This window comes from Flavobacterium sp. ABG (assembly GCF_001027725.1).
Lineage (GTDB): Bacteria > Bacteroidota > Bacteroidia > Flavobacteriales > Flavobacteriaceae > Flavobacterium > Flavobacterium cupriresistens.
The window spans coordinates 1-57,671 of record NZ_LEKS01000012.1 but is presented as its reverse complement, the minus strand read 5'-3'; the positions used below and the strand labels follow the sequence as shown (position 1 = coordinate 57,671).

The window sequence follows — 57,671 nt, the reverse complement described above, 5'->3', positions numbered from 1 at the left end:
ATTTTTTAACTTTGCGACTCTGCGTCTTTGCGAGAAATAACATTCCTCTAATCACTATTCTCTAAAATCTGAAAAATAACTTTTCATTCTCTAGCCATACCAGCCTAAACAACGAAGGAAAAATCACACCAGAAATTCCGCTTAGAAAATCGCCAATCTTTGGTGATTTGCGCGTGTGATTTCTCCTTCGTCGAAATGACAGGGTTGTAAGGAATTGGTCTTTTATTCAATCCATTCAGAGCAAAAAAAATCCAAATCCCCATAAAATAACATTGGGATTTGGATTTTTTTATTTGGAATTTAAACGTAAGGTTTTAACTCTCTTTTATCAGGTAAATACCGTCTTCTTTGATTTCAATAAGTTGCTCCTTGTACAAAGCTCCAATAGCTTTTTTGAAGGTTTTTTTACTCATTTTCAATACAGTTTTAATATCTTCCGGATGCGAGTTGTCATTCAGACGCAAGAAACCACGATTGGCTCTCAATTCGTCCAAAATCTTATCTGCGTTAGGTTCGATGCTTTGATATCCCTGCACTTGCAAGGCTACATCAATTTTATTGTCAGGACGGATATTTTTAATAAAACCGCGCATTCTGTCACCTGTTCTGATCGCATCATCATATACTTCGTCTTTATACAACAATCCTTTGTGTTTTTCATTGATAATCACATTGATCCCGATTTCGGTGATGTGCGAAACGATCAAATCTACTTCTTCTCCGTTTTCAACCGTTAAAGAATCATTGTTTAAAAACTGATTCGTTTTGCTTGAAGCTACCAAACGATTTGTTTTTTCATCCATATAAAGATAAACCAGGTATCGTTTTCCTTTTTCCATCGGACGAGCTTGTTCTTTAAACGGAACCAAGATGTCTTTTTCCATTCCCCAGTCCATAAAAGCACCTACCTGATTGATGTAGTTTACCCTTAGAAGAGAAAATTCATTCAATAAAATATAAGGCTCGAGTGTAGTGGCAACAGGGCGTTGTTCATGATCCAAATAAACAAAGACAATAAGTTCTTCGCCTATTTCAAATTCATTGGGAACGTATTTATTTGGTAATAATATATCGTGAATTCCTTCCGGGTCTTTTTCGGGATTCCCTAAAAATAAACCAACTTTGGTATCACGTAGTATGGTAAGTGTATTGTATTTTCCTATTTCAATCATATTCTTGAGGTTCTGGGCTCATAAGCAGCCAAGTTTCTAAGCCGCAAATGTACGAAGTTTGAAAATGGTAAGCAGAAAAAATATTTTATAAAAAAGAACTTCCGTATCGAAAAATCAAAAACCTATATTTGATAAAATTTTATTGTACTATTTTAACGTAAAGAATAATAGCCCCAAACTTAGATTTCTATGGTATTTCTTTGCATAGTTCAACTGTATTATTAAGTTCTTTTATCCAAAAACGGTGTAAGATATCTCTATTTTTTTTCAAATAATCTCCCAAACAATGGCAGAAAAACATAAAATAAAAGCAGTGATTTTTGACATGGACGGTGTCTTAATCGACTCCGAACCTCTTTGGCAAAAGGCTGAATTTGAAGTATTTTCTTCACTGGGGGTTACGGTAACAAAAGAAATGGCTGAAATTACAAGAACAATGACCACTGCCGAGGTTGCTAAATTCTGGCACACAAAATTTCCATGGACAAATATCAGTCTTGAAACGACGGAACAATTGGTGATAGCAGAAGTAACCGAGCTCATCAAAAACGAAGGCTTGGGTATTTCAGGTATAAAAACCTATATTGAATCACTTCGAGCGGAAGGTTTTAAGATCGGGCTGGCTACCAATTCTCCATACAGTATTATACCAATTGTACTGGAAAAACTAAACCTAACACCATTGTTTGATTCTATTTCTTCTTCGGATGATGAAGAAAATGGAAAACCGGATCCTGCAGTATACCTAACTGCTTCGAGAAAACTTGATGTCGCTCCAAACGACTGTATCGCAATCGAAGATTCTCACTCCGGAATGAGAGCGGCAAAAAGTGCCGGTATGCGGGTTGCGGCTTTCACAAACAACACGACCAACGGCGTCGACACAAGTCTTGCTGATTATATTATAGAAAACTTTAATCTTGAACTTCAGAAAAAAGAAAGACTTTATTGTTTTTTGTGAGCATTTCTGCTGGAATAATTTTTTAACACATAGAGACATAGTTTTTGAAACTAAAAAAAAGAGTGTTTCACTCTAAATAAGACATAATAGAACTAGTTGAAAAAAAAAGATTTTCTTGGACTATCTTAACTTAATAAACTTAAACCTAATGTTTTTGTGTTAAAAATAATTGCTGTCAAAGGGTTAACACTAAAACATCAATAAATGTGATTTACTAAATAAAAACACAGGTCTTCCGTAATTTTATAACTATGTCACTATGTGTTAAAACTAGTTACATCAACGCGTTAAATGTTAATCTTACCTCCTATGGCACCTTATTTCCTTATAATACCCTGATAAAGTTTAAAATTATTATATTTACTTTTTAGCCAACCGAATAATGTTGCCCGAATAATGAAATCCCGCAACTTTTGGCCGATCAATTATAAGCAGTTAAGATGGAAAATAATACCGTACCAATAGCACCGATATCTTTGGATACCAATACAATATCGAACAAAAAGATTAAAAAAGCAGATTTGTTGCCTAATCCGGAATCTCAGTTGGATTCTATGGAAATGAAGGAAACACCTATCAGCGATTCCAGCATACTTTTTAGAGATCTGTCTGATACTGCCAGCAAAAAAGAAAGTATTATCCGATTAATTGATAAGCTGGATGTCGAAACTAATCTTAGATACCAAAGAACAGAAGAAGATACTTACTGTAATGTATACTCTTATGATTATTGCTATTTTAGTAAAGTATACCTTCCAACGGTTTGGTGGACAGCCGAATCTCTGGAAAAATTAGAACAGGGACAGGATGTTGAAGCGGTTTTTGAAGAAACTGTTGATCGTATTTATTCCAGCGCTCTACACGATTGGTTCCCTGAATGGGGTGGCGATTTTGGGTGGGAGCCAATAGCTTCAGTCGATGAAATTCAGAATAAAGTAAACGCCAACGGTGGAATTGGAATCATTTGCGCTAAAAGAAGAGAAAAAGGACTTTCCGGACATATTGTTCCCGTTGTTCCTGAAACCGCTCTGCACAAAGCGTATCGTGAGAATGGCGTAGTCGTTTATCCACTACAATCACAGGCAGGAAAGCTAAATTACAACTACTTTTCGGAGGTTAGAAAAGATTGGTGGAACGATGAATTATACTCCTCTTATGTGCTTTATTACCACCCCTAGCCGAAAATAATCAACTTCGTTATACAAACCTCTGAAAATTTATTGATTATCAATGGGTTAACTACTTGGAAATAACAAAATAAAGAACTACTTTCGCAACTTGGAAAAAATAAGAATAGCCAAAGTTGCAATAATGCTATTCATCTGTCTAAATTATTGATATAAAAGTGATTAATAACGGTAGTGATTTTATAACCTCATTATAAAATTTTACTTTTTTATCAGTCTTTCAGTCGATACAGGTGTGAAATTTCTAAGACTAAAAAATATAATTCTATAATTTTAAAAGTAAGACATAACTTTTTTAATGGATATTACAACTGTGTTTAATCCGTTAAAAGACTTCTTGTGCCTGATTTTAAATTGATTTGAGTCTTATTTTTCGAATAAAAGACAATGCTTTAAAAATATAATTAACCATAAAAAAAGACAATTAGTATAAATGAAAGACAATCAGACAAAAAAATATTATTGGGGAATAGGATTAGAAAACGAAACCTACATGCAATTTGAAGAATCCCTAATAGTTACTGGTGAATTTATACAAGAAAAGATTGGCTTTGAAAAATACAGTATTGACTATAGAAAATGTTATAAACCGGAAAGCCTTACTCCTGTTCTAAAGAAAGCTTTTGGTATAACTGAAAATTATAAAGTAAGCCGAATGATCAACAGTCATTCGCTGGAAAAACTGGATATAAACTATCAGCACAAAACATTATCGGCTGTAAAAGCACTTGCTGATGCAGAAGAAACGGATGCCGTTACCGCTCAACCTCTTGAGAATCCAGATTATCTTGGAAAATCAATTATGGAGCTTTTCCTTGAAGCACAGCCTTACAACATTCAAAGTATGATCAGCCAAAGAAACAAAACGATGGGTTCTGTTCACTTTGATGGCGATTCTATCGAATTTGTGACTAAATATTTTGAAAATCGAACTGTGGTTGATTCCTGCAAAGAACTAAAAGCAACTAAAAAGTTGTTTATCGATAAAATCAATGAATCTTCTGTTTTAAAAGGAAAACTAAATTTTCCGGATTACAACAATGGTCTTAACATGTTTATGACCAATCAGGAAAACCTGGTTTTGTTTAATAATGGAACGTATCATTTTCATATTACTTTGCCAACCCTGACAGAAGACAGCAGGATTACAGATTATACTGATTTTGAAAAAACACATGGTAATGCCATCTATTTACTGCAATGGTTTGAGCCGTTTTTTATAGCAACACTTGGTAGTCCCGACATTATGGGGGTAATAAGTGACAAATACGGTTTGGATAAAAAGTTCACTTTAGGCTCTATGAGAAATGCGATGTCTCGTTACATAGGCGTTGGAACTTATAATAAATCGATGCCTAAAGGTAAAATTCTAACCTTTAATGTGGATGATTTCAGAAAACTGCTAAAGTTTGAAAAGGAAGAAAACATCTGGTGGCGTGATCAGATCGAAGCAGAAATGGAATACGAAATGCTTTCTGAAGTTGGTCTTGATTTTAATCAGGAAAAAATGTATCAAAGTGGTTTTGAGTTCAGAAGTTTTGACGAGTTTCCGGCAAAATACCTGGATGATGTTCTTTTTTCTATTATTTTAATTTGTGAGCATTCTTTAAACCTGCCTGATGTACAATGGGGACACGACAGTAAAGCCTGGAATAATTTAGTTTTTAAAACCCTGAAAATGGGTTATTTGACTGAAATCAATGAGGAGGAAAAGAAAGAAATTTTAGATTTATTACAACTACTAAATCCATCAGATATCAATTACAATACATTAAAAGCTGAATTTGAAGCTATTCTTTTATTAGATGAATTTTTCTTTAAGATTCTTGCTGTTTTACATGACAAATACAAAGACAACAATGTTTGTCTGGATGCGATGTACGGACAAAAAACAAGTTCTCCACCAAAATGGGACAACTTTAATAAATACCAAACAGAAAGACACTTGCAACAAATAGGTTCTTTTTGCGATAATTAGAAGTTTATTTTTTGACTAAAACCAACGGCCAAATTCATAATCGAATTTGGCCGTTGGTTTTTTTTGATCTTTTGCCACGAATTTCACGAATTATCACGAAATGTTTTTTTTTGCCACAGATTAAAAAGATTTACACAGATTATTTAATCCTTTTAATCTTTTAAATCTGTGGCAATTTTTCCTCTATAAAAGTCCTTTATAATACGCTTCTACATCCTTCCAATGGTAATACGGTCCTAGATCTGTCTTTATTGTCGGAACAAGGATTTCTTTTTCATGAAGTAAGAATTTGACCAGTATATCCTCTGATTTTCGTTTGCGAAAGAATACCATTTGTATGTTTCCGGCCATGGGAGCAATTCTGAAATTATTCCATGCTTCGTAAAAAGTAGCGGGATCAGAGACACTGTTATAACTTCCGTCTAAATGAAGAAGCATTGCCAGTGTGATTAAATTACCATCGTGTGCAAAACGAAGTGTAGCGCCTTTGCCTTTAGATGTAATCATCGTATTGGCACTTTCTATGATGTTTTTCAAGGTTGGCTTTTGATTTTCAAACATGATTCCGTTGTTGACTGCAGCATTGGCATCACTCACATATTGACGGTAATTTGTTGTTTGCCACAAATCAAAAAGCTCTTTTTTTTCAAACAGATCATAGAAAGTCAGCTTTGTTTCTACATTTTGCATTCCTCCTGCTATAGCGAATAGTTTTTTCATAAGAGCACTTGGGTCTACTTTTTTTGCTACATAATCGGCATTCGAAAATAGCGACTTAACCAAACGATCGGGATGGATGTGTTTGTCTTCAAATTCCTGGTATTCTTTTTTCCAGGTATCTTTGGCGGCTTTAAAGGCAGTTGCTTCGGGAGTGTTGTAATTGAGATAACGTTGCCATTTTATACCGGCATTTCGGTCAATTTTCAGGTCGGGATTAATTTCTTTAAGTCTTTCGCAGAACGCATCCATACTAAGTACAACGCGCACTACTGTTGTAGCGCTGGCCTCTATTTGAGCATCCTTAACAAACACTTTTGGGTATTGTTTGTACATGCGCTCTGCAATGCCTCTCTGTTCTTTCTGTCCCAAAGGTGCAAGATCTCCTCCGCGAAATTCAACCTCTTTCCAAAGTTTCTGTAATCGCTTTAGGACATCGTTACCCAGGCTTGTAAGCGCATTGTTTTTATTAGCTTCTTCAAGCAAATCTAATACCTCTTTATATTCTGCATCACTTGTCAGATAGCGCGATCCATGACGTCCGAAATGGCTTATGTAAAAGGCTTGGTATCCTTTTGGTGCGGCCGTAGTAGTCGCAATATTTTTGGCAGGATAAGCATAATTAACTCCAGCTGTTTTCTCGGGAGTATCAGACAGTTCTTGTTGGATTGATTGTCCTAAAACAACAGACAAATTGGTAATTGCAATTAATAGCGTTAAGTAGATTTTCTTCATTTTGGTTTCGGTTACTGCAAGGCAAATATATTCTAAATATCAGAAAATCGCTGCTGACCTTTAGAATATAAATTACCCTTCCCTATTCCACTTTTAGAATGTTGTTTTGTACCCTATCCCTATCGTATATTTTCTTGTCAAACCATCAGGTCTTACATCTCTGACTACAAATGGCGTAGCTAAAGAGAGCTCCAAACTTCCTCCTTTAAAAGAATAGGCAGAAATAAGATTCCCGTTGATCGTAAGCCCTTCGGATCCTTCTATTGCCTGTCTTGCCCCGTAAATATCTTCATAAGTATCTTCACCTAAATGATAAATAAACAGCACATTGGGTTTAAAACTAAACTTAGAATTTCTGGTTTCAATAGTATAAGTAGTACGAAAAAGCACATCGGGTCTACGTTCAAAAAGATTTGTAGTCGGAAAATCGGTTGTTCCGGAATATTCTGCTATGTATGAATTTGCATTAATATTAATCACAGGCAATTGCAGCGCTGAGATAAAATCCAGTTTTTTATACGTTAGATTGACGCTTCCTATAAAATCAAACGTCCCCAAACTACTCTGATAATCCAACGGAAGCGGGTGATCGTTTATTTTAAGATTGGAGCTGTTAAACGGGATCTTTAGCCCTGCTGTATAACTCCATTTGTATACTTTATTGAATCGTGTTTTGTAATGTGCTGTTAAAAATGCATCACCTATAGAACCTCTGTCTCCAAAACTCCCACTAGCAAAAGAGGAAGTGATCTTAGCGCTTCCTGACCATCTTTCATTAAAATTACGTGTATAAGAAATATAAGGTGAAATATACGTTACATCTGATTCTCCTGCACCAAACACAGTGCTAACTTCGATCGCATTTTTTGCAATACTATCGGTTGCATACGTATTGTTTATACTACAAACTCCTGCATCACTACAGCCTTGCGCTTTTATACCTACGTAAAAAAACATACAAACAATTAAATAGATTTTTTTTGATTTCATAATAATAGTAGGTTTAGTTAAAGTTTTGCAAAGGCAAAAAGGTGATTGAACTGCTGACAGTGTATCAATACATAGGGATAAACGGAAAGATCAACATTGTCCGGAATTCTAAAGGCTTGATTAGTACCATTTCCAAGAGATCCCAAATTGACAAAATTAACAGGGGAACTACTTTTAGAAAGATAAACTTTTAAGTCAGGACCGTTTGTGACCGTGAAATTCTCGAGGGCTAAATTGCGATGCGTACCATCGCTATAAATTTTAGCGCTTCCGGAAACGGAATGACCTGATGTGGGAGCAAAATTTCCTGACGAAGTAACCACAGCTGTCTCCGGAATTTCTACAGAGCCAACCGGTTTACGGGTGAGCTCTCCTTCTGATTCACAGGAACTCAATACTGAAATTAGAAACAATAGATAGATTGCATTTTTCATAGCGTATACTTTATATTTCAAAATTAAACACTATAAAAAAAGGAGATTGTCACCTATCTTACATTTGGGACAAGATAATGAAGAGAATATCATTATTTCTGCTCTCAAACGGTTAATTACAAAAGCTTCTACTTGTCTATTTACTTGCCGTAAAGCGCTATAAAGCTACATTGCTTTCGTATAAAACAGGTATTTATACTTTAGATCGGAAACTTAAAAAAAACTATTTTTGAATCTGCCTAAAATCTTTATCTAACTACAGCATAAAACTATCTTACGATAAAAGGAAGAATTCATTTGTGTGCTGTGAAATAAGATTTCAAAATGGTTAAAATTCGAAGTAAATTTAAATCCGCAAAACCATAAACGCTAAAAAAATATGCCTTGGACTATTCTTGAAAAACTATGGAAGCGCACTTTAAACCCATCCGGTTCTTCTGCTACAAATACTAAGCAAACCTGGGATGATGAAATTAAAACCTTATACCAGCTAGGGATTAGTATCGAAAATGTACTACAGTTTTTATACTTTGAAAAACCTGATTTCGAAACTTTTAAAGTTTGGATTAACACCAATCGGAAAAACGAAAATTCCGAGTTTGAAGACTTGTCGGCCAAAGTACTTTCAGATGAAGATCTGCAATTTTGGGACAAAAATGGTTACGTCATTGTGAAAAATGCAATTTCAAAAAAGGATTGTGAAGCTACGCAGCAGGCTATTTGGGATTTTTTAAAAATGGACCCCGACACTAAAGAAACCTGGTACAAAAGGCATGAGAATCAAAAGGGACTAATGCTTAATTTTTCGGATCATGCGACCTTAAACAGAAATCGATTGTCTCCAAGAATTAAAAAGGCTTACGAACAACTTTATAATACTAACAAAATATACAAAACCATTGATAAAGTAAGTTTTAACCCTCCTGAAACCGAAGATTTTACTTTTATCGGAAGTCCTCTTCATTGGGATACTAATTTAAAACAACCTATTCCGTTTGGACTTCAGGGACTACTTTATCTCACCGATTGTGGTGCCGATGATGGTGCTTTTCATTGTGTGCCGGAGTTTCATAACCACATAAATAACTGGCTGAATGCCCTTGAAGCCGGTGAAAACCCAAGAGAAAAGGCACTTAAAACTTTACTTCCAAAACCTATACTTGGCGATGCCGGCGATTTTATAATCTGGAACAATACTTTGCCGCACTGTGCTACACCAAACAAAGGAAAAAGTCCCCGAATGGTACAATATCTCACTTATCTGCCTGATGATTTTGTCACACTTGAGGAATGGGTTTGATTTTTATACTTCAACCTTAAAAAACAACGATCTCAATAGGTAGTCTTTGGATTAAAATACAAGAATCACTTCCCTGTTATTTGTCTGTCATTTCTCCTTTTTAAGATATCTTTTGATACTGTAGAATCAAATGGAGTGCTGCTGCATTTTTTAATATCTTTGGCTCATACTTTTTTAGCACATCGCTAAAACCAATGAAATAAAAATTAATGATACTACTAGATAACAACTACCGTTTTAATGTTTCAGAAACTCTTTTTGTTTTTGCACTGGAGTCAGAAGCTGGAAATGATTTTGACGGAATGAATAAATTGGTAACCGGTATTGGGAAAGTAAATGCTTCGATAGCATTGACCAAAGCTATAATCCATCAAAAGCCAAAATTGATCATTAACCTGGGCTCCGCCGGAAGTAGTCGTTTTAATAAAGGCGAAGTAATATGCTGCAGAAATTTTATTCAGCGTGATATGGATGTTAGAGGCCTTGGTTTTTTGGAGTACGAAACGCCACTCTCGGGTATTCCTGTCGTACTTGAACACGGTCATTCTATGGGTGGTCTGCAGGAAGGAATTTGCGGAACAGGAGACAGCTTCGAGATGAATCACATCAATGACGCCTACAATGTAATCGATATGGAAGCTTATCCGCTGGCTTTAATTGCAAAAATGGAAAACATCCCTTTTCTCTGTCTAAAGTATATTTCAGATGATGCCGGAGACAACGCTGCTGAGGACTGGACTGTACAGGTGCATCTTGCTGCACATGCCTTCAAAAAAATACTATTCCCTACTGAATAATTCGAGTTTTAAAGAGATTTGGATTAAGTAAATTTGTTTTTGAGATTAGAAGAAAAGGTTTCTCTTTGAAGTAAATCTGACAGGTTTTTGAAACCTGTCAGATTTAGTTTTTGGGGTATTAAGTCTATAACCTTTGAAGCGGTAAAAAAACGAATCCAAAATTTAGGTTACCTAAAAAAACACCAGTTTGTCATTTCGAGCGAAGTCGAGAAATCACACAAGAAATTCCGTACAGAAAAGCGCCAATCTTTGTCGAATATTGGGTGTGATTTCTCCTTCGTCGAAATGACAAATTACAAGAAATTAGATTAGAAAAAGCCTCTCTTTGAAGTAAATCTGACAGGTTTTTGAAACCTGTCAGATTTGGTTTTTGGGGTATTAGGTCTACAATCTTTGAAGTAGAAAAAAACGAATTCAAAAATTTAGGTTACCTGAGAAACACAACCAGTTTGTCATTTCGAGCGAAGTCGAGAAATCACGCAAGAAATTCCATACAGAAAAGCGCCAATCTTTGTCGAATATTGGGTGTGATTTCTCCTTCGTCGAAATGACAAATTACAAGAAATTAGATTAGAGAAAGCCTCTCTTTGAAGTAAATCTGACAGGTTTTTGAAACCTGTCAGATTTGGTTTTTGGGGTATTAAGTCTACAACCTTTGAAGCGGTCAAAAAAACGAATCTCAAAATTTAGGTTACCTAAGAAACATAAGCAATTTGTCATTTCGAGCGAAGTCGAGAAATCACACAAGAAATTCCATGCAGAAAAGCGTCAATCTTTGTCGAATATTGGATGTGATTTCTCCTTCGTCGAAATGACAAATTACAAGAAATTAGATTGGAGAAAAAGCCTCTCTTTGAAGTAAATCTGACAGGTTTTTGAAACCTGTCAGATTTGTTTTTTGGGGTATTAGGTCTACAACCTTTGAAGCGGTAAAAAAACGAATCTTAAAATTTAGGTTACCTAAGAAACACAACCAGTTTGTCATTTCGAGCGAAGTCGAGAAATCACGCAAGAAATTCCATACAGAAAAGCACCAATCTTTGTCGAATATTGGATTTGATTTCTCCTTCTTCGAAATGACAAAATTGCAAGAAATCGGGCTTGACGGGGCAACAATGTAGCTGGTCAAACTATTATATAAGATGTTCCGGTTTATACTTCTGAAAATTCAAATTCTTACAATATTCTACTCCATTTCACAACTATTCGAATAAAGAAAAAGCAATAAAACTTCCTGTTTTCTGAAGAATTAAAGATTAGATGCTACATTAAATTTAATTTTTGAATACATCCTATAATTAATTCGACGCTTTCAAACTTAGAAAAATGATTTTAGGCCTTAGCTATTTATGTTAATTTTTTCTTAAAGATATTTTTCTGTCTATTATAAAATAACACAACTAATGAATTGATTTTAAACAATTAAAACAATCTTATCTCATTTGTTAACTTAAGTTCAATATTTAACAATTTAACGCTATTTTATTAAACATGTAAAAAAAAGACTATCAATACTATTTTAATTATTATTTTTACACAGTCTAAATAAAGATAGTAGGAAGATTATTTTCCTACAACAATAATTGAAATGAAAAGCAACAAAATTACAACGTTCCTAAAAAGCGCAGCCCTCCATGTTTTTGTACTACTGTTTACCAGTATAACACATGCACAAAACAAAACAGCAATAAGTGGTATAATTCAGCATAATGGTGATCCTATTTCAGACGCTTTCGTCGAATTGCAGCCTATCGGTAAGTCCACCACAACTGCTACTAACGGTTCTTTTTCGTTTACAGAATTGCCTAATGGGGTTTACACCATCAGAATCGCAACTGCAGGCTTTAAAGACCATGTTCAGGAGATTATACTAAACGGACAAGCAATCAAACCACTGCAGATAAAAATGGAAGCTGCGATTGATTTAAAAGAAGTAAATGTAATTGGTAACAAAACAAAAAGTAACCCGGAAAACCTGATCAATGCAAAATATAGTGCCATGCCTGTAACCGTAATCGACCGCAGAACCATAGAACTTATGGGGAGTCGAAGATTGGATGAAATCCTGAAAGAGCAGACCGGAATTGCGATCGTCAATAATATTGGTGGCGGTGCAAGATCTGTGGGTGTTCAAATGCAGGGCTTTGGCAGCGAGTATATTATGGTGCTAATTGATGGCCAGCCTATGGTAGGTCGCAACAACGGGAATTTTGATCTTTCGCGAATCAGTGTTTCTAATATTGAACGCATCGAAATCATAAAAGGAGCCTCCTCCAGTCTTTACGGAAGCGAAGCGCTTGGCGGAACAATCAATATTATTACAAGAAATGGTGTGCTTGATCCTCAGCTACAGGCCGGCATTAGTTATGGAAGTCTAAATATAGTAGATGCTACTTTAGAGGGGGAAACACCATTTCTCAAAAACAAGGCTACCGCAAATATGGCCGCCAATTATTACAGAACAGACGGTTTTAATACCAATTCAAAATACATCAAAGGTACTACTTCCCCACCCTATGAGAATTACAGTCTTCAGGGAAGATCCCGCTATGAGTTAAATGAAAACAGCTTTTTAAATTTAAGCGGTCGTTATGGACTTCGTCGTTCCTACATGCAGAAAGACTTCGGACTGGGGCATGTCTCCGGAGATTACCAAGACGAACAGGATATTAATCTTTCTGTCTCGTTAGACCATCGATTTAGCCCAAATTTTAGAAGTAATACCCGTTATTATCTCACCAATTACAGGGCAGACATGAGTGTTGCCTGGCAACAAAGTAATTCGACCGCCAGTCAGGACGTCTTTAAACAGACCTTACATCGTTTTGAGCAGCAATTTTCATACAGTCCAACTAATTCATACCAAATCGTGGCTGGAATTGGTGGTAGTACAGAAAATATGAACGACGATGCGCTTACCAACGTAAATTCGTTAAACACCTTCTTTTCTTATGTTCAGGGGGAATGGACTCCATTTGAAAAACTAAAAGCTGTTGGTGGGCTGCGATACGATCATACTAATAATTTTGGAGGAAGGATCAATCCTAGTTTTGGTTTACAATATTTTATCAGTCCGAAAATAACTTTTAAGGCAGGTATCGGTACTGGTTTTAAAGCTCCGGATTTCAAGACGAATTATCTGGTTTTTTATAACTCTACCGGCAACTATCTTGTAATTGGTAATGCCGTTCTGGCACCCACTTTACAACAGTTACAGCAAGATGGACAAATTAGCGAAATCAGACAATATATACTAAATCAGACCGCGGGAAATCTGCAGGCCGAGAAAAGTACTTCTTACAATACGGGATTAACGCTGCAGCTTTCGAAAGGATTTAAGGCCGAAGGAAATTTATTCTATCATAAAATAACCAATCAAATTAACAGCATACAGGTAGCTACCGGAAGTAATAATCGCATTATTTACACGTATCAAAACCTGCCGGAAGCTGTTAATAAGGGGTTTGAACTTTCCTTTAAAGCCAGTCCAATAAAAAATCTGGAAATAAGTGCAGGTTACCAATATTTAATAGCCAAAGACCTGAGTATTAAAGACAGCATTAGTTCCGGAAAATGGCCTTATAGTCAAAACATACACGATCCTGCCACGGGAAGATCTTATAAACCAAGGCCTTCAGATTATTGGGGAATTGAGAATCGTTCTCGTCATATGGCTAATGCTACTCTTTTTTACAATCATGCGCCATGGAAGCTTAATGCCAATGTCAGGGTAAATTTCAGAGGTAAATATCCTTTTGGTGATCGCAACGGAAACCAATTCATAGACAAATATGACATTTTTGTGAAAGACTACTTCCTCACCAATGCCAGTCTTGAAAAACAGCTGTTAAAAGATCATTTGAGAATCAGACTTACAGCCGATAATATTTTCAACTATACAGATCCGCTAATGCCGGGACAACCGGGACGCATAATCCTTGCCGGTGTAACGTATCGTTTCTTTAAAGAGTAATAAAAATAATTCCACAACTTTAAATAAAATTATAATGACAACAATCCGAACTATAAAAAAGTGCTCTTTTGCGCTTCTAATACTCTCTGTACTGAGCCTAACCTCGTGCAGTAGTAACGAAGAAAATACAACTTCCGGTCTTGAAGATGGTAAAAGCATCGTAATAAAAGATCTTGCAGGTGATACCGGAGCTGCAATGGGCGATGGTACAAAAGGAAAAGAAAATCGAAACTTTCACACGTTTCTGTTCCGTTTTAGCGACCAAAAACAAATCTGGTTGCACACCAAAGCGGACTCCTTAAAATTTATGAAAACAAACGACTGGGATCTTGCATTCACCGGACCCTACAATAGCGAGGTCTTTATCAACAATGCGAAGTATCAATACAATCCCGGTTTTGAAGGACCAGCAGCAAATACAGCAGTAGTACTGATCAACGAAGCGTATCAAAACGTAGATAAAGCACCTGCCGATGCTGATTTTAACAACAGTGATATCACTAAAATAGGATGGGCATCCTCAGAAAGTTCACTTGGCTGGTTTTACTACAGTCTAAGTACTCACATCATGCAGGCGATACCAAATCGTACCTATGCCATTAGACTGCCGGACGGCAAATATGCAAAATTGCAGCTTATAAACGCCTATAAAGGTAATCCGCCAGCAGTGACCGATCTTAACTGGCCTGCCCCCTATTTTACCTTCAAGTACTTCGTGCAAAATGATGGTAGCAAAAATTTAAACACAAAATAATATCCCATGAAAAAATTTGAAGTTCCAACAAAGAAATTCACCAAAAGCATACTGACACTTTTACTGATTACTTCCCTATTTACTGCCTGTTCCTCTGATGAAAACAAAACAGAAATACCGGAAAAAGAAACCGGAGGAAATCCGGGAACACCCCCTGCTAATAATGCCTTGTTTTATAAAGTTACCCGTGTAAAAAATTACCAGGGTAGTACTTCCGATGAGAATCCAACGAAACCTTCAGCAACTTTGTATTACAGTCTTGAGGACAACAAAGCGGTAGATGGATCTTATGTAAAAACACGCAAATGGGATTTAGCCTTTGGTGGTCTTTACGCCAGTTTTTTGTCTGGAAATAATGGCAGCGATACCAAAAACAATGGATTTCAAGCAGGCGGTTCCGGTGGAATTATGATCGTAGCCAAACACTTTGATCAAGTCGTTGATATACCGGCAGACAGTCAGTTTAAAACGGGGGTAGACCTTATTGGTACAGATGATGCCGGCTCCTTTGGTAATGGAATTGGCTGGTATCTATATGATTTTGGTGGCGATGTTTTGGGCAACAACGACCCAAAGAAAGCACACGTGGCTTATGCTCTCGGAGAATCGCTTAAAACAACCAAAGGAACAGTGATTCCTGCAAGAACTATTATCCTTAAAACTGCAAATGGCAATTATGCTAAAATTAAAATGATCTCGGTGTATAAGGATGTCTATAATCCGGCGGAATGGTTTAAAGACACCCCTCATATGTTCTACACTTTCGATTACGTATTAGTGCCAGCCGGAAGTACCAAATTTGAAATTAAATAAGCTATCCAATTACTATGAAAACCAAAGTTGACCATTTTAAAGGAGTTTTATTTTTGATGTCTTTTACCATGCTCGCATTATTAACCGCATGTGATAATGAGGAAGAGCGATGGACAGATGTTAAAGGAGAAACTAAAACCGAAATTATAACCGATCTTGACGCCAGGCGAATTGTATCTTTTCGCGTTACCAATCCCGGCGAAGCTCAAGCTATACATAGCGCTGTAAATAATCTTGAAAAAACCATTACGGTATATTTACCGGCCTATTACGAATATCAATACCTTGAAGTAGCGGTAACATTACCTGCAAAAACTACTATTTCACCGGCTACCACTGAACTTCTTCCTGTTTTTAGTAAAGAGCCTGTTACCTACACCACAAAAGCGGCAGATGGTACAACAGCGGTCTACACGGTTAAAATTGTAATACAACAACCTAAGCTAATCGTAGAGGAAGTGTCAGATGGATCCCCGGATTTTACTATAAATACGAATACTTCGGTAACGGTACTTGGAGAAAATTTCCTTCCGTCTTATCAGGTAACCAAATTATTTGTAGTTGATGCACAGGGAAACAAAAAGTGGCAAATGAAACAGTATAATGATGGAGTCGACATTGGCAGTTATTATGCATGGTATGTTTTCTTTGACGATCTCAACAATTTACCAACGCTTCAGCCCAATACCGATTATTGGTTTATGATGGAAAGTTATCAAACCACGAAAACAATGAAACTTCCGTTTAGGATAACCAATTAAAACTTTTTAAAATAAAAAATGCCTGTCCTTACTGCAAGTGGTACAAAAATGAGCCAATTAACCCTATTAAAATTAAATATATTATGAAAAAAATAATCTTTTCAATTATAGCATTGGCTGCTATTTCACTTACATCTTGTAGCTCTGACGACCAAACTACTGATTTACAATCGCAAGCAAGTGCTCAAAAAGAAGCGACTAATAAAACGTCTAAAATAGCAGCACTTTGTACCGTTACTAATGCAACTGTTACGGTTACCAGAACGGCAGCACCATCGTCTACTTACACCAACTGGACTCCTGTTGCCGCTACAATCGGTGGCGTAAATGTACAGTGGGAAGGTATCTACGGAGGTTCTATCCGTCCTGTAGGTAATACAGACAGATGGTACGTAGGTACTGTAGCTTTAAACCAAACTTGTGCAAACTGGAATAGCTGGAATTCAAGTATTGTGGTTAAAAACGTTTCTACAAATGTTGGTACATCACCAGCGGATCCATACAATGTATTAGGATATAACGGAACTATTTCAGGATTTAACTACGGTTTAGGATATTATTCTTATAACATACTTACACATGTTATGACACCTTCAAAAGCAATTGTGATCTGGAAAACGACTTCAGGTACAAATTCACAATCTGTTACAAGTCCTTCAACTGCAACAGAGGCATACCTTGTTAAAGTAACTGCTGTTACTCCGGGAGCTTCAAACAGTGTTGTAACTTATAACTGGACACAAGTAAAATAATTAATAACAATATAAAAAAACATGGGATCATAAAACTGCTAGAGAAAATTGTAATAAAAGCTGACCGGCTATCCATTGCATAATTACTTTAACGACTTATTCCCCCATGGCTTAAAAACGGCTTTATAAAGTTACCGCAAACATTGTAAGTGCAGGCATTTAAAAAAATACACAGACTTAATCAATAAGCTGCAAAATTAATAAAATTATTTAAAAAATTAAATAAACAATACCATCATGAATAAAAGAAATACTGTCAACCTCCTTTTGTGTAAGGCTGCGACACTTTTTTCAGCACTGTTATTTTTCTCTTGTGACACCGAATACGTAGATAAAATAAATGATATTCCGGGCGATGTGATAAAAGTTCCGGGATACAACCAAATTGAATCCTTCATCATAAAAGATGCAGAAAACAATACTTTGAGTGCTGCCCTGACAGAAAACGAGATCGTGATTACCTGGAGCAATTATATGACCCTTCCGGAAACTATCAAACCGACTATTATTCTTGGTCAGGAAGCTGTTATTGCTCCTGCATCAGGTACAGAAATTCCTTTTAAAGACGGGGCTCTGTTTACCGTTACTTCAAAAGCCGGAACAAAAAAACAGTATACACTAAAAATTGACTTAAGACAAAAACAACCCAGAGCCTGGACAGCACATCATCCCGAAACACTGTATAAAGGTCTTTTGCAAAGCCAGGTAAACAATGGTCAGACCGATCATATAGACAATTTATGGCTAAGCCAAAAAGAAACAAAAGTTTACTTCGTTGCCGCCACTGACCAAAAAGAATATACCGCAGAAACCGTCTATGTAGGCAAAGGAACCGGTACTTCGCCGTTTTTAAATTATGGTGTCTATTACTTTCTTCCAGAAAACATGCCTAATGGTAAGTACGATCTTCGTATAAAAAATGGAGCCTATACGTTGCAAAATTCAATTGTTGAAAACAGATTTAAAATTGAAATTGCAGATTCTCCGGATTTTAACGTCGAAAGATATGGTTTTCCTGCCTCTAAAAATAAGGGAGAAACTATTGAAGTCAGAGGTAGTCAATTGAACACCATTACGGCAGTAGAGCTTTTTAACTATGAAGATCCAAATGTGGTTTATCCACTGGAAATTGTAAACGTTACTTCCTATAAAGCTGTTTTTAAAGTACCTGCCAATACACCTCCTGGCGAATACTTTGCGATGAGGTACAAAAGAGGGAACTCTGATCCTACAGAGACCTATAGCCCTGTTACAATTAAGTAAACTCCAATACAAAAACACTTTATAACATCCTTTGGCAAGTAAGACTGTCAAAGGATTTTTTCTTTTTATTCCGGGAAAATGTTTCGAATTTTAATTGAAACCTTAACCCTAAAAAACCTATTGAATCCAGCGTCTCACATCAAAAAACAAAAATGTTTTTTATAATTTCTTCTCGTTAGATCATACCCAATTTCATCATTAGGAACATACTTTAGATAGTTCTGCGATCTCATCTTTGCTATTTATAAAAATTTTCAGGAGACACTTCCATAATTATAAATTAAATCCTTTCGATTATTCATCTTTTTACTCACCTTGCTGTTATTAGTCTTTTATTTACAAAAACATTCAAAACAATAAAAAAAGGTTAAGATCTCTTGCATAAATATATTCATTTTTAATAGTTTAACTCTCTTTAACCTTTATACGTTTTGCCAATATAATTTTACTATTAATTACTTTTAATCCGTTCAAATCGACCCTAAAACAAGTAATCATCATGCATCACATCTTACTATTAGAGAAGAAGGAATAAACCCATAAAAGCAATAACAATGAGCACAGCTGAGCCCGTAAACAATAACTTCACCGTGTTTGGTATTGATATTTCAAGATACCAAGGAAATGAAATCAGTTTTCTTACTAAACAAACCGATAAACTCTCTTTTGTAATTTGTAAAGCAACAGAAGGAATAACCTATACAGATTCAAATTTCAGCACCAATTGGCAGGCCATTCAAACAAAAGGCTATGTTCGCGGCGCTTATCATTTTTATCATTGCAATGACGATCCGGCAAAACAAGCCGCTCATTATCTGCAAACTGTTGGATCCATTCTAGACACCGACTTCCCTCCTATTGTCGATTTTGAAGGGGTAAGCATCGATCCCGGAATTAATAGCGAAAATATCCAACCCAACTTATTACAATTCTTAACCTTACTACAGCAAAAAACAGGGAGAAAACCTATTTTATACACCACCAACAATACCGCAAATAAATACCTGACTAACCCTGAATTTGCCAATTTCTACTTATGGATTGCAGATTACAGCAACTCTTTAGCCTTACCGACTATATGGAAATCAACAGGCTGGATACTTTGGCAAAAATCTGCAAGCTACATGTTGGATGATCAATTAAATGATTTTGATGTATTTAATGGGGATGCCAATGCCTTTTCAGAATTCATCCAGTCCAGTAAAATTAAGTAAACGTATGGTTATGGATCAAGTCCAAAAGTTGTGGAGACGGATAGAATTTTTTCGCCACGAATTACACGAATTTTTACGAATTATTTTTTTTGCGTCCCAAAATGGATGAAATCATTTTAGACCTTTAATCGGTGCCAAATAAATAATTCGTGAAAATTCGTGGCAAAACAACCTATTAATCAATAACTTAAAAATAGTGTACGGCAAGATTAAAATAATTAGATAATCTGTGAAAATCTTTTCAATCAGTGGCAAAAAAAATTCGTGCCAATTCGTGAAATTCGTGGCAAAACAACCTATTAACCAATAACTTAAAAACAGAGCAAGACAAGATCAAAATAATTAGATAATCTGTGCAAATCTTTTCAATCAGTGGCAAAAATAATTCGTGCCAATTCGCGAAATTCGTAGCATAAACAACCACAAAATCTACCCCCCTTCAATTGATCAAACTATTTTACAACTCTACCGTTTTCCATTTCCCGGTTCTAAAAACAAGTACACTACTGGTTGCAAGCACAATTTCGGAGATCAAAATGGCAATAAAAATTCCTTTTGGTCCCCATTCGTAATACATGCCCAGTAAATAAGACAAAGGAAGCTGGATCATGTAAAACATAAGGATGTAAAGCATCGTTACCGTATTTACACTACCCGCCGCATTTAAAGCACGCGAAATCACCATGGTATAACCGAAGAAAAAGTAAGCGATAGCCATGTATTGCAGGTAGGTACTTGCATAGGAAAGAATTTCTTCATCATGTGTAAAAAAACCGGCCAGCGCTTTAGCGTAAAACAGTAAGAAAATAGCAATCAGTCCAAGGAAACACATATTAAATGTCCCTGTTTTCCATACCGAGGCTTCTGCCCTTTCCGGTTGTTTTGCTCCAAGATTCTGTCCCGTTAATACACCGGCAGCATTTGCAATACCATATGCCGGTAAAACACTAAACATGATGATACGATTAGCAATGATATACCCTGCCAGTACATTTTCGCCCAGTTTTGCAACGATCACAATCATTAAAAATCGGCTTGAAGAAGGTACCAGGTTTTGAATCATCCCTGCTGTTGCCAATTTTAGTATGCGTTTCATCAAGGCAGGAACCATCTTTAACTGTCGTTTTCCTATGCTAATTGTGGTATTGTTTCTAAAAAGATACCACAGCTGATAGGCTACGCTAAAGACATTTGCAATCACCATAGCTACGGCAGCTCCTAATAAACCTAATTTAGGAAAGGGTCCTAATCCAAAAATCAGTACGGCACACAAAAATCCGTTCAGAATATTTGAAAAAGCCAGCGTTCGCATCGCCATAGAAGCGTCACCCGATCCTCTAAAAACCCCATTAATCAAGATACGCATAATCATAAAAATCAGTCCTGCGAACATCGTTTTAGAAAAAGTATTGCCATAGGTAACCAGATGTTCCGATCCACCGGCAAAACGCATAATCTCCTGATTAAAAATTACGGCCAGAACACTACAGATGACGGAAAGAAAAATTCCAAGATAAATGACCTGCATTGCTGCCTGTCCCGCTCTGCGCGGTTTCTGTTCCCCAACTCTTCTTGAAATCATTGCTGTGGCTGCAATACTCAAACCCATCGCCACTGATTGGATCAGAATCACTACAGAATTGGTAATTCCAACCACCGTTATGGCATTTTCGCCAAGACTACTTACAAAAAGAAGATCTACTAAAACGAATAGAGACTCCATACTGAGTTCTAACATGGTGGGTACTGATAACAGGAAAGTTGCTCTGTTGACATTTCCTGAAGTAAAATTCTTTTCAGTTCCTTGCAATGCAATCCTGAATAAAGTAACTATTGAACGTATTTTTACTAGCACAATTATGGGTTTAAAAGAAAATATTAAAATTTATTTATTGTTGAATGTGAATATCTGTGACACTTTCGGTACTGTTGTAATTGCATAAGATAAGTTTCGGCCGTTTTTTAAGACGCTTTGAAACCGGCCTTATCTAAACCTCGAAACTTTTTTGTCTATCGTGGTTCTTCTTTTTGTTACAGAAAGTGCCGAAGCATCAGGATAGCCAATAAAAAAGAGTCCTAGCGACTGCTCATTAGCTTCCAAACCAAAGCTTTTCACGTATTCAACTGCAGCACCACTTGAATCCCAATAAGAACCCAACTCAAATGAAGTGGCACTTAGGGCCATGTTTTGCACGGCACAGGAAACAGCAGCCACTTCCTCCCATTCCGGGATAGTAACTTTGGTACTTTTAGAAAGTACCACCCCAATTAAACAAGCTGCTTTAAGCGGGTATCCTTTCAGATAATTATACTTTGCCGTTCTTTTGTCGGCATCGGAGAGTTCTTCATAGAGATGCTTGTAATAAGTAACCATATACTCTCCATACTTTTCAAGTTGACTATCGGTGAGCACAATAAACCTCCAAGGCTCAGTCATTTTATGGGTAGGTGCCCATGTGGCGTTGGTCAGTATCTCATTCAATACAACTTCGGGTAGGCTACCCCCTATATAGGAATCTGCATAAATACTTTTTCTGGAACGAATTATTTGGGTTGCCACTTCAGATGAAGCGGCTATTTCACTTTTTTCCATGAATGTTGTGAGGATTAAAACAATAATTAGATAAATTAAGTACGAAAAATATGTAAATATATTTTGCTATTTAAATTTATTATAAATAGCTTTGCTGAGCAAAATTAGTTATTTATAATTAGAATAAATAAGAATAAAACAAATGTATGTAGTAATTTTCATAAAAACAACAGAAATGAAATTATCTCAGAAATAAAAAACTACCCGTTTCCTTAACCCAAAAAAAAGCTAAACACCTAAAAAAACAAGTGTCAAATAGTCAATAATTATTTTATAGTTATGAAAAATAAAACCGCCCGATCCTACTTATCAACAGTGTCGATCACCAACAAACTACAATCTGTAAACCCCAACCGATATACCACTTAAAAAAACCTTTTCTACTCTTAAAAGAGCATCACAGAAAAGCCAATTATATCAATTAAACTACACCACAATGCAAGAAAAATCCACAATACAAAGACATGAAAATGGTCAATTAAATCCTCAACTTGCCGCATCACATCTTCAACCGGAAATATGGGAAAAAGTAAACAGACTCCAACTAAGAAAAATGTTATGCGAGTTTTCACATGAATTATTACTTATCCCTGAATTAAAAGATACTCAAGGAATATGGGGGCTTTACAGCCTTAGTACCCAAGATGGAGTAACCGAATATCAGTTTAAAGCACAACTACTGGCTTTAGATCATTGGTATATTGACAACAACTCTATTTCTAAAACAACAAACGAACAAACCGAGCCTCTTGATGCTATAGCATTTTTACTTGAATTTACAGAAGAATTAGGCTTTTCTGAATCAAATCTGCCTACTTACCTGGAAGAAGTAATCAGTTGTCTATACGGCAGCGCTTATATGCAAACCAACAGCGAACTTACAGCCAAAGATTTGACAACAGCAAGTTATGCCGATGTTGAACATGCCATGACTGCCGGACATCCTTGTTTTATAGCCAACAGCGCTAGGATAGGTTTTGATGCAATAGATTATCAAAATTATAGCCCTGAAGCTGCAAAACCACTTTCTTTAGTTTGGGTTGCCGGTCATAAAAGCCACACCGAATTTACCAGTATTCCTCCCCTTAGTTACCGTCAGGTGATGGAACAGGAATTGGATACAGATCTAAAAGCATCTTTTGATTTGTTGCTTAAAGAAAAAGAACTCGATCCACAAGATTATATTTACTTCCCAATTCATCCATGGCAATGGCACAATAAGCTGATTTATTTATTTGCACCCGATATTGCTACATCAAAATTAGTTTGTTTAGGTGATAGTAATGATTTGTACATGCCACAACAATCGGTGCGTACCTTTTTTAATGTAAGCGATAACAAACGCTTTTATGTTAAATCGGCACTTTCTATTCTGAACATGGGCTTTATGAGAGGATTATCTCCTTATTATATGCGAACAAACCCACCGATTAGCGAATGGGTTGCGAATCTTGTTGAAAATGATGCTTACCTGCAGAAAAAAGGGTTCACCACATTAAAAGAGATTGCTACAGTGGGTTATACCAATACTTATATTGAAGAAGCAATAAAAATTGATTCTCCTTATAAAAAAATGCTGTCTACGCTTTGGAGAGAAAGCCCGATGGATAAAATAGCAAACGGAGAACGTCTGATGACTATGGCCGCTTTACTGCATATCGATACAGAAGGAAACTCATTGTTGGCAGAATTAATCAAATCTTCTCCTTTGGATGCAAAAGCATGGATTCAAAGTTATTTGCAAGCTTATCTAAGTCCACTTTTACATTGTTTTTACTACCATGATATGCGTTTTATGCCACACGGCGAAAATCTGATTTTGGTATTCCGCGACAATGTTCCGGTCAGAGCCATTATGAAAGATATTGGTGAAGAAGTAGCCGTTGTCAATCAGGAAAAAGAACTGCCTGAAACGGTAAAACGAATCATCATCAATGTTCCTGAGGACCTTAAAATCCTGACTATTTTCACACAAATATTTGACTCTTTCTTCCGATACCTGAACCACATATTGGTAGAACATGTTAATCTGCCGGAAGAAGATTTTTGGGGTCTTGTAGCGGACTGTATTACCGAATACCAATCCGAATATCCTGAACTGGAGGATAAATTCAGAAAGTATGATTTGTTCGATTCAGAGATTATTAAAACCTGCTCTAACAGACTGCAAATGCAAAACAGTTCAAAGATGCTTGATGCGACCAATCCTTTCAAGAATCAAAAATTTGCCGGTACCTTAAAAAATCCACTTTCTGTTTATCAGACCAAATTAATCTAGTCCCTCTTTAAAAACTATAATACGCTAAAACCATGAATATAGATACGCTGATCTCTCCAATACAAGCATCCGAACATTTAGAAAAATCCGTTTGGAACAAAGTAACCCGTCTGCACCTTAGAAAAATACTTGCCGAATTCTCTCATGAACGTCTTGTAATTCCTAATTTAATCGAAAACAAAGACGGCTGGGGAATCTATCAACTTAGCAGTTCAGATGAAAAAAATACTTATCAATTTAATGCTAAAATACTGGCTTTAAACCATTGGTATATTGATACTGATTCTATTGAAAAATTTACTGAGGGTGAAACTGCTGCATTAGACGCGCTTAGTTTTATCATCGAATTTAAGGCAGAACTGGGAATTCCTGAGGAATCTTTACCGGTTTACCTGGAAGAGGTCTGCAGTACATTGGCCGGAAGTGCTTACTTGCATTATTATGGCAAACCAAACTCAAAGGAGTTATTAAGTGCCGGCTATCAGCAAACGGAATCTACCATGACCGGTCATCCACGTTTTATTGCCAATAACGGAAGAATCGGTTTTACTTCCAGTGATCACAGAGAATACGCTCCCGAAGCAGCAGCGCCGTTCTCTCTGGTATGGCTTGCGGGGCATCGCTCTACTGCTGTTTTTACTGCCGTACTACCTTTGGATTATGATAAAGTAATGCTACAGGAACTTGGCGAAGAAACTTTAAAAAACTTTAACGATCAACTCCTTGAAAAAGGTTTAAATCCAAAAGATTATTTCTTTATGCCGGTGCATCCATGGCAATGGTTTAATAAATTATCTAATATCTTCTCAGCCGACATTGCTACGAATCGTTTGGTTTGTATGGGATACAATGAAGACAAATACCAACCACAACAATCTATACGAACTTTTTATAATATCACACATCCCGAAAAATTCTATGTTAAAACGGCAATCGCTGTACTGAACATGGGCTATGTACGTGGCTTATCGCCTAAATTTATGTTGTCTAATCCGCCAATCAACGAGTGGATTTATAACCTGGTAAAGGATGACCATTATTTACAGTCAAAAGGTTTTATCATCTTGAGAGAGATTGCCAGTTTAAGTTTTGCACATCAGTATTATGAAACAGCAGTCCCGGGTGACACACCTTATAAAAAAATGTTTGCCTGTTTGTGGAGAGAAAGCCCGGCAGACAAAATTAGCGGTAACCAACGTTTGGTTACCATGGCGTCACTGCTTCACATTGATAATGAAGGGAAAGCCTATCTTCCTGAATTGATCCAAGCATCGGGTTTAACCACTTCTAATTGGTTACGTCAATACTTTAGCTGTTATTTGAGTCCATTACTTCACTGTTTCTACAAATGGGACATGGTCTTTATGCCGCATGGAGAAAATCTAATCCTTATTCTGGAAGATCATAAAGTCGTAAATGCCATTATGAAAGATATTGGTGAGGAAGTTTCGTTACTAAACTGCAGTTTAGAAATTCCTGAAGAAGCTTTAAGACTTGCTGTTACTGTTCCTGACGAACGCAAAACACTGCCTTTATTTACACAAGTATTCGATTCTATCTTCCGATTTATTGCTGCAATACTTGTTGAACATGCCGATTTCCCGGAAGATAAGTTTTGGAAACTTGTAGCAGAATGTATCTTAGATTATCAAGCTGCACATCCTGAATTCAGTGAATCTTTCAAGAAATTCGACTTGTTTGTTGATGAATTCAGTCCTGATGCCTTAAATAAATTACAACTGAATAATAATAGACAGTTAAGAAATCGCGCCAATCCATTTGAAAACCTGCCTTATATCGGTATTGTAAAAAACCCTGTAACTCCATTTTACACTAATAAATAAAAAATCAATTTTCGTGAATTATTTTACAACATTAAACAAATACATACCCACCCTACTCTTTACTGCTGTGTTCTTTTTATTGTCCTTACATACACAAGCGCAACAAAGCCAATCCGGCACCATCAAAGGTCAGGTTATGACCGAAGATGGAAAAAAAGTGCTGTACGGCACCGTTAGCCTAAATGGAAAATACAGTGTTAAATTAGATAAGGACGGTTGGTATGTATTTGATAAGCTTACTTCGAAAACAAATACCATTACAGCAAGTATTATGGGATTAGCCTCTCAGACAAAAACGGTAACCCTAAATACAGGAGAAGAAATTATTCTGGACTTTACCCTTACCGCTGATGCTGAATCCTTAAATGAGGTTTTTATTGTCGGAAACAAATACAAAATCACTTCTAAAAAGAACAGTGAATATGTGTCGCGACTTCCAATCAAAAATCTGGAAAATTCACAGGTTTATAGTGTGGTAGACAAGGAACTTATTAAAGAGCAAATGGCTTTAACGGTCGAAGAATCTTTTAGAAATGTTCCGGGAGCTGCCCCTGCAAAAACCGGAGCGGGAATGCCTTCTTTTTTCTCGAGAGGTTTTCAAACCAGTGAAAATTTCCGTAACGGGATGGCGACTTATCTGCGTACAGGTGTAGATCTTGCCGCTGTAGAACGTGTGGAAACTTATAAAGGACCAAGTTCTACACTTTTCGGAGCGCAAATGACCTCATTTGGAGGAATTGTAAATTATATCACCAAAAAACCTTATGACCATTTCGGAGGTGAGATTGGCTATACAATGGGAAGTTGGGACTTGAGTCGTGTGACCTTAGACATCAATACTCCGGTTAAAGATGCGGAAGGTTTATTCGTGAGGTTAAACGTTGCCCGCCAGACCGAAAACACTTTTCAGGATCAGGGCAATAGTACTAGTTTACTTATTGCACCAAGTATTACCTATCAGGTATCCGATCGTTTGAAATTTACATTGAATGCTGATTTCCAAAGTGTACAGGGAATTGCTCCTGGTGGGTGGATGGTTTCTCCGACATTAGGCGTAAACAGTTTCAACCATCTTAATCTCGATTACCGTATCTCACTTAACGATAACTCTCTCGTAAGTAAACAAGGTTCTACCAATGTATTACTTGAAGCGGAATACAAAATTTCTGATCAATGGACTTCTCAATCCCGATATGCTTACGGTGGAGGTAATTATGACGATTTGTATATTTTTGACTTTATCTGGCAAAATAAATCATCAGTCGATCGTTTACTTAGAACATTCACTGATGAAAAGAGTATTAGAAAAAACTTCCAACAAAATTTTATAGGAGATTTTAAAATCGGTAATTTCAGAAACAGACTTGTTGTCGGTTTCGACTATTTATCCAGCTTTAGATCGACCCGATACGACGGACTAGGCTATGGCGGAAAGGTTTTTGAACCGGCAAATCTGGATGATCTAGGTGCAACACCTGTAATTAGAATAGAGGATGTTGAATCTGTTTTAGCCAAAAGAAACACAGGTCAGAACCAGACAAAAGAATCTACTTATAGTGTTTATGCTTCGGATGTATTCAACGTAACAGACCAGCTTTTAGTTATGGCCAGTTTACGTGTCGATCGTTACATTGGAGATGGTACAACAAATACAAAATCTCGTACAACGGTTGGAAACTACAATCAAACTGCATTCTCTCCTAAATTTGGTCTGGTATATCAAATACTGGAAGATAAACTATCTGTTTTTGGAAATTATATGAATGGTTTTAAAAACATCGGTACTAAGGAACAACCGGATAAAACAATTTCTGTTTTCAAACCTCAGGAAGCGGCACAACTGGAAGGTGGTGTTAAGTTGGATTTCTCCGATAAAATCAATGCTACTGTAAGTTATTATCAGATTGATGTCACTAATAGTTTGAGAAATGAAGTTACTCCACAAGGAACTTTTGTTATACAAGACGGAACACAAAAAAGCAAGGGAGTTGAAATAGAAGTTATAGGAAGACCTTTTTCAGGTTTCAACTATGTAGCCAGTTACGGTTATAATGACAATGAGTTCACTAAATCAGCAGCAAATGTAGCGGGTAAAAGAGCGGCAGGTACTCCAAAAAATGTCGTTAATCTTTGGGCAAGTTACACTATTGTGAAAGGTAAGGCTCAGGGCTTAGGAATGGGAATAGGAAATTCTTATGTTTCAGATGCCTTTATTGACAACACCAATACCTTTACCCTTTCTTCTTATAATCTTCTTGATGCAACCCTGTTCTACAATCGTCCGAAGTATCGAATTGGTATTAAAGCCAACAATATTCTGGACAGACAATATTGGGTAAGTGACGGTTATTATGCACGTCCGCAAAAGCCGAGCAATTTTATGATCAACTTTACCTATAAATTTTAATTAAAATGGACTCTATCGATCAGCGCACTTTCCAATCCCGTAGAATACTGTTGGGGGTAGTTATGACTTTTGCCATTCTGGATCATACCCGATTGTTTTTCCATTACTGGAACACCAATCCGGCTGATTTGGATCATACTACTTTCTCTTTGTTTTTTACGCGATTTATATCGCATTATTTTGCGCCGGCAGTATTTTTTATAGCCGGTATTGAATTATTCCAGTGGATGGGTAAAAAGACAAAAAAACAAAATATATGGCCTTTATTCCAGTTGGGCAGTGTGCTGATCCTTATTGAAATTTTCATAAACAATTTCTTGTATACGTTTGACCCTTACTACCGCACGATTGGCGTTTTTATCATCGGTTCATTAGGGTTTTGCTTATACTTTATGGCGGGTTTACAATACTTAAACAGAAATTGGATCTTAGGGATCAGTTTAATTATTCTAATCGGTCATCATGTATTAGATTCTATACAAATGAAAGGAGATTCGCCAAATGCTATCCTTTGGTATTTGTTACACCAGCAAAAATTTATACCACACAATCAGAGTTTATATATCGTAAATTATACCTTACTTCCTTGGCTTGGTGTTTTATTATTGGGGTATTTTTGGGGGTTCTTTTGCAGATCTGAAAGTTCTCCTGTACTTCGAAAAAAGGTATTGTTGTACAGTGGTTTTATCCTGATAGCGGCATTTTTTGTATTGCGAGGCCTAAATGGCTACGGAGAATCTATCCCCTGGAAAACAGGAAGTTCTTCACTCCTGAGCGTGTTATCGTTTTTCAATCTTACGAAGTATCCGGCTTCACTGGAATTTCTCGCAATTACACTTGGTCCAATTTTTCTGTTTCTGGCCTATGCCGAAAACTGGAAAAACAGAGTCGCTCAATTCTTTTTTACTTTAGGACAGTTTCCTTTGTTTACTTATCTCTTCAGTACGCTTATTATACATTTAGCAGCCATGGCTTGGTTGTTTTTTAATGGAAAATCATTGCAAAATATGGTCATAACAACTGCTTCTTATGGTGCTAAAAGTCCATTACTTAATTATGGCTACTCTTTAGGTATCGTTTATCTGCTGTGGCTTGTATTTGTTCTGATCTGCTATTTTGTGGTAAAAAAAATTAAAGCTTAAATAGTTATATCATCGAAGTCTCATGCCTTACTTTCTGTAGTTTTGTTATTTCGACGAAGGAGAAATCACACAAGAAATTCCGCAAAGAAAAACGCCAATCTTTGTCGAATGTTGGATGCGATTTCTCCTTCGTCGAAAGGACAAATTGGAGAGTGTAATTGTATAAACAAGGTATGTATGTTTTAGACAAACTAAATTTTCGCATTCCTTTTTTACTACGCCACAGGTTTTGCATTTGATCCGGTAAAACAGTTCCACTAAGATTCAATACAAAAATTACAAATAGTAAACTCTTAAGAATAAAATATAGTCATCCTACACCAACTAGCACGAATTATTTTTTTTTAATTCAAGTTAAATTTGCATATTCGTAAGAAATACAAAAAGAATGGATGATTATTTAATTGGAATTGGTAAACGAATAAAAGACATTCGCAAGAACAGTAAAAAAACAATTAGCACCGTTGCCAATGCTGCCGAAGTTAGTAATGGACTAATATCGCGCATTGAAAACGGAAGAACAATTCCTTCCCTTCCTGTTTTATTAAATATCATTAGTGCATTAGAAATTGAAGTTTCGGCCTTTTTTGAAGGAATGCCTAAACCCTCGGGGCAAAATTACATGGTATCCCGTGCCGAGGAAAATTCCATTATCGAAAAAGAAGATGATGCAAAAGGTTTTACTTACCAATATATCTTTGGCAAACAACTTTCGTCTATCGGATTTGAAGCTGTTTTATTAGAAGTAAAACCTAACTCACAAAGAGAAAAAGTCGAAACGGATGCTTACGAATACAAATACATGCTTTCGGGAGAATGTGTGTATATCATAGGCGATGATGAAGTGTTGATAAAAGAAGGAGATTCGATCTTTTTTGACGGTAGAATTCCACATGTTCCTGTAAATCGCAGCACAACAACCGCCAAAATGTTGGTATTATACTTCTTTTTTAATACCCAGAGAGATTAAAAACGGAATCAAGTCTTAGAGTCTTATTAATCTTTTTTATCACGCAGATCTAGCAGATTCTGCAGATTTTTACAATAGAACTGATAAAAAAATTCGTTACCAGAACAATAACAAACAGACAGCGCAAATCCGCTAAATCTGCTAAATCTGCGTGCTATTTTCGTTTAGCATTTCGCGAATAACCACAAATTATTTTTTGCCACGGATTAAAAAGATTAAAAGGATTTAATCTGTAGAGATCAATTTAATTCTATCTAATACTTTTTTAGGCTATTGGTAAAGAGTTATTTCTATTTTGCATTCTTGGTTTTTTGATTTTTTTTATCACGCAGATTTAGCAGATCTGGCAGATTTTTGCAATAAAAATGATAAAAAAATCCGTTACCCGAACGATAGCGAACAGACAGCGCAAATCCGCTAAATCTGCTAAATCTGCGTGCTATTTTCGTTTAGCATTTCGCGAATAGCCACAAATTATTTTTTGCCACAGATTAAAAAGATTAAAAGGATTTAATCTGTAGCCGTCAATTTAATTCTATCTAATACTTTTTTAGGTTACTGGTAAAAACTATTTTATGTTTCGCGTTCTTGATTGTTTTGATCTTTTTTATCACGCAGATTTAGCAGATCTGGCAGATTTTCGCAAAAGTACTTATAAAGAATTCGTTACCAGAACAATCGCGAACAGACGGCGCAAATTCGCTAAATCCGCGTGCGATTTCATTCTAGCTCCTAAATTATTTTATCAAAAGAATTAAAACGGCAAATAGATATAATCCGATTACCGCTATCATGATTAAAGCGATTTCAACCGCTTCAGCAAAAGTGATGCTCTGGTTCATTACAGTTTTCTCTTCGACAAACTCTATCGTTTCTACACTTACGCCAAAAGATTTAACACTCTCAAGATGTTTTTCTTTCTCTATTGGTACATCATTTTCTATAGCCGATAGTATCGTTTCTAAAGCCTGAACCTGGTTTTTCTTCTTTATGTCTCTAAGTATACGAACAAGGCTTATTTTTTGCCCTGCGTGAATTGTTTTTTCTACTGTGATCATAAGTTCTAAATAATAATTTAAAAAATTTACACAACGGAAAAAACAAAACAACAGGATACACTACAGATTGAAATCAGTCCGTACCGTTTAATTACTTCTTCCGTTATTTGTTTTGAACAAAAATATAAATTTTCTTACAATACAATCGAAAAACTAGGAAAAACTTTATAAAAAATTTCATACTCTCCAAAAAGTATTTATCAGAGTCATCACAACAACTTATAAGTAAAAACAAAAAAACTCCTCCTTTACCTGAAATAAAGGAAGAGTTCAAAAAAAATAAACACAATATATTATAAGAGTATAACTCTTAATTCTTTTAAACTTTCAACGATATAGGTAGGAACAGCTTCCTGAATTTGCTCACGGGTCTGCGCACCGGTCAAAACTCCCGCTGTCATACCACAATGGGCGCTTTTTCCTTCTTCAATATCAATAGCCGAATCACCTACTTTTAGAACTTTCAATGAATCATTTACCCCCATAAGCTCCATTGCTTTTAGAATCATATCACCGTCAGGTCGTCCGTTTTTAACATCGTCAGCAGTTACTAATGCATCAATGGTCACTCCTACTTTCCAGCCGAGTTTATCCAGTAATTTATTGGCTGTACTGCTATCATAGCCTGTATTTAAAACCACTTTTATATGATTGGCCTGTAAATCTTTGAACAGCTCCTCTGTGCCTTCAAAAGTTTTTACGTCCAATTCGTTGTATGCTTTTTCTAAAGCAATCTTAAAATTAGTGAATGCTTTTTCAGCCACACTCTTCACATTTGTTATACTTGTACAGGTTGTTAAAATATCGGTTATCGCCTGGTATTTTTCTTTACCTGCACCGTGTTTTAAAACGTCTTCCAAAGACACCGTAAATCCCTCTTCATTAATTACTTTTTGCACTGTTTTGTAGACTACATTTCCTTCGTCAACAGTTGTTCCGGCCATATCAAAGACCACCAATTCTATTCTTTGTTTCATTATTATACATTAAAAATTTTAGTAATATTCTCTTTTGAAAATCCGGCGCTCCCCGTCATTCCTTTTCCTCCAATTCCGGTAATGATATGAATATTGTCACCGACAGTGTGCTCAAAAACATCTTTGGTTTTGCATTGCGAATAGGTTCCGAACCATCTGTTTTGAATTTCGTAAGTCGGCAAATCGATAATCTTTTTTGCTTCCTGTATCATAAAATTATCAATATCCATGTCCAAATTAAACCCCAGATCATCACTGTTTGCTGCGGTAGCGTATTGGTGTGAATCTCCCAAAATCACAGAGCCATCCATTGCCTGTTTGAAGAGAATATGAACACCCCATTTTTTTTCTAAAGAATCTGCATCTTCTTTGGCTTTAATGGCCTTAAACGAAGGACATTCATAAAAAGCTTCGTATCTTCTAATCGATAATCCCGTTAAAATGGAGCCGTCCAACTTGTAATTGGCTTGTGGTTTGGTTTGCAACATTTGCAATTTTGAAACTTCAATATCACTTTTGAAAAACAAATCCGGATATAACGTTTTAAACTCACTGCCATTACAAATAATCACCTTTTTAGCCAAAAAAGTTTCGTTTGCGGCACTTTCTACTGTTACACCGGCATCGGTGTTTTCGCAGTTTACAATTGCTGTATTGGTAATTAATTCTAAACCCAAAAATTGCTGCATATATTCCTGAAGTCGGTAAATCATAGTTCTTGGTTCTACCGTTACTTCATCAGGAAAAAATAAACCTGCTTTTACATAATCGGAGCGCAAACCCTGATATTTGCTCAGACATTCCTCTTTAGTCAACAAATTGGACTGATAGTCATTCCCTTTATTTATTTCGGCAAGCTCTTCTATAAGTTGTACTTCTTCTTCGTTGGAAGCCAGATAAACTGAGCCGTTTTGTCTGATCGAAATATCAAATTGACTTTGAATTTCTTTGTAAATCAATAGACTTTCTCGTCCATAAGCTTGCCATTTTGAATCCATTCCTGACGGTACTACTTGTCCAAAATTCTGAATAGTAGCACTTTTAGGCATTTTATCTTTTTCGATAACCGCCACTTTTAATCCTTTTTTTAAAGCGTGATAAGCATGAAAAGTTCCTAAAACCCCTCCTCCCACAACTATTAAATCATATCTTGTTTTCATTTAAAAATAAATTATTTTCGAACTCGTTAGTCGTCTTTTGAATCACGCCTAACGGGTTGTATTTTACATTCTCTTTTTTCTTCTTGTTGTTTTTTTTAGTGAGGTACACCATTGAACCAATGCTAACTAACACTCCCATAGCGGCCACTATATAAGCTCCGTCTATAAAGAAATTCAACCAGGACAAAGTTGATTGTCCGAAATTTTTATACAACAATACCGAAACACTCCCCAAATAGCCAAAAGCATCGGCCAGATAAATTAAAAATCCTGCATTTCCTTTTATTTTGAAAGCAGCAATAAATCTATCGAAAAAAAGGCTGTTAAAAGGTACGTAACAAATGTACAATCCGAAGCCGGAGACCACCATCCAATAATAAGGGCCTATAGTTCCAAAGTGAAACAAAAGCGTCGAAAACCCAATAGACAACGAGCCAATTATCAATAATATATGGTAGAAAAACAAGGCTTTCATATTGTCTTTAAAATAAAAAGCAGCGCCCAAAACCAATAATACAATAACCGCCACAATTACTTCTGAACTGGCATAAACCGATGTATCACCTTTATATCCAATACTATCCCACAATTCTCTTGCGAAATTGTCCCTAAAATCTCTAAAAGCCGTTAGATACGTATAAAACAAAATCCAAAGCGTGATCGGGAACAAAAACTTCAGGACTACTTTTTTGCGATCCTTACTGCTCATCGGAATGCGTTTTGATCGCAACGTTATGTCTTCTGCAGTTGGTTTTGGAATTCTCTCTAACAACCAGGCAAAAAACAACAAGGGCGGTATAAAAATTAAACCGGTTATGGCCGGCATCCAAAAGGGTGAAAACCCCCAGGACTCCATTACAAAAAAACCGGTTGACTTAACTACTCCACTCGAAACGATAAAGCTTGTGCTTAACGCTACTCCCAATATTTCGGTAAATTTTCTTCCTTCTAAATAAGAAAAAACAATGCCCCAAATCATCCCTAATGGAATACCGTTGATAAACATGCACAAAATATTATACGGTTTGGGAACTAGCGCAAATAATACTAAAGCTGCTTCTGCAATTCCTATTAAACCTAAAAGATAAAACACTCTGTTTTTCGCCTTTAGTTCCGAAATAACCTTTATACCAATAAATTTTGAAAGCACATAACCTAAAACCTGAGCAATAATCAACAGGATTTTGTAATCAATATGAAATACTTCCAGTCCTTCGAAAGTGGCTACACTGAAGGGTTTTCTAAAAGCGTACATGCAAAAGTACGCTCCGAAAGCAGCCAGTGAAGCCGTAAGTACAAAAGAAATATCTGATTTTTTCTTACTCATTCCTACTATTTTTTAAGGATCGGTAAAGCGCTCCCTTTCATATCGACATCTTTTGCTTTGCTGTCTAAAAGTTGCAAAACAGTAGGTGCGATTTGGTTGCTGTACAATTGTTCTTTTGATCTTACTTCACCCAAAACCTGAACGCCATTACCAAAAACAACCAGCCAAACCTGATCGGCACCCTTTATTTTTGAACCGTGACTTCTCCAGGTATCCAATGGTTCAGAACCACGACCGTGATCTGTTGAAAGGATAAAAATTGTATTGTTTTTATAAAAAGGATCACTCTGAGTATAATTCCAAAGTTGTTTGATCAATCCATCTGTGGCATGAGCTGAATTTAAGTAGGCTTGATAATTCCCATCGTGTGCAAAATCATCTGTTTCTCCGTAAGAAATGTAGATCAATTCCGGATGCTCTTTTTTCATATATTCTAAGGCGTAGTTGGAAGTAAAAGCATCAAATCGAACAGAATCCCAAGGAGAAGGTACTTTGGACTGTAATTCGTTTAAGAAAGTTTCTCTTTCAGAAAGATTTTTCCCTTTAGCCTCCTCAAAACCTGCATTTACGGGAATGCCCGAACGTTCTTCATTCACAATAAACGGAAACACATCCCAGCTTCCAAAAGCGGCTACTTTGCCTTTGTATTTCGGCAGTTTGTTTATTTTCTCTAAAACCGTTGTATTGGGATTGTTGAATTTATCATTGCTTTTAATGCGCACATCATCGGCAACTCCGCTTAATATTTCGTTGTAACCTGGGTACGAAAACCACATGGTATTGGTTAAATTTACATCACTTCCCTGATTTCTGTTACCGTGCAATTGTCCCATTTTGGTTACTTCGTTCCAGAAAAAAGGCATTAATGCGCTTCTTCGTTCTTCGGGTGTAGCTCTCCAGAATTTTTCTTTTAAGTGGGTTGTGTCTTCTACATACTTCTTCTCGGCTACCAATTTCTGGTCTGCGCCGGTAAACAATTCCTGCCAGCGAAAACCGTCTAAAGTGATTACTACTACTTTTGGATTTTTTACGGCTTCTTTTTGTTGCGCGTTTCCGCTAAAAAAACTTAGAAAAGCGACACTCGAAATTATTATTGATTTTTTCATTATTATTGATTTTGTTTTTATAGACCTTGACTCGTTGGCGGTTATTTTTTTTTTTAAACACATAGAGACATAGTTTTAAACCGCTTAAAAAAGACGTTTCACTCTACATAAATCACATAAGACTATGTGAAAAAATCATGATTTTCTTGAAATACCTTCCTGTTTACAATTTCAATTCTATGACTCTATGTTTCTATGTGTTAAATAACTTTTTATTGCTTTTTTTTTAAAACACATAGGGACATAGTTTTAAACCGCTGGAAAAAGACGTTTCACTCTACATAAATCACATAAGACTATGTGAAAAAATCATGATTTTCTTTAAATATCTTCCCTTTTACGATTTCAATTCTATGTATCTATGTTTCTATGTGTTAAATAACTTTTTATTGCTTTTTTTTTAAAACACATAGGGACATAGTTTTAAACCGCTGGAAAAAGACGTTTCACTCTACATAAATTACATAAGACTATGTGAAAAAATCATGATTTTCTTTAAATATCTTCCCTTTTACGATTTCAATTCTATGTCTCTATGTTTCTATGTGTTAAACAACTTTTTATCAGAATTTCTATTTAATAAGCCACATTACAGCATTAATATCATCTGTTCCTCCGTATTGACTCTTTAAAGCTGCCGTTACATTTTCAGAATTGGTTTCGAATTCGCTTTGCGGGTATTTCCAACGTGTCGGAATCTTACCGCCATTTTTATTTGCCGGTCCTACATCAAATTTCGGGATACCGGTTCTTCTGTAATTGAAATAGGATTCTCTCTCTGAGTTTTGAAAAAAGGCTACATATTTTTGCGTTAAAATCTGTTCCAAACCTGTTGCATTATTGCCTTGGTACACTACCGTGCTCTGGTTTAAAAAAGCAGTGACATCGGCAGCGGAAACTCCATAAAATTCCATAGAAGCTTTAATCCCCTGATTGTAATATGCTGCCGCATCACCATTAATCCATCCTCTGTTGATCGCTTCCGCAATTGCAAATTGTTGTTCGGCATAACCGATTAAAATGTAGGCTTCCCCAATATAATTGCTGTAATATCTCTTTTCATTTGGGTACGATAATTTCCCCTGATCCGAAGCTACTTGCATAGACCCCTGCTCATCACCTGTATTGGCGGCGATGTAAGCATTCAAATTCAGAGGGTCATTGGCTTTAAAATAAAAAGAGGCAGGATCGGCAACTTTATAAATTCTTGGGTCGTTATTTTGTTTTAGAATATTCAAATACGTTCCTCCCATTATGTTTCTGTTTCTGTTGAAACCATAGTTACCGGGATTTATCTTATAATTGTTCCCCGTCTCATCTGAAAAATAACGGGTCATATTGTCTTTGATTCCTTCCATCAACGGATATTTTGATGGATTGCTTATTATTTTATTGAATTGACTGGCAACATCTAATTCTCCTGTTTTTTTACTCAAACTAATTAGTACTCTCAAGCGAAAAGTATTGATCGTTCTTTGCCATTTGTCTAAATCTCCTTTGAACAAAAAATCTCCTTGCACGGCTGTCGTTCCAATTTCCGCTTTTGCTACTGTAATTTGATCGTTTGCAGCATCCAAAAGTCTTAAAACCTCAGTGTACACTTCTTTTTGGGTATCGTACTTTGGTTTTGTAATCGGGTTGTTGTTTTTGGCTTGTAAAGCTTCAGACATTGGGATATCCCCCATTCTTTTAGACATATAATCTAAAAAGTAGGCATTGAAAAATTTAGCCAATGCTCCATATTTGTTTCTTGAATCTAATTTTCCGGCTTCTTTTTCCATAGCCTGAACATTAGACAGTGTGGTGTAACGTAAGGATGCTGAACCCCAGTTGTAATCCTGATTTCCATAATAATCAAAAGAAATGGCCCAAAACTGGTTGTCTCTCTGAGCACCTGACCACGGGCCTTCGTCATCTACATTATTCATGACTCTTAAAACTTCGGTCAATAACATCGAAGGTGGCACACTTGTCGCACGATTGGGATCATCTGCCAGATCTTCAAAATTGGTGCAACCTCCCAGCATAAAAACCATTGCAAGAAGTAGTACGCTTTTATAGTGTTGTATTGTTTTCATTTTTGTTTGTGATTAAAATTTAAGGTCTAAGTTGATACCGTAACTTTTTACTGTTGGTGTTTGCAGCGGAGAAGCACTCTCGTCTAAAAACTGATCTAAGTCGATATTTTTATTTTTTGAGAAATAAAACAAGTCACGACCAATCAATGAAATAGAAGCTGCACTCATAAATGATTTCTTCAGGAAAGAATTTGGCAAACTGTAAGTCAGACTCACTTCTCTTAGTTTAAAAAACGTCTTGTCTATAATATTGGCTGCATAATTACCGTGATACGATTTTGCATAATCCTGATAAAACATTTTAGTAGTGTTTGGCACAAAAGTTCTGGTATCTGTAATCACATTCCCCTGACCATCTGTGATCAATTGTCCGCTTGTAATCACTACAGCATCGGTAACATAAGATTTTATTCCTTTTACATCATTGGCTCTTTCGGGTGTATTACTATCAACATGTCTTCCACTCTGCCACATTTTCTGATTCACGTAGTTCTCGATTTTTCCGCCATAGCGACCATCAAATGTAAAATTCAAAGCCACATTTTTATACCTTAAATTATTCGTGATTCCCATAGACCAATCCGGTGCTTTGTATCCTACTTTGGTCTGATATGAATTAACAAGCGGTTTTCCGTCTTTACCTACAATTAATTTTCCGTCATTGGTTCTCATAAAATCATTGATATAAAAAGCATCAACACGATCTCCGATTTTAATTAAGCCATTATTTTGAATGCCGGCATAAACCTCTTTTAAGTATTCCTTATAAGTAGACCAGTTCACATTGAAATCCCAATTGAAATTGGTCGTCTTCACAGCTTTCACAAACAGTGCTACCTCAATACCTTTTGTCTGTGTTGTAATACCATTTTGTTTGCTTCCCTGATAACCTGTAGTTTCAGAATATTTTAAGTCAAAAATTTGAGGACCATTTGTATTTTGATAATAGGTAACATCAAAACCAAATCTGTTTTTAAACATTCTGGTTTCTATTCCTATTTCTTTTGAAGAGTTGAAAGCAGGCTCCAGTTTTGCATTGTTCAGAATTTCACCCACATAAGCAGCATTATAAGTTGTTCCTCCGATAGTAAAAGGATCTCTTAATCGATACGTATCCAGATTGCTGTAGATGTCCAATGAGCCTCCAACTTTGGCATACGAAGTTCTGATTTTCAGTAAATCGACTAAAGGAATGTCTATAATTTCACTTATAACGGCACTTAAACCAACTGATGGGTAGAAAAACGTATTGTTTTGTTCCGGTAGTCTCGAGTCGGTATCAAATCTTCCGGTAGCTCCAAGGAATAAAAATGATTTATAAGACAAATCCATTGAGCCGTACCAACTGTTGGTTTCAAAATGACTGTTGTAACTTGTTGGCTGCATTGGGGTTTGGGTGTTGCTTAAAGTGTACAATCCCGGTATTTTTAAATAGTTGGTGGAAGCAACAGAATTCCTGTATTTATCAATATTAATATTAGCTCCAACGGTTGCTTTTACCTCAAAATCTTTAATCGTTTTATTGTAATTCAACATAAAATCAGAGTAGCTTTTAAACCTGTAATCGTACTGTTCTTTGTAATCTCCCTCTGCTTTTTCTCTTCCATAAGTAGACATGGAATAAGGAAATTTTTCATTTTGAAACAAATTACTCACCACCATATTGGTTCTGATCAAAGCAGAGAAACTGTCGTTGAATTTGTGATTTATACTTATTTGACCTGAATAGTCATTCTTGTAGTACCCTCTCAGCCATTCGTAAGCCATAAAGTAAGGGTTGTTGTAGCGGGTATATTCGAAGTTTTTTTGTTGAATGCCTTCTTTTCCTTTTTGCCAGTAGTCTCTTAAATCTCTGACATCATAATCAGCTCCACCCCAGATCAGCATATTGTAGATATAGCTATTGGGCCCGTATTGTACATTTGGATTGTTGGGAGAGGTTTGAAAATTAAAGTTTGAACTGGCATCCACCCAGGTTTTGTCGCTCAAATTGTATCTTCCGCTTAGATTGAAATTGTAAATATTCAATTTCGTATTAGGATTGATTCCCTCCTGATAGGTTTTTGATAATGAAAAACGAATATTTCCTTTATCAAAATTAGAAGACAATGATAAATTGCTGGTGGACAATAAACCATCTTCCATAAAATTATCAAAGTTATTAGCGCCTCTTGCCGTCCAAGGAGTTGCAATTAGTTTTCCATTTGCATCACGCGGACTATCGTATTGTGTAATTAACTGTCCGTCGAATTTTGGTCCCCATTGATCGTAATCAGCATCATTGATTCCTCCTCCTTTACCGTCAACAAAAGCATAATTTCCATAAGAACCCGGTCCATAAGCATTTTGCGTTTTAGGAACCGCATTGTAACCGCCCTGAATCATTGAGTTGTGATTGAATTCGACCACAAATCCTTTTTTATTGCTTGCTCCTCTTTTAGTCGTAATCTGAATAGCACCATTTCCACCTACAGAACCATAAAGTGCTGCTGCATTTGATCCTTTCAAGACATTGATGCTTTCAATATCGTCCGGACTAATATTCCAAGTGTCTGTTCCTAACGGTACACCATCGACTACAACCAACGGACTTTTACCTCTCAAATACATTTTAGGGCTGGTAAAAAATTCAGAAGAAGAAGCCACAACCAAACCCGAAACTTTTCCGGAAAGCGATTTCATTACATTCGCATCCCTTCCTTTAGTTAAATCTCCTTCTACCTCCTGAACAGAATAGCTTAATCTTTTCTTTTCCTTTTTGATTCCTAAAGCAGTTATGACCACTTCGTCTAATTTTTGAGAGTCAGGATTTAAAGTAATTACTGCCGAAGTTTTACCCGCAGTATTAAAATTAACCGGTACATATCCCAAAAAAGAGATTTCCAGGATTTCACTACTTTTTTGTAGTTTCACTTCAAAATTACCATCCAAATCTGTGTTTACAACAGTAGTGGTTCCTTTAATCAGAACAGAGGCGCTGGGTAATGGCAGACCAAGTTCATCAATCACTTTTCCTTTAAAAGGGATTGTCTGAGCAACAATTAATGATGTTGAGAACATCATTAATACAATCATTAACGTTTTTAAGTTTTTCATTTGGTTAATCAAATAGTTACTATTAGTAAATTTTTACAGTGCAAATGTTGTAAATATTTTACTATTGGTTAACTTTTTGATTTTAAGAAATTCTTAACAAGTTTTTATGCTATTGTCAATTTAATGTTATCGTTGCAAACTTTGTGGTTGTTTTTTTAACCGCAAGGTTTATGGTAATTATAGTTTTCAGTGGCAGTCGCAGTCGCAGTTTTCCGCCTCAACTTACATTTCACAGTTTACACGATCGGGTGCAAAAGTAAAAGATTAAGTGAAAATGTATTTAAACCATATAAGGGATCAAGACATATTGTTGTGGAGGAACAAATATCTTGTAGTTATGTAATTTCGAATCAAGTTCAAAAGTTGTGGAATAATTTTTAGATTTCTTTTGTTAGTAGTAGCAGATCTTATACTTTTTCGCCACAGCTTTTTAAGTACCTAATTTTCCAACTTCTCGCTTTGACGATCTCGCAAAGACGCCAAGCCGCTAAGTTTTTTTTCTGTTTTTTCATTAATACTTTGCGATTTTGCGACTCTGCGAGATTTTTACTTCCCCTCATGAACTTTAAGTATTTAAAAAGTGTTTCCAAAAAAACTTGGCGCCTCTGCAAGATTTTTGTTACCATACAGGTTTTTGCGTTGATCGTTTCACAGTTAAACCATAAAACAAAACAGTCGCAGTTTACAGTCCCAATTATAAACTGCGACTGTAAACTGCGACTGCAAACTAAAAACCGAAAACCAAAACTGTCAGGCTGAGCGAAGTCGAAGCCCTCGTAAAACTTTTAGACCCCACTCAGATAGACAATAAGTACATCAAAAATGTAAAATGTAGATTGAAAACTGAAAACTGAGACTGAGACTGAAAACTAAGACCTAAACAGTCTGCAAAGCCTTATAATAATCTTCACGGGTACAAAATTCAAGATGTGCTTTTTTATGTGGCAGTTCAAGTAGGGTTTCGAATACAAATCCTGCTTTTCTGTTTAATAAATGAATTTTATGATTGCGTGCATCCGGTTCTACAACAACACGTTGGTTATTGGCGTCGCAAAAAATAAAATCAAGAATTACCGTAAAAACCGACCATGTAAAACTGTTAATTGGTTTCTCAAAAGGCGCTACCAAAATGTGCATTCCTTTGTCTCCTTCTTTTACATCATAATATTCTCCAATGCTATCCTCCTCCGGATTGTAACATTCTAATAAAAAGGAAGTAACGCCATTAAAAACGCCCATATAGACAGCGGTTTTTTGAAGAATCTCGCGATAGGAATCGTATACTTGTTCTAAAGAAAATCCATTCATTCCCCAATAAACTGCATAATCGCGGTTTACCCAATCATGCAATAATGGCATATCGGTCTCTAAATCCAATGGGCGGAGTTCGAATACACCTGTACCGGGAATTGTTTTGACAAAAACGATATCGGTTATGGTTTTATTTTCGGTATAAGTTATTTTACTATTAATCATCTGTTGCTGAATTTAGCTATTATTTTTTTATAAGGTGCTATCGTAATTTGTAATTAATTCAAGTTGCTAGTGCTCTTATCTCTAAAATCGAACAAGTTAGTAGGATTGTCAAAAAAAGTCTCACGCAGATTTTAGCGGATTGAAATAAAAAAAATCCGCTTAATCCGCAAAATCTGCGTGAAAAATATCTTCACTTAATCACATTAAGTTAAAGCTGGAGTCTATTCAAATAGTAAGAGATTACAAAAGAATAATTGACTAGCAACTTGAATTAATTATAAAATTTCTTCGAAGGCATTCGATTTGATGGTCTCGGAAGCAGGAACTCCAAATTCCTGAAAAGCAATTTTGGTTTCTACGGCATAGTGTTCAACACCCGTCATTTCTTTAATGATATACGAGTTGCGGTAACAAACCATTCCTAAATCCGGCGTCACAAACCCGTGTGTGTGCAATTCTGCATTCTGAACAAAGATTTCTCCTCCGTTTTTGTCAATGCTGTAATTTCTGTTGGCATCAAAACGTCCTTTATCATCCCATTGGATTCTTGATGTAATACCTTCAATAAAACGAGGCATTTTATACCCGTATCCTGTTGCCAGCACTAATGCATTTGTAGTATGACGGTATTTTCTATCCTGTTCGACCTGATGTAATTCGAGTTCAAAAGATTCTTTATCATCGTCGTAATCTGCTTTAATACAGGCCGCATTAGTTCTTAAATTGACATCAATTTCAGCAATCACTTTTTTCGCGTAAATCGTATCAAAAATCGTTTCGATTAAATCTTTGTTGATTCCTTTGTAAAGCAGCTTTTGATCTTTCAGCAGATAATCTCTTTTTTCTGCCGGAAGACTATAGAAATAATCCACATATTCAGGGGAAGTCATTTCTAAAGTAAGTTTACTGTAATCCATCGGGAAAAAACGAGACGAACGTGTAATCCAGTTCAATTGATATCCATAAACATCAATTTCCTGCAATAAATCATTAAATACTTCGGCAGCACTTTGTCCGCTTCCTAAAACGGTAATCGACTTTTGCTTCTGCAACGCTTCTTTACTCTGAATATAGGCCGATGAATGAATTGCTTTGCTCTTAAGAGCTTCGCAAGATTTAGGAATATGTGGTGCGGTCCCTGTTCCGAAAACAAGTTTTTTTGTTTTATAAAAAGTAACTGCAGCGGTTTTAGTACAAACGGTTTTTACAATATATACCCCCAGATTCTCATCATATTCGATCATTGAAACTTCTGTATTAAAAAATACATTCGGAAGTTTTTTAATCGCCCATTGACAGTACTGATTGTATTCGTTTCTTAAGAGTAAAAAGTTTTCTCGAATATAGAACGAGTACATTTTTCCTTGCTCTTTTATATAATTTAAGAAACTAAACTGACTTGTTGGATCAGCAAGCGTTACCAAATCGGCCAAAAAAGGAATCTGTAACGTTGTGTCCTGCAAAAGCATTCCCGGATGCCAGTTAAAAGATTCATTCTTGTCAAAAAACAAACCATCAAGATTCTCAATTGGAGCAGTAAGACAAGCCAGACTCAGATTAAAAGGTCCAACACCAACAGCTATAAAGTCGTATATTTTATTTTCCATAAGGGGTATTAATTTATCAATGTATATTCCTGACCGTGAGAAACGATTAAACCAATAATTTCTTCAATATCGGCAGGAGTTGTAAGCGGGTTTAATAAGGTGAATTTTAAGAATACTTCGTTGTAAACTTTTGTACTTGTTATAATGGCTTTTCCTTCATTGAAAATAGCTTTACGGATGTAGCTGTTTAGGCCACAGAACGATCCTTCCTCATTTTTCCAAGGGGTGTAACGAAATACAACGGTGCTTATTTCGGGTTGGTGAATTATTTCAAAATCCTCTCTGTTTCTCAATAAGTTTGCGGTAAAAAGGGCATTGTCGATCGCTTTTTCCATGTAGGTACTCAATCCTTCCGTTCCAATTATTCTTAAGGTAAACCAAAGTTTCAGCGCATCAAATCTGCGGGTCGTCTGTATTGATTTTTTAACCATGTTTGGAATCCCTTCGTCTTCCTGTTCTTTAGAGTTCAGGTAATCTGCATGGTATTTTATGTAATCCACATATGATTTGTCTCTCATGAAAAAACCACTTGAACTTACCGGCTGATAAAAAGTCTTGTGGTAATCTATCGTAACAGAATCTGAAAGTCCGATTCCCTCCAGTTTCTTTTTATGTTTTTCACTAATCAATAGTCCTCCGCCATAAGCAGCGTCAACGTGAAACCATAATTTGTTTTCTTTAGAAATTGCAGCAATTTCAGTTAAAGGATCAATTGAGCCAAAATCTGTAGTTCCCGCAGTACCAACAATTGCTATTGGAATATTTCCAAGGTCCTTCTGTTGTTGAATTACTTTTTTAAGTGCCTGGATATTCATTCTAAAATCAGTGTCAACCGCTACAGGAACCACAGCATTCTGACCTAATCCCAATAAACTCAAATTCTTTTTTAAGCTAAAATGACTTACCTCAGAGCACAGTACTTTAAACTTTGAAGCATCAGCAGGAAGTCCATCCATTTTAGGATCCATATTGTAATGCTTTTTTACATAATGATCTCTCGCTAAAAGCAATCCCATCAAATTTGACTGTGACCCTCCACTTGTGAAAATTCCATCAGCTCGCTCAGGATAACCTAATTTTTCAATGGTCCATTCTACCAGTTTCAATTCGATAAATGTACCACCGGTACTTTGATCCCAAGTGTCCATTGACGAATTTAAAGAAGATATAAATGCTTCTGCAACCAGTGTAGGTGTCAGAATCGGGCAATTTAAGTGTGCAATATATTTTGGATCATGAAAATGAATACAATCATTAAGATAAATATCTTTAAGTTCGTCTAAAACATATTCTAAACTTTTCCCTTGGTAATTATCTTCAAGTGCAATTGCATCAATCTTCTCTTTAATTGTAGCAATACTTGTACCCGTAAAAGGCGTGTCTCTGCTCTCCAAATGTTTAGCAATTAATTTAATTGCCTTTTTCATACTCTTTTTATAAAGAGAAATGGATTTTTCATTATTAGAAAAAATATGTTTATTGTAGCTTTTTTCTAATACATTTTTTAACTGAATTGTTCTTATTTGCTCTCTTGCTTCCATTGGTTTATTTTATTTAGATTCATTCTAAAGAATAGTTTTTAGCAAAAGTATAGCCCATAAAAAACAAAGTCAATACTACACCGAGAGTAAATAAAACTCCCCAGAAGGGGTACTTGGCCTACCATACTTGTAGTAGGAAATAACTAATAAAAGTTGTTAAATTTGAATGAAAATTATATCATTTTATTATCAATAGCATATAAAATCAACTCTGGGGTGGTATGTCTCCCTGTTTTTTTCATAATATTTTTCCGATGTGTTCTAAAGGTGTGTATGCTTATAAAAAAGAGCGATGCTATACTTTTTCCATCACTGCCTTTAGCAATCTGTTGTAAGATTTCATGCTCTCTAAAAGTAAGTTTCTCGTTTACATCTGAAGGGGGTACAACAAGTACATCAATAAGCGAATTCAATGTTTTTGGACATAGGTAACGCTCTCCGTTTTCAATCTTATAAAGTGCATCAAAAATGGTTTGTTCCTGACAATCTTTGGAAATAAATCCGTCAATTCTTTCTTGTAGAAAAGTATTTACGTTTTGTTTATTCTTAAAGTAGGATAAAATTATAATCTTACAATCCGGAAAGTTGGCACGCAGCTGTCTAAAATCATCTTCATAGAATAAAAAAATATTATTGGGATCTATTATCAGACACTCTACTTTATTCCGCTCCAAATGATTAAGTAACTGATCTTTAGAATTTACCAACGTTAAACTTGCCTTTTTAACAAATTTCTTTAGTGTATATTTCAGTCCGATTATATGTAGGTTTTCGGAATCAGCAATAAGAAAATTTTTCATTAGTTGTCTTTATCTAGAATTGGTCTAAACAAAAATAAGAAAATAATTCCATACTACTGTATTAAATTATTTGCAGTTATGCCACTAAAAGAAAGAAACTGAGTACAAAATAATACTTCTGTCTTAAAATAAGAAAGTCATTTTTAACTTACAGGATCATAAAGAGTGATTTAAAAGATATTCTTTCTACTTTACACTGCCTATAACTAATCTAAATAAATACTAAATTTGCGCGCAAAACAATACGAATAAAATTAAGATGTTACCACTTGTGATTGAAAGATTACATCGCTGCATTACATCTTCACCATTGAAAACACATGAATAAAAAAATTAAAAAAAGTATCGGTTGGTTACACCTTTGGTTGGGTCTTGGATCAGGGCTTATCGTATTTATTGTTGCTCTTACAGGAAGTTTACTCGTTTTTGAAAAGGAAATTGATCAGTTTCTAAATCCCGAATTTTATACCGTCAACACTATTGGTTCCACGAAAAAAACATTGGATTATTGTACTTTGGTTTTAGAAAAAGATTATTCAGTAAAAAAAATAAGCCGCATTAGTACCTATAATGATCCTATGCGTACCATTGTAATTGTTGGGAAAAACAAAGACAAAGAAGCACAAATATTCTCTATGGATCCTTATACAGGAAAAGTGCTTGGAACAGTGTTACAAAAAAACCGGTTTTACTCCATTGTTTTATCGCTGCACCGACAATTACTACTTGATGATGTTGGAGAAATGATCACGGGTATTTCTTGTCTGATTTTCGTTTTCATGCTGATTTCAGGTCTTATACTTTGGTGGCCTAAAAAAATGAAAAATCTAAAACAACGATTAACAGTTAAATGGAGTGCCTCGTTTAAAAGAGTCAACTGGGACTTTCACTCTACCTTTGGTTTTTATAGTTTTCTGGTCTTATTAATCATTTCTTTGACGGGTCTGACATGGTCTTTTAAATGGTTCGAAAGTGGGATGTATTTTCTGGCGGACGGTGCTATAAAAAAGGCTTCTCCAAAAGTAGAAAACCCGACAAAGATAGACCCGAAATTAGATCAGACGAGCTTTTATCAAAATCTATACAGAAAGACCGACAGTATTTTTCCATACAAAGGAAATATTCAAATCAGAATGCCGTCAGATACCATAAACAGTATATTGGTACTAAAAGAATATGCGGATATCAGTATTCCAAATCAATCCAGTGCGGTCTATTTTGATAAATACACCAGTAAAAATATCGAAACCAGACCTTATGAATCTTTTAGCAATGGAGACCGGGTAAGACGTCTTATATACCCGATTCATACGGGAAGTATTTATGGGTATCCAACTAAAATAATTGCTTTTCTGGTGACCCTTTTCGCCCTGACACTGCCTATTTCGGGTTTAATTATCTGGTTAGGAAGGAAGAAGTAGTTCTCAGTCTCGAGTTTCAAGTTTCATGTTTCAGGTTTCATGTTTCAAGTTTCATGTTTCATGTTTCAAGTTTCAAGTTTCATGTTTCAAGTTTCAAGTTTTAATAACAGTCGCGGTTTGCTTTCGCATACGAAACTTGAAACTTGAAACCTGAAACGTAAAGCTACCTACTTCTGCAAAATAATAAACTCACTTCTTCGATTCAGCTGGTGTTCTTTTTCTGAGCATTTAACTCCGTCTTTGCAATCGTTAACAGGTTCACTTTCACCATAACCGCGACCTGATAATCTGCTTGGGTCAATGCTTCCTTTTTTGATAATATATTGTATGGTTGCTTTATTGCGTTTGTTAGACAAACTTAAATTGTATTTATAAGGTGCACGGCTATCGGTATGCGAACGGACATCAATTTTTAAATCAGGAAATTTCTGCAGGGCATCGATTACTTTTTGCAGTTCTATTTCTGCATCTTTTCGAATATTCCATTTGTCTAAGTTAAAATAAATCGGGTCTAATTTTAGTACTTGCCCTAAGTCAGTACCGGTCACAAAATCACCTTTTTGCATCAATATATTTTGATTTATGATCCCTTCAGGAACTGTACCTGTAGTCAATACCAATTCTATGGGGGTGTAATATATTTTTTCTGAACGTACTAAATAAATTTTATTACAGTCTAACGGGTCTGGAAAAGTGTAACTGCCGTCTAATCCACTAGTGGTTTCTGCTATTATTTCTCCGTTTTCCGTTAGTAATTTTACATGCGCTCCTGCAATTACCATTTGAGTTTTACTGTCTAATACTACTCCTTTTAGATATTGGGTACATTTAAGAATAAGTGGTTTAATTTGTTTTAAACTATAAATCTCATCATTCTGAGAGTTCTCCCGATTGGAAGCCACGTAACCCTCTCCTGCTTTGTTGATAATAAAAGTAAAATCGTCCAGTTGACCGTTTATCGGTTCTCCGAGATTAAAGATGCGATCAAAGCTACCGTCTGCGTTCATTTGAGAAACAAAAACATCTAACCCTCCAAGTCCCTCATGACCGTCTGAGGCAAAGAATAATTTATTATCCGGAGCAATAAACGGAAAGGTATCCCTTCCTTCTGAATTAATTTCTTTTCCCAGATTTATTATCTTTCCAAAAGTGTCTCCTGTGATCGCCACTTTGTACAAATCAGATTGTCCGTAACCACCTGGCATATCAGATGCAAAATAAAGTGTTTTATCATCGGTACTCAGAGAAGGGTGTGCTACCGAATATTGATTGGAGTTAAAGGGTAATTCTTCAATAACCCATTTTTTATTCTTTTTATGTCCACGGTATAATTTCAATCGGTTTAAACCATTGTCATCTTCGGCATAAACTTTATTCAGATAGTTGTTTCTGGTAAAATAAATCGTATTGCCGTCTTTAGTAAAAGCAGCTGTTGATTCATGGTATTTAGAATTAATTTCTTTAGAGAAAAAATGTACTTTTTCCTTTTTGTCTTTATCTACCCGATATAAATCTGAAAAAGGTTGATCGTTCCAGGTATGAACGTTTTTCTCAAAGGTACGATACACTCTATTGGAGGCAAAAACAAGGGTATCTCCGTAAAATGAAGGGGCAAAATCGGAGTATTTATCATTGAAATCAACCTTTTCCATCGTAAACCTTCCGGACTGCAAACCAATTTCTTTCAGATAATCTCTTTTAGCATTAAACTCTGCGGCTCTAAAATCGCTTCCTTTGATTTTATAGAATTTATCCATCATTACGTCTGATTCCGTATAAGCTTTTATTGATTTTAAAGATAAAGCGTAACGATACAAATACTCAGGAGGGGCATTATTTTCTGACTTTAAATAGAGTCCATACCATTTTGACGCACTTTCATAATCTGATATGTAATAATAGGAATCTCCCAGTTTTTGTAATAATTCGGGCGAGGCATTTCCTTTGTTTGCTACTCTTAAATAATACTCGCGAGCGTTGATAAAGGAGTATTGATCGTATTCTTTATTCCCTTTTTCTGAGATTTGATTCTGACCGTATCCAAAAAATGTCACTAAAAACAGGCTCGAAATAAGATATAAATATTTTTTCATATTTGATTTGCTTTAAGTTAAATTAAAAGAAACGTGGTGATAGTATTTTTTTTCTCAGATTGAAAAGTTCAAATCGAATGAAAATTTCATGAGATCCGCTATTGTAACGACTCAGTTCTGTAGTTTCCCAATCATAGGCATAACCGACCATAAATTTATCTGAGATTTGAAATCCGGCCAGGGCACTCACCGCCGCATCCCAGCGATAGGCTACTCCTAATGTTAGTTTTTCATTGAATAAAAAATTCGCAGAAACATCAACGGATAATGGAGCACCGCTAACGGCTTTTACCAATAATGCGGGTTTTAATTTCAGAAAATAATTCAAATCAAAAACATAACCTGTTATGAAATACATATGGGTACGTTCATTGGCTGTACTGTTTATATTGGAATTGTAGTGTTTGGTCTCTAATAAATTGGGAGAACTTAATCCGGCATAAAATTTATCGGTGTAATAAAAAGCTCCTACTCCAATTTGTGGTGAAAATCTATTTTCTATATTGTATTGAATATTCGGATCTGTAGGGTCTAATGCTCCTGTATTGGCCCTTGAAAAATCAACACTCAATAAATTAAAACCGGCATTGACTCCCAACGAAAGTGTCTTTCCATCGGCGACAGGAATTTGATAGCTAAAAGCTCCATTCGCATTTGTTTCGTCTGATATAAAGATTTTGTCACTGACTATCGAAAATCCAAGACCTACTCTATCCCCAACAGGGCTATGAATTGAAAAATTCAAAGTCTCAGGTGCGCCGTCCAATCCTACCCATTGATTGCGGTACAACGCTAATATACTTAACATGTCTCTGGTTCCGGTATAAGCCGAATTTATGGTCATTGTATTGTACATATATTGCGTATACTGAGAGTCTTGCTGTGCTCTACTGCCTACTGTTGTGAATAAACTCAACAACATCATTATCCCTATATATGATTTGGTAATTTTCATTTAGTTAGATTTTTATATTAAATAAATCAGGCTTTTAGTCAGGCATAACATATAATGGTCCTGCCATATCGTGCGATTCTCCAAACTCATCTACATAATGCAGTACATAATAATAGGTACCGGTAGGTAGTTTTTTATTTCTGTCGATTGTCACACGTCCATCTGAATAACCTTCAAACAATGCTCCTCTGGATCCGTATCCATCTGCTCCAAATACTTTTATACCCCATCGGTTATAAATTTCTACCGTATTATTAGGATACAGTTCAAGACCCGGAATTATCCATTTGTCATTGTGGCCGTCTCCACCTGGAGTTATGATATCCGGAATGATTAATTTCACTCTTACCAGATTAACTATTGTAGGGTCATCAGGATTTCCATCATTATTTAAATCTTTATTAGTCGGATCGTTTGGATCGTCTGAAAAATCGGAGACCAAATTACCTTTGCCATCAGCTCCTATAGTGATCGCCTGATTCATTACAAATCCTTGTCTAATGTCAGTCGCAGTAATTGCATAAATTGCTGTAAGTACTCCAACACTTCTTTGTCCTACCAACAATTCATCAATATGACTGCCACTTAGAACAATACCCGGCAGATCATCTTTAAGATCAATATCAAACAAATCGACTTGTCCGGTATTTATAATTTCGAAAGCATAAGATATTGTTTCTCCAACTGAAGCAAAACCATCTTTATTTTCATCATTAAAAGTACCTGTTTTCAATAAACTTATAGTTGGTTTAAGTTCCCTTAAAACAATAACTGTTGGGTCATCTACTGTATTACCGTCGGTGTCATTTCCGTTATCGGATTTATCGCTGACTTTTACGTTTTTAGTATCAACACCGTTTGCAATTACACTATTATTTATACTTCCATTGGCTATATTTTGAACTGTAATCAAATAATTTGCTCTATAAGTTGCTGTTTCGCCCACTTTTAAAGTTCCTTCAGCTGATCCTTGATTCGCACTTTGGAATGTTGGTCCTGTTGTTAGTGTCAAAGCATTTCCATTTCCATCTGTTAGTTGATCATCCAAAATCAAACTTTGAACCAGTACAGCACCAATATTTTTAACTGTAATCGTATAATTTATGGTATCTCCGGCTCCTGTTATGCCGTCACCATTATCAACTACTGTAGCTGTTTTAACTGCTTTGATTACCGGAATTGCTGTGAAGTTTATTTTTGTCGGATCATCGGTCGTGTTACCGTCGGTATCATTTCCGTTATCGGTAATATCGGTAACCGGAGTTCCTACAGGGTCTTTACCACTTACCAGTACCGTATTGCTTATCGCGTTGCTGTCTACATCACTTTGTGTGATCACGTAACTGGCCAGATAGGTTGCTGTTTCTCCTACCAATAAATTACCTAAAGTCGATCCTTGATCAGCACTTTGGAATGTTGGTCCTGTAGCTAATGTTAATGTTGCTCCATTTCCATCAGTTAAACTGTCAACCAGAGTAATGCTGTTTAGATTTATATTGCCCGTATTTTTCACTGTGATCGTATAATTTACAGTATCTCCTAGTCCGGTTATGCCGTTTCCATTGTCCACTACTGTAGCCGTTTTAACCGCTTTTATACAAGATTCGGATATGGTTATTTTAAGAGGTACTGTATTGGTACAGCCTCCATTATCTGATACTTGTACGGTGTAATCACCTGCTGTCAATCCGCTAAAGATACCTGTACTATTACTTGTTGCAAAATTGTCAATACTATAAATATAACCACCGATACCTCCTGTTGCGGTAACTTTGAAACTTCCATTTGAAGTGGTCGTACAAGTCACGTTCGTGTGTCCTGTAGCGGCTTCTGTCAGAACAATTTCTGTTGGTTCGCTGATTACAATAGATTCACTTGTTGTACATCCTTTACTGTCCGTAACGCTAACATTATAGGTACCTGCACTTAAGTTGAACTGATCTTCCTGAGTTGCTACCAAACCACTACCGTTAACAGTAGTCCATGCATAAGTATATGGTGTATTCCCTCCGCCAACGGTGATATCAATTGATCCGTTATGTTGTCCATGGCATAATACTGCCGTAGCTCCGTAACCTAATGATAAACCTAGTGGACTTTGAACCGTTACACTGCTGGTCGTCGTACATAAAGTCGTCGTATCGGTTACTGTTACCTGATAAGTTCCGGCTGGTACACCGTTTACTGTGGCTGTAGTGTTATTTGCCGGGGTATTCCATGAGTAGCTGAAACTACCAGAACCTCCTGTTACACTTACACTCACACTTCCTGTACTGCTTCCGAAACAACTTACTACCGTGCTGCTGGTCATCGCTGCTAACATCAGACAGGTACCGTTGTTTACTGTAGCACTTGTTGTAGTTGTACAACCGTTAGCATCGGTTACGGTTACATTGTACGTACCCGCATCTAATCCTGTTACCTGAGCTGTAGTCGCACCTATATTCCATAGATAGGTATAAGGCGCTTTGCCTCCTAATACGGTTACTGTTGCCGTTCCGTCATTGGTAGTTGGGCCGCGCTCATCAGTAGCTGTTGCAGTTGCACTTAACATACTCGCCGGTTCAGTGATCGTAATACTTTCTTCAACGGCATCACATACAGTGCCGTTTATGGTCACAGCAACGGTATAGGTCCCTGCCGGTTTATTAGTTAATGTACTGCTTGTACCTGTTGTAACTGTTCCATCACTCCAGGTGAAAGTAAATACTGCGCCTGGTCGTGAAGCTGAACTGGCGCTCACTGTTGCTGCACCTGTAGACGTTCCGACACAAAGTACATTAGTAACAGCTCCAAGCTGAACGATCGCATCGCAATTGTTCACACAATCTACTACAACACTTTCTGTGAAAGTACAACCGTTTTTATCTGTTACGGTCACGTTATAGATTCCTGCTGTCAATCCTGTAATAGTTGGTGTTGTACCACCATTACTCCATAAGTAACTATAAGGAACTGTACCACCCGTAGCTGTAACCAAAGCTGTACCATTATTACAACCTTGATCTGTAGTAGCATTTTGTTTACTTAAATTAACTATCAGACTACTTGATGGTTCAAGGATTACAATAGACAAACTGCCACCTTGACAACCACTTGCATCTTTTACTTTTACAATATAAGATCCCGCAGTTAATCCGCTAAAGATTCCTGTTGTATTGCTGGTTGCAAAATTATCGATACTGTACAAATATGGTGTAGTTCCGCCTGTTGCTGTGACAGTGAAACTTCCGGCAGCTCCTCCTGTACAAGACACTTGTTGATGCGCTCCTGTATTTTCGGTAAGGATCAAACTTGCTGGTTCGCTTACTACTATCGATTGATTGAATATACATCCGTTTGCATCTATAACCGTAACGTTATAAGTACCTGCACGTAAATTAACCTGATCTTCCTGAGTTGGTGCTAAGCCACTTCCGTCTGAAGTAGTCCATGCATAAGCATATGGCGTTGTACCACCACTTACAGTAATATCAATAGATCCATTATTTTGTCCACTACACGATACCGCTGTAGTGCCATAACCTAATGATATCGCTAGTGGGCTTTGAACTTCTGCACTACTCGTTGTAGTACATAAAGTAGTCGTGTCGGTTACTGTTACCAGATAATTTCCAGCCGGTAAACCACTCACTGAGGCAGTAGTGTTACTTGCCGGAGTATTCCATAAGTAAGTAAAATTACCTGAACCTCCGCTTACACTCACACTAACTGTTCCTGTACTGGTACCAAAACAACTCACTGCTGTACTGCTCGCTGTAGCGGTCAACATTAGACAAGTACCGTTATTTACCGTTGCACTAGCCGTGGCTGTACAACCATTGGCATCGGTTACCGTTACATTATAAGTACCCTGATCGAGTCCGGTTACCTGAGCTGTTGTAGCTCCGGTATTCCATAGATAAGTATAAGGACCTACTCCGCCATTAGCTGTTACACTTACTGTTCCATCGTTGGTTGTTGGGCCATTCTCGTCGGTAGCGGTAGCGTTTGCACTCAACATGGTTACTGGTTCGGTTATCGTAATGCTTTCTTGTACAGCATCACACGCCGTGCCGTTTATAGTTACACTTACCGTATACGTTCCTGCAGCTTTATTACTTATCGTACTGCTGGTACCTGTGGTTATCGTTCCATCACTCCAAGTGAAAGTAAAGACTGCTCCCGGACGTAAAGCCGAGCTGGCACTTACAGTAGCTGAACCTGTAGCAGTTCCTGCACACAATACATTGGTTACAGTTCCAAACTGTACTACTGCATCACAAGTATCCACACAATCTACTACTACACTTTCTGTGAACGTACAGCCGTTAGTATCGGTAACTGTTACACTGTAAGTTCCGTTGAGAAGTCCTGTAATAGTTGCTGTTGTACCACCATTACTCCATAGATACGTATATGGCGCTGTACCACCTGTGGCGGTAACTGTAGCGCTACCATTACTGCAACTGTTCGCAGTTGTAGCATTTTGTTTGCTTAGATTAGCTGTTAAAGCAGTAGCTGGTTCTGTGATTACTATGGTTAGATTTGCTCCTTGACAGTCATTACCGTCTTTTACTTTTACTGTATAAGAACCTGCTGTTAATGAACTGAAAACTCCTGTTGTATTGCTTGTTGCAAAATTATCTATGCTGTATAGATAAGGTGCATTACCTCCTGAGGCTGTAACAGTGAAGCTTCCTGTGGCCACGCCTGAACATAATACCTGTTGATGAGCTGCTGTATTTTCAGTAAGGATCAAACTTGCCGGTTCGCTTACTACTATCGATTGATTAATTGTACAACCATTCGCATCGGTAACAGCAACGTTATATGTACCACCGCCTAAAGCAACCTGATCTTCCTGAGTTGGTGTCAAACCGCTTCCATCTGCAGTAGTCCATGCATAAACATATGGCATAGTACCACCGCTTACGGTAATATCGATTGATCCATTATTTTGTCCATTACACAATACCGCTGTAGCCCCATAACCTAATGATAAGGCTAGTGGACTTTGAACGGTAACATTGCTTGTTGTCGTACATAAAGTTGTATTATCGGTTACAGTAACACTATAAGTACCCGCTGTTAAATTACTTACTGTAGAGGTAGTGGCTCCAGTGTTCCATAAGTAACCAAAGTTACCTGAACCTCCTGTTACACTTACATGAACTGTTCCGGTATTGGTACCAAAACAATTGACTGCTGTACTACCACTGGTAGCAGCTAACATTAAACAAGTACCGGCATTGACCGTAGCACTGGCTATAGCAGTACAACCATTAGCATCAGTTACCGTTACGGTGTAAGTACCCATATCAAGTCCGGTTACCTGAGCTGTAGTCGCTCCCGTATTCCATAGATACGTATATGGACTTACTCCTCCACTGGCTGTTACACTTACTGTTCCATCGCTGGTTGTTGGACCTAACTCATCTGTTGCAGTTGCACTGGCACTTAACAAACTAGCTGGTTCGGTAATGGTAATACTTTCTTCTACGGCATCACACACGGTGCCATTTATCGTTACGGCTACGGTATACGTACCGGCCGCTTTATTGTTTATAGTACTGCTGGTACCAGTGGTTATTGTTCCATCACTCCAAGTGAAAGTAAAGACTGTTCCCGGATGTAATACTGAAGTTGCATTTACTGTAATGGATCCTGTAGCAGCACCTACACACAATACATTGGTTACTGTACCAACTGTTACTGCGGCGTCGCAATTGTTCACACAATCCACTACAACACTCTCATTGAACGTACAGCCATTACCATCGGTAACCGTTACACTATAAGCGCCAGCTGTTAATCCGGTGATGCTTGCTGTAGTAGCTCCTGTATTCCATAAATAACTGTATGGCAATGTACCACCCGTGGCTGTTACTGAAGCTTTACCATCTGCACAACCTTGTGCTGTAGTAGCGTTTTGTTTGGTTAGATTAGCTGTTAAAGCGCT

At 36.5% G+C, this 57,671-nt stretch carries 38 protein-coding genes; 18 read left to right on the top strand and 20 right to left on the bottom strand.

Going from position 1 to position 57,671, the window contains the following annotated elements:
• Nucleotides 1–314 precede the first annotated feature (314 nt).
• Entirely contained in the window at nt 315–1,172 is an 858-nt protein-coding gene (locus AB674_RS13575) for a S1 RNA-binding domain-containing protein (RefSeq protein WP_047777419.1), read from the bottom strand.
• Between the two features lie 286 nt (nt 1,173–1,458).
• Between AB674_RS13575 and hxpB the strand changes: the two genes are divergently transcribed.
• From hxpB to AB674_RS13560, 3 genes are all read left to right on the top strand, one after another.
• Nucleotides 1,459–2,133 carry a hexitol phosphatase HxpB gene (hxpB, locus tag AB674_RS13570; protein WP_047777418.1) on the top strand — a complete coding sequence of 225 codons (675 nt, stop codon included), beginning with the start codon at nt 1,459–1,461 and terminating at the stop codon, nt 2,131–2,133.
• Between the two features lie 440 nt (nt 2,134–2,573).
• Entirely contained in the window at nt 2,574–3,311 is a 738-nt protein-coding gene (locus AB674_RS13565) for a hypothetical protein (protein WP_047777416.1), read from the top strand.
• 442 nt (nt 3,312–3,753) lie between these two features.
• Complete coding sequence (locus AB674_RS13560) at nt 3,754–5,298, top strand: hypothetical protein (RefSeq protein ID WP_047777415.1); 1,545 nt, start codon at nt 3,754–3,756, stop codon at nt 5,296–5,298.
• 183 nt (nt 5,299–5,481) lie between these two features.
• Here AB674_RS13560 and AB674_RS13555 read toward each other — a convergent pair whose 3' ends face one another.
• The 3 genes from AB674_RS13555 to AB674_RS21910 all read right to left on the bottom strand — a co-directional run bounded on the left by AB674_RS13555 (nt 5,482) and on the right by AB674_RS21910 (nt 8,174).
• Nucleotides 5,482–6,750: a histidine-type phosphatase gene (locus AB674_RS13555; protein WP_047777413.1), complete on the bottom strand. Its 1,269-nt coding sequence runs from the start codon at nt 6,748–6,750 to the stop codon at nt 5,482–5,484.
• A 93-nt stretch (nt 6,751–6,843) separates the two neighbouring features.
• Complete coding sequence (locus tag AB674_RS13550; RefSeq protein ID WP_047777412.1) at nt 6,844–7,740, bottom strand: hypothetical protein; 897 nt, start codon at nt 7,738–7,740, stop codon at nt 6,844–6,846.
• Between the two features lie 17 nt (nt 7,741–7,757).
• On the bottom strand, nt 7,758–8,174 hold the full coding sequence (locus AB674_RS21910) for a DM13 domain-containing protein (protein WP_053004271.1): 417 nt from the start codon (nt 8,172–8,174) through the stop codon (nt 7,758–7,760).
• Between the two features lie 379 nt (nt 8,175–8,553).
• Between AB674_RS21910 and AB674_RS13540 the strand changes: the two genes are divergently transcribed.
• The 9 genes from AB674_RS13540 (at nt 8,554) to AB674_RS21900 (ending at nt 19,801) form a co-directional block, all read left to right on the top strand.
• Nucleotides 8,554–9,474 (top strand): phytanoyl-CoA dioxygenase family protein, encoded by a 921-nt coding sequence (locus tag AB674_RS13540; RefSeq protein ID WP_047777410.1) that lies wholly within the window; start codon nt 8,554–8,556, stop codon nt 9,472–9,474.
• A 209-nt stretch (nt 9,475–9,683) separates the two neighbouring features.
• Nucleotides 9,684–10,271, top strand: coding sequence for a nucleosidase (locus AB674_RS13535; RefSeq protein ID WP_047777408.1), 588 nt, complete (start codon nt 9,684–9,686; stop codon nt 10,269–10,271).
• Nucleotides 10,272–11,859: 1,588 nt separating this feature from the next.
• Nucleotides 11,860–14,244 (top strand): TonB-dependent receptor, encoded by a 2,385-nt coding sequence (locus tag AB674_RS13520; RefSeq protein WP_082210639.1) that lies wholly within the window; start codon nt 11,860–11,862, stop codon nt 14,242–14,244.
• Between the two features lie 34 nt (nt 14,245–14,278).
• A complete protein-coding gene (locus AB674_RS13515) occupies nt 14,279–14,998 on the top strand; it encodes an HmuY family protein (protein ID WP_047777403.1) in 720 nt (239 codons plus the stop codon).
• A gap of 6 nt (nt 14,999–15,004) precedes the next feature.
• Nucleotides 15,005–15,811, top strand: coding sequence for an HmuY family protein (locus AB674_RS13510; RefSeq protein ID WP_047777402.1), 807 nt, complete (start codon nt 15,005–15,007; stop codon nt 15,809–15,811).
• A gap of 14 nt (nt 15,812–15,825) precedes the next feature.
• A complete protein-coding gene (locus tag AB674_RS13505) occupies nt 15,826–16,572 on the top strand; it encodes a hypothetical protein (RefSeq protein WP_047777400.1) in 747 nt (248 codons plus the stop codon).
• An 83-nt stretch (nt 16,573–16,655) separates the two neighbouring features.
• A complete protein-coding gene (locus AB674_RS13500; RefSeq protein ID WP_047777398.1) occupies nt 16,656–17,324 on the top strand; it encodes a hypothetical protein in 669 nt (222 codons plus the stop codon).
• Nucleotides 17,325–17,561: 237 nt separating this feature from the next.
• The gene (locus AB674_RS21905; RefSeq protein ID WP_053004270.1) at nt 17,562–18,587 is read left to right on the top strand and encodes a hypothetical protein; all 1,026 of its coding nucleotides are present in this window, start codon (nt 17,562–17,564) and stop codon (nt 18,585–18,587) included.
• 554 nt (nt 18,588–19,141) lie between these two features.
• Complete coding sequence (locus AB674_RS21900) at nt 19,142–19,801, top strand: GH25 family lysozyme (protein WP_053004269.1); 660 nt, start codon at nt 19,142–19,144, stop codon at nt 19,799–19,801.
• Nucleotides 19,802–20,258: 457 nt separating this feature from the next.
• Here the strand turns inward: AB674_RS21900 and AB674_RS13485 are convergent, their stop codons facing one another.
• Both AB674_RS13485 and AB674_RS13480 read right to left on the bottom strand, forming a co-directional pair.
• A complete protein-coding gene (locus AB674_RS13485) occupies nt 20,259–21,656 on the bottom strand; it encodes an MATE family efflux transporter (protein ID WP_240478093.1) in 1,398 nt (465 codons plus the stop codon).
• 129 nt (nt 21,657–21,785) lie between these two features.
• A complete protein-coding gene (locus AB674_RS13480; RefSeq protein WP_047777397.1) occupies nt 21,786–22,394 on the bottom strand; it encodes a nitroreductase in 609 nt (202 codons plus the stop codon).
• Between the two features lie 436 nt (nt 22,395–22,830).
• Here AB674_RS13480 and AB674_RS13475 point away from each other — a divergent pair, with 436 nt between their 5' ends.
• The 5 genes from AB674_RS13475 (at nt 22,831) to AB674_RS13455 (ending at nt 31,035) form a co-directional block, all read left to right on the top strand.
• Complete coding sequence (locus tag AB674_RS13475) at nt 22,831–24,672, top strand: IucA/IucC family protein (RefSeq protein ID WP_047777395.1); 1,842 nt, start codon at nt 22,831–22,833, stop codon at nt 24,670–24,672.
• Nucleotides 24,673–24,704: 32 nt separating this feature from the next.
• Nucleotides 24,705–26,516 (top strand): IucA/IucC family protein, encoded by a 1,812-nt coding sequence (locus AB674_RS13470; protein WP_047777394.1) that lies wholly within the window; start codon nt 24,705–24,707, stop codon nt 26,514–26,516.
• Between the two features lie 13 nt (nt 26,517–26,529).
• Nucleotides 26,530–28,923 carry a TonB-dependent receptor gene (locus tag AB674_RS13465; protein ID WP_131701546.1) on the top strand — a complete coding sequence of 798 codons (2,394 nt, stop codon included), beginning with the start codon at nt 26,530–26,532 and terminating at the stop codon, nt 28,921–28,923.
• 5 nt (nt 28,924–28,928) lie between these two features.
• Entirely contained in the window at nt 28,929–30,065 is a 1,137-nt protein-coding gene (locus AB674_RS13460; RefSeq protein ID WP_047777392.1) for a hypothetical protein, read from the top strand.
• A 388-nt stretch (nt 30,066–30,453) separates the two neighbouring features.
• A complete protein-coding gene (locus AB674_RS13455) occupies nt 30,454–31,035 on the top strand; it encodes a helix-turn-helix domain-containing protein (protein ID WP_047777391.1) in 582 nt (193 codons plus the stop codon).
• A gap of 737 nt (nt 31,036–31,772) precedes the next feature.
• Here the strand turns inward: AB674_RS13455 and AB674_RS13445 are convergent.
• The 11 genes from AB674_RS13445 to AB674_RS13390 all read right to left on the bottom strand — a co-directional run bounded on the left by AB674_RS13445 (nt 31,773) and on the right by AB674_RS13390 (nt 47,261).
• A complete protein-coding gene (locus AB674_RS13445; RefSeq protein WP_053004266.1) occupies nt 31,773–32,093 on the bottom strand; it encodes a hypothetical protein in 321 nt (106 codons plus the stop codon).
• Nucleotides 32,094–32,386: 293 nt separating this feature from the next.
• Nucleotides 32,387–33,070, bottom strand: coding sequence for a phosphonatase-like hydrolase (locus AB674_RS13440; RefSeq protein ID WP_047777389.1), 684 nt, complete (start codon nt 33,068–33,070; stop codon nt 32,387–32,389).
• Nucleotides 33,071–33,072: 2 nt separating this feature from the next.
• A complete protein-coding gene (locus tag AB674_RS13435) occupies nt 33,073–34,230 on the bottom strand; it encodes a TIGR03364 family FAD-dependent oxidoreductase (RefSeq protein ID WP_047777388.1) in 1,158 nt (385 codons plus the stop codon).
• A complete protein-coding gene (locus AB674_RS13430; RefSeq protein WP_053004265.1) occupies nt 34,214–35,557 on the bottom strand; it encodes a DUF5690 family protein in 1,344 nt (447 codons plus the stop codon). The genes AB674_RS13435 and AB674_RS13430 overlap by 17 nt, the downstream gene beginning before the upstream one ends.
• Before the next feature lie 5 nt (nt 35,558–35,562).
• Complete coding sequence (locus AB674_RS13425; RefSeq protein ID WP_047777574.1) at nt 35,563–36,663, bottom strand: sulfatase-like hydrolase/transferase; 1,101 nt, start codon at nt 36,661–36,663, stop codon at nt 35,563–35,565.
• A 572-nt stretch (nt 36,664–37,235) separates the two neighbouring features.
• Nucleotides 37,236–38,741 carry a SusD/RagB family nutrient-binding outer membrane lipoprotein gene (locus AB674_RS13420; protein ID WP_047777387.1) on the bottom strand — a complete coding sequence of 502 codons (1,506 nt, stop codon included), beginning with the start codon at nt 38,739–38,741 and terminating at the stop codon, nt 37,236–37,238.
• Nucleotides 38,742–38,753: 12 nt separating this feature from the next.
• Nucleotides 38,754–41,837, bottom strand: coding sequence for a SusC/RagA family TonB-linked outer membrane protein (locus AB674_RS13415; RefSeq protein WP_053004264.1), 3,084 nt, complete (start codon nt 41,835–41,837; stop codon nt 38,754–38,756).
• Nucleotides 41,838–42,713: 876 nt separating this feature from the next.
• Complete coding sequence (locus AB674_RS13405) at nt 42,714–43,313, bottom strand: GNAT family N-acetyltransferase (RefSeq protein WP_047777385.1); 600 nt, start codon at nt 43,311–43,313, stop codon at nt 42,714–42,716.
• A gap of 275 nt (nt 43,314–43,588) precedes the next feature.
• Entirely contained in the window at nt 43,589–44,920 is a 1,332-nt protein-coding gene (locus tag AB674_RS13400) for a lysine N(6)-hydroxylase/L-ornithine N(5)-oxygenase family protein (protein ID WP_205625359.1), read from the bottom strand.
• Nucleotides 44,921–44,928: 8 nt separating this feature from the next.
• Nucleotides 44,929–46,347 (bottom strand): pyridoxal phosphate-dependent decarboxylase family protein, encoded by a 1,419-nt coding sequence (locus tag AB674_RS13395; protein WP_240478092.1) that lies wholly within the window; start codon nt 46,345–46,347, stop codon nt 44,929–44,931.
• A 287-nt stretch (nt 46,348–46,634) separates the two neighbouring features.
• Complete coding sequence (locus tag AB674_RS13390) at nt 46,635–47,261, bottom strand: response regulator transcription factor (RefSeq protein ID WP_047777381.1); 627 nt, start codon at nt 47,259–47,261, stop codon at nt 46,635–46,637.
• Nucleotides 47,262–47,581: 320 nt separating this feature from the next.
• On the opposite strand from AB674_RS13390, the gene AB674_RS13385 reads away from it, so the two are divergent.
• A complete protein-coding gene (locus tag AB674_RS13385) occupies nt 47,582–48,682 on the top strand; it encodes a PepSY-associated TM helix domain-containing protein (RefSeq protein WP_047777379.1) in 1,101 nt (366 codons plus the stop codon).
• Nucleotides 48,683–48,849: 167 nt separating this feature from the next.
• Here AB674_RS13385 and AB674_RS13380 read toward each other — a convergent pair whose 3' ends face one another.
• The 3 genes from AB674_RS13380 to AB674_RS22585 form a co-directional block, all read right to left on the bottom strand.
• Nucleotides 48,850–50,775, bottom strand: coding sequence for an OmpA family protein (locus tag AB674_RS13380; protein WP_047777378.1), 1,926 nt, complete (start codon nt 50,773–50,775; stop codon nt 48,850–48,852).
• Between the two features lie 22 nt (nt 50,776–50,797).
• The gene (locus AB674_RS13375) at nt 50,798–51,730 is read right to left on the bottom strand and encodes a type IX secretion system membrane protein PorP/SprF (RefSeq protein ID WP_047777376.1); all 933 of its coding nucleotides are present in this window, start codon (nt 51,728–51,730) and stop codon (nt 50,798–50,800) included.
• 34 nt (nt 51,731–51,764) lie between these two features.
• A partial coding sequence (locus tag AB674_RS22585; protein ID WP_205625358.1) for a gliding motility-associated C-terminal domain-containing protein occupies nt 51,765–57,671 on the bottom strand: 5,907 nt, incomplete at its 5' end.

Bases quoted from the DNA above. Each gene is read 5' to 3' on its own strand.
- AB674_RS13390 (WP_047777381.1), bottom strand. From the start codon at position 47,261: ATGAAAAATTTTCTTATTGCTGATTCCGAAAACCTACATATAATCGGA.
- AB674_RS13540 (WP_047777410.1), top strand. From the start codon at position 8,554: ATGCCTTGGACTATTCTTGAAAAACTATGGAAGCGCACTTTAAACCCA.
- AB674_RS13460 (WP_047777392.1), top strand. From the start codon at position 28,929: ATGGACTCTATCGATCAGCGCACTTTCCAATCCCGTAGAATACTGTTG.
- AB674_RS13405 (WP_047777385.1), bottom strand. From the start codon at position 43,313: ATGATTAATAGTAAAATAACTTATACCGAAAATAAAACCATAACCGAT.
- AB674_RS13395 (WP_240478092.1), bottom strand. From the start codon at position 46,347: ATGAAAAAGGCAATTAAATTAATTGCTAAACATTTGGAGAGCAGAGAC.
- AB674_RS13505 (WP_047777400.1), top strand. From the start codon at position 15,826: ATGAAAACCAAAGTTGACCATTTTAAAGGAGTTTTATTTTTGATGTCT.
- AB674_RS13415 (WP_053004264.1), bottom strand. From the start codon at position 41,837: ATGAAAAACTTAAAAACGTTAATGATTGTATTAATGATGTTCTCAACA.
- hxpB (WP_047777418.1), top strand. From the start codon at position 1,459: ATGGCAGAAAAACATAAAATAAAAGCAGTGATTTTTGACATGGACGGT.
- AB674_RS13555 (WP_047777413.1), bottom strand. From the start codon at position 6,750: ATGAAGAAAATCTACTTAACGCTATTAATTGCAATTACCAATTTGTCT.
- AB674_RS13470 (WP_047777394.1), top strand. From the start codon at position 24,705: ATGAATATAGATACGCTGATCTCTCCAATACAAGCATCCGAACATTTA.
- AB674_RS13435 (WP_047777388.1), bottom strand. From the start codon at position 34,230: ATGAAAACAAGATATGATTTAATAGTTGTGGGAGGAGGGGTTTTAGGA.
- AB674_RS13520 (WP_082210639.1), top strand. From the start codon at position 11,860: ATGAAAAGCAACAAAATTACAACGTTCCTAAAAAGCGCAGCCCTCCAT.
- AB674_RS21900 (WP_053004269.1), top strand. From the start codon at position 19,142: ATGAGCACAGCTGAGCCCGTAAACAATAACTTCACCGTGTTTGGTATT.
- AB674_RS13425 (WP_047777574.1), bottom strand. From the start codon at position 36,663: ATGAAAAAATCAATAATAATTTCGAGTGTCGCTTTTCTAAGTTTTTTT.
- AB674_RS13510 (WP_047777402.1), top strand. From the start codon at position 15,005: ATGAAAAAATTTGAAGTTCCAACAAAGAAATTCACCAAAAGCATACTG.
- AB674_RS13575 (WP_047777419.1), bottom strand. From the start codon at position 1,172: ATGATTGAAATAGGAAAATACAATACACTTACCATACTACGTGATACC.
- AB674_RS13380 (WP_047777378.1), bottom strand. From the start codon at position 50,775: ATGAAAAAATATTTATATCTTATTTCGAGCCTGTTTTTAGTGACATTT.
- AB674_RS13440 (WP_047777389.1), bottom strand. From the start codon at position 33,070: ATGAAACAAAGAATAGAATTGGTGGTCTTTGATATGGCCGGAACAACT.
- AB674_RS13375 (WP_047777376.1), bottom strand. From the start codon at position 51,730: ATGAAAATTACCAAATCATATATAGGGATAATGATGTTGTTGAGTTTA.
- AB674_RS13565 (WP_047777416.1), top strand. From the start codon at position 2,574: ATGGAAAATAATACCGTACCAATAGCACCGATATCTTTGGATACCAAT.
- AB674_RS13420 (WP_047777387.1), bottom strand. From the start codon at position 38,741: ATGAAAACAATACAACACTATAAAAGCGTACTACTTCTTGCAATGGTT.
- AB674_RS13385 (WP_047777379.1), top strand. From the start codon at position 47,582: ATGAATAAAAAAATTAAAAAAAGTATCGGTTGGTTACACCTTTGGTTG.
- AB674_RS13480 (WP_047777397.1), bottom strand. From the start codon at position 22,394: ATGGAAAAAAGTGAAATAGCCGCTTCATCTGAAGTGGCAACCCAAATA.
- AB674_RS13455 (WP_047777391.1), top strand. From the start codon at position 30,454: ATGGATGATTATTTAATTGGAATTGGTAAACGAATAAAAGACATTCGC.
- AB674_RS21905 (WP_053004270.1), top strand. From the start codon at position 17,562: ATGAATAAAAGAAATACTGTCAACCTCCTTTTGTGTAAGGCTGCGACA.
- AB674_RS13400 (WP_205625359.1), bottom strand. From the start codon at position 44,920: ATGGAAAATAAAATATACGACTTTATAGCTGTTGGTGTTGGACCTTTT.
- AB674_RS13550 (WP_047777412.1), bottom strand. From the start codon at position 7,740: ATGAAATCAAAAAAAATCTATTTAATTGTTTGTATGTTTTTTTACGTA.
- AB674_RS13535 (WP_047777408.1), top strand. From the start codon at position 9,684: ATGATACTACTAGATAACAACTACCGTTTTAATGTTTCAGAAACTCTT.
- AB674_RS13475 (WP_047777395.1), top strand. From the start codon at position 22,831: ATGCAAGAAAAATCCACAATACAAAGACATGAAAATGGTCAATTAAAT.
- AB674_RS13430 (WP_053004265.1), bottom strand. From the start codon at position 35,557: ATGAGTAAGAAAAAATCAGATATTTCTTTTGTACTTACGGCTTCACTG.
- AB674_RS13515 (WP_047777403.1), top strand. From the start codon at position 14,279: ATGACAACAATCCGAACTATAAAAAAGTGCTCTTTTGCGCTTCTAATA.
- AB674_RS13560 (WP_047777415.1), top strand. From the start codon at position 3,754: ATGAAAGACAATCAGACAAAAAAATATTATTGGGGAATAGGATTAGAA.
- AB674_RS13445 (WP_053004266.1), bottom strand. From the start codon at position 32,093: ATGATCACAGTAGAAAAAACAATTCACGCAGGGCAAAAAATAAGCCTT.
- AB674_RS13500 (WP_047777398.1), top strand. From the start codon at position 16,656: ATGAAAAAAATAATCTTTTCAATTATAGCATTGGCTGCTATTTCACTT.
- AB674_RS21910 (WP_053004271.1), bottom strand. From the start codon at position 8,174: ATGAAAAATGCAATCTATCTATTGTTTCTAATTTCAGTATTGAGTTCC.